Genomic DNA, 56,427 nt, shown 5'->3' with positions numbered 1-56,427 from the left:
CTACGCCGAGTTGCTCTCGAACGGGCCGAGCCGGGCCGCGCTGGTGCCCTCGCCGGTGCTGCGGGCGATGGCGGACGGCAAGATCGTCAGGGTCGAGGAGCTGACCCGGATCCCGGCCGACGTGCAGGACAGCCTGATCACCATCCTGTCGGAAAAGACGTTGCCGGTACCGGAGTTGGGCTGGGAAAATCAAGCTGTCCGCGGGTTCAACCTGATCGCCACCGCCAACGATCGAGACCGCGGGGTCAACGAACTCTCCAGTGCGCTGCGCCGCCGTTTCAACACGGTCGTGCTGCCGCTGCCGGCGAGCCTCGACGAGGAGGTCGAGATCGTCGCGCGGCGGGTCGACCAACTCGGCCGCGCGCTGGAGCTGCCCGAGCTGCCGGGCGGCACGCAGGAGATCCGACGAGTGGTCACGGTCTTCCGCGAGCTGCGCGACGGCGTCACCGCTGACGGTCGGACCAAGGTCAAGAGTCCGACCGGCACGCTCTCCACCGCCGAGGCCATCTCGGTGGTCACCAACGGTCTCGCGCTCGCCGCGCACTTCGGCGACGGTGTGCTGCGCGCGCGGGATGTGGCGAGCGGGCTGGTGGGGGCGGTGGTTCGCGACCCCGTCACGGATCAGGTGGTGTGGCGCGAGTACGTGGAGGGCGTGCTGCGCGAGCGGGACGGCTGGAAGGACTTCTACCGGGCTGCCCGGGAGCTGTCCGGATGAACTGATCACCCTACGAGGACAGGGAGTTGGACGATCTGAGCGATCTGTACGACGTGCACGACCCGCGCAAGACACCAGGAAAGGACAAGGGGGAGGACATGACTGGTGAGGTGACCCTGCTGGGCGTACGCCACCACGGACCGGGCTCGGCCCGTGCGGTGGGGGCCGCGCTGGCCGAGCTGCGGCCGGACGCGGTGCTGATCGAGGGACCGCCGGAGGCGGATCCGATCATCGGTCTGGCGGCGGAGCGGGACATGGTGCCGCCGGTCGCGCTGCTCGCGCACGCGGTGCACGACCCGGCCCTGGCGGCGTTCTGGCCGTTCGCCGCGTTCTCGCCCGAGTGGGTGGCGATCCAGCACGCGCTGGCGGCCGAGGTGCCGGTGCGGTTCATCGACCTGCCGGCCGGCAGCGGCTTCGCGCTGCGGGCCGCCGAGGGCTCGGGCCAGGCGTCGGACGAGCCGTCCGGTGCGGCGGCGGACCCGATCGCCCGGCTCGCCGCGGCGGCCGGCCACCCGGACCCGGAGGCCTGGTGGGAGGACGTGGTCGAGCACCGGCTGCCCGGCGGGGACCCGCTCGCGCCGTTCGCGGCGGTGGCCGAGGCGATGGCCGTGCTGCGCGACCCGGACGTCGGCACCCCGGGCTCGCCCAGCGCACACCCCGCCGGCGCGCCCGTGGCCTCGGGCGCGCCCGGCGCGGGCGTGGCGGCCGGGGCGCCCGCCGGGCGGCGTGACGAACTGCGCGAGGCGTACATGCGCCAGCAGATCCGCGCCGCCCGGCGGGCCGGCCACCGCCGGATCGCCGTGGTCTGCGGCGCCTGGCACGTGCCGGCGCTCGGCGCGCTGCCCGCCGCCGGCGCGGACCGCGCGCTGCTCGCCGGGCTCCCGAAGAAGCTCAGGGCCGAGATCACCTGGGTGCCCTGGACTCACCGGCGGCTCGCCCAATGGACCGGCTACGGCGCCGGCATCGAGTCGCCCGGCTGGTACCAGCACCTGTTCGACCGCCCGGCCCGGTCCGCCGGGCCGGGCGGTGGCGGTACCGGCCTGGTCAGCTTCCTGGCCCGGGCCGCCGCACTGCTGCGCGGCGCCGACCACCTGGTCTCCGCCGCGCAGGTCATCGAGTCGGTCCGGCTCGCCGAGACGCTGGCCGCCGTGCGCGGCCGCCCGGCGGCCGGGCTGGCCGAGGCGCTGGACGCGGTCCGCTCGGTGCTCTGCGACGGCTCCGAGGTGGCGCTCGGCCTGGTGCGCGAGCGACTGGTGGTCGGCGAGGCGCTCGGCCGGGTGCCGGCCGCCACCCCCACCGTGCCGCTGCAGCGCGACCTGTTCCGGCTGCAGCGCACGCTGCGGCTGGCGCCCGACACCGCGGACCGCGAACTGACCCTCGACCTGCGCCGGGAGCTGGACGTGGGCCGCTCGCTGCTGCTGCACCGGCTGCGCCTGCTCGGCGTCGGCTGGGGCACCGAGAACGCTTCCGCCGTCAACTCCACCGGGACCTTCCGGGAGAGCTGGCGGCTGCACTGGGATCCGGAGTTCGCCGTCCGGGTGGTCGAGGCCGCCCAGTGGGGGACCACCGTCGAGGCGGCCGCCACCGCCAAGGTGACGGCGCTGGCCGCCCAGGCCGTCGAACTCGGCGCGCTCACCGGGCTGGCCGAGCACTGCCTGGTGGCCCGGCTGCCCGCCGCGCTGCCCGCGGTGCTGAGCGAACTGGCCGACCGGGCCGCGCTGGACACCGACGCGGCCGAACTCGCCGACGCGCTGCCCGCGCTGGTCCGCGCGCTGCGCTACGGGGACGTCCGCGGCACCGACGCCGGCGCGCTGGAGGGGGTCGCGCAGGGCCTGGCGACCCGGCTCTGCGTCGGCCTGCCGACCGCCTGCACCGGGCTGGACACCGCCGGCGCCGCCGCGATGCGGGCCCGGCTGGACGCGGTGCACGGCGCGATCGGCCTGCTCGGCCGAGCAACCGACGCCCTGTCACCGACCGGGCCAGCGGCGGCCGGGCCAGAACCGGCCGGGCCGCAGACTGCCGGCGACCTCGCCGACCGCTGGGCCGCCGCGCTGGCCGCGCTGGCCCGGCGCGAGCCGGCGGGGAGCGCGGCCACCGGCGTGCCGGGGCTGCTGCGCGGCCGCGCGGTGCGGCTGCTGCTGGACGACGGCCGGCTCGACGCGGCCGAAGCGGCGCGCTCGCTGCGCCTGGTGCTCTCCAGGGCCGCGGTGCCCGCCGACGCGGCCGGCTGGGTCGAGGGCTTCCTCTCCGGCGGCGGCGCCCTGCTGCTGCACGACCCGCGGCTGCTCACGCTGCTCGACGGCTGGCTGGCCGAGGTGCCGGGCGACACGTTCATCGACCTGCTGCCGCTGCTCAGACGCACCTTCGCCACGCTGGAGGCCGGCGTGCGCCACACCGTCGGCGCGCGGGTGGCCGCCGGCCGGCTGGGCCCGGGCGGTGGCGCCGCCGGCCCGGCCGAGGAGCTGGACCAGGCCCGCGCCGACGCGGCGCTGCCCACCGTGCTGCGCCTGCTGGGCCGCGCCGCGCCACCCGACCCGCCCGCGGCGACGCCCGTCCGGATCCCCCGTCAGCTGGACCGCAGGAGTGCCGCATGACGACCGGGAGCGAGCTGGACCCCGACCAGGAGCGGTTGCGCCGCTGGCGTCTGGTGCTCGGCGGCGAGGCCGAGAGCACCGGCTACCGGCCGGTCGGCCGGGACGCGGGCATCGACCGCACGCTCGCCGCCCTCTACCGCGCCGCGCCGCACGACCCGCAGAGCGCCCGGGGTCAGAGCCGCTCGGCGGGCCTGGGCGCCAGCGCCCCGCAGGTGGCCCGCTGGCTCGGCGACATCCGCGAGTACTTCCCGACCTCGGTGGTCCAGCTGCTGCAGCAGGATGCGATCAGCCGCCTGGGCCTGTCCCGCCTGCTGCTCGAACCGGAGATGCTGGCGGCCGTCGAGCCGGACGTCCACCTGGTCACCACCCTGCTCTCGCTCAAGCACGCGCTGCCCGAGACCACCCGGCAGAGCGCTCGCCAGGTGGTCGGCAAGGTGGTCGCCGACCTGGAGCGCCGGCTGGCCGACCGGACCCGGGCCACGCTGACCGGCGGGTTGGACCGCGGTGCCCGGGTACGGCGCCCGCGCCACCGCGACATCGACTGGGACCGCACCATCCGCGCCAATCTGGGCAGCTACCTGCCCGAGTACCGCACCGTGGTCCCCGAGCGCCTGGTCGGCCATGCCCGGGCCCGGCGCGCGCTGACCAAGGAGGTGATCCTCTGTGTCGACCAGTCCGGCTCGATGGCGGCCTCCGTGGTGTACGCGGCGGTCTTCGGCGCGGTGCTCAGCTCGATGCGCACGCTGGACACCCGGCTGGTGGTGTTCGACACCTCGGTGGTCGACCTGACCGAGCAACTGGCCGACCCGGTCGACGTCCTGTTCGCCACTCAGCTGGGCGGCGGCACCGACATCGACCGCGCGCTGGCCTACTGCCAGTCCCGGATCACTCGTCCGGCTGAGACCGTGCTGGTCCTCATCAGTGATCTCCACGAGGGCGGGGCCCGGGACGGGATGCTGCGGCGGGTGGCGGCGATGAAGGCCGCCGGGGTCCAGTTCATCGCGCTGCTGGCGCTCAGTGACGAGGGCGCTCCCGGCTACGACCACGCGCACGCCGCCGCGCTGGCCGCGCTCGGCTGCCCGGCCTTCGCCTGCACCCCGGACGGCTTCCCCGAGATCATGGCGGCGGCGCTGGCGAAGCGCCCGCTGCCACTGCCGGACAGCGGGTCGGCCGTGAGGTGAACAGTGGGCGCGCGAACCCCGGTGACGCACCCGCTGTGACGGTTCTCACCCGATCCGGGCGGCCGACCGGCGAATCCGGCCGGTCCTGCGGCGATACCCTGCCAGACGGACGTGACGCGCGTGTTGATTGACGTGTGCGCCCGAGACCGCGTGGGCCGCAAGGCCGCAACTCTGCGTACCCGCACGGCCCCGACGACCCGCAGCGAAGATCCTGCCGTGGCACGCTCGTAGAGACACAATCCGCGACCACGAACAAGGACGAACACACGTGGACCTGTTCGAGTACCAGGCGAGGGACCTCTTCGCCAAGCACGGTGTACCCGTGCTCGATGGCGAGGTCATCGAGAACGCTGAGGACGCTCGCGCGATCGCCGAGCGCTTCGGTGGACGCGCCGTCGTCAAGGCTCAGGTGAAGGTCGGTGGCCGTGGCAAGGCCGGCGGCGTCAAGCTCGCCGCCGACCCGGCCGACGCTGTCGCCAAGGCCGACGCGATCCTCGGCATGGACATCAAGGGCCACACCGTGCACAAGGTGATGCTGGCCGAGACCGCGGACATCAAGGAGGAGTACTACGTCTCCTTCCTGCTGGACCGCGCCAACCGCACCTTCCTGGCGATGGCCAGCAAGGAGGGCGGCGTCGAGATCGAGGTCGTCGCCGAGGAGAACCCCGAGGCGCTGGCCAAGGTCTCCGTCGACGCGAACGAGGGCTGCACCGCCGAGAAGGCCGCCGAGATCGTCGCCGCCGCGAAGTTCCCGGCCGAGATCGCCGACCAGGTGATCGTGGTCCTGCAGCGCCTGTGGGACGTCTTCATCAAGGAAGACGCCCTGCTGGTCGAGGTCAACCCGCTGGTCAAGACCGGTGACGGCAAGGTCATCGCGCTCGACGGCAAGGTCTCGCTGGACGAGAACGCCGAGTTCCGCCAGGCGGAGCACGAGGCGCTGGTCGACCACGCCGCGGCCAACCCGCTGGAGGCCGCCGCCAAGGCCAAGAACCTCAACTACGTCAAGCTCGACGGTGAGGTCGGCATCATCGGCAACGGCGCGGGTCTCGTCATGAGCACCCTGGACGTCGTCGCCTACGCCGGTGAGAACCACGGTGGCGTCAAGCCCGCCAACTTCCTCGACATCGGCGGCGGCGCCTCCGCCGAGGTGATGGCGAACGGCCTGGAGATCATCCTGGGCGACGCCGACGTCAAGTCGGTCTTCGTCAACGTCTTCGGTGGCATCACCGCGTGCGACGCGGTCGCCAACGGCATCGTGCAGGCCCTGGAGCTCCTGGAGAGCAAGGGCGAGGCCGTCACCAAGCCGCTGGTCGTCCGCCTGGACGGCAACAACGCGGAGCTGGGTCGCAAGATCCTGACCGACCGCAACCACCCGCTGGTCGAGCAGGTGGACACCATGGACGGCGCCGCTGACCGCGCCGCCGAGCTGGCCAACGCGAAGTAAGGAAGGGGACTCTCACCATGGCTATCTTCCTTACCGAGGACAGCAAGGTCATCGTTCAGGGCATGACCGGCTCCGAGGGCATGAAGCACACCCGTCGGATGCTCGCCTCCGGCACCAAGATCGTCGGCGGCGTGAACCCGCGCAAGGCCGGCACCACGGTTGACGTCGACGGCACCGAGGTGCCCGTCTTCGGCTCCGTCGCCGAGGCCATCAAGCAGACCGGCGCCGACGTCAGCGTCATCTTCGTGCCGCCGGCCTTCACCAAGAGCGCGGTCGTCGAGGCGATCGACGCCGAGATCCCGCTCGCGGTCGTCATCACCGAGGGCGTCCCGGTGCACGACAGCGCCTCGTTCTGGGCCTACGCCGGCGAGAAGGGCAACAAGACCCAGATCATCGGCCCGAACTGCCCCGGCCTGATCTCCCCCGGGAAGTCCAACGCGGGCATCATCCCGGCGGACATCACCAAGGCGGGCAAGATCGGCCTGGTCTCCAAGTCCGGCACGCTGACCTACCAGCTCATGTACGAGCTGCGCGACCTCGGCTTCTCCTCGGCCGTCGGCATCGGTGGCGACCCGGTCATCGGGACCACCCACATCGACGCGCTGCGCGCGTTCGAGGCCGACCCGGAGACCGAGATCATCGTGATGATCGGTGAGATCGGTGGCGACGCCGAGGAGCGCGCCGCGGCCTTCATCAAGGAGAACGTGACCAAGCCGGTCGTCGGCTACGTCGCGGGCTTCACCGCCCCGGAGGGCAAGACCATGGGCCACGCCGGCGCCATCGTCTCGGGCTCCTCGGGCACCGCTCAGGCGAAGAAGGAGGCCCTGGAGGCCGCCGGTGTCAAGGTCGGCAAGACGCCGTCCGAGACCGCTCGCCTGGCGCGTGAGCTGATCAAGGGCTGACGCTCGGTCAGCAGTGTCTGCTGCCGCACCCCGGACCGGTTCGCCGGTCCGGGGTGCGGCGTTTTTCCGGGGCCGCACCAGAAGCTGCGGATGCCCGGGGTGCCGGCCGGGGTGGCCGGTCCCGCGCTGCCGTTCGCGGTGCCGGTGCAGAGCGGGGCCGGGACGGGGCGGGGGTTGAACCAGGCCGACGGGCCGTGCCCGTCCAGGGTGCCGGTGATCGAGGCCGTGGTGGCCAGCACCAGCAGCGCGGCGCCGGCCGGCAGCGCCAGGGCCCGCGCCCGGGCGGCGGCCCGGCACCGCAGGTCGGCCTGCCGGGGCTCGGCGCCGCTCGGGCAGCCGCGCACGGCGGCCTGGTAGAGCAGCCCACCGAGCCGCGGCGCGAAGTCGGGGGCGGCCGGATCGGGGCCGACCAGCGCGGGCACCGCGCGGACCAGGTCGAGGTGCGCGGCGTGCAGCCGGTGGCCGACGGCGGCCGCGCTGGCCTCGACCTCGACGGCGATCTCCGCCGCCGCCAGGCCGAGCGCGTCGTGCAGCACCACGACCTGGCGGCGCGCGCGGCTCAGCCGGCGCAGCGCGGTGAGCAGTTCCAGGTCGTGCGCGGTGAGCGCGGAGTCGAGCGGCGGGGTGCGGTGCCGCGACCGCGGACCCAGCGGGTACCAGGGAGTGAGCGCCGTCGCGAAGGCGCGGGTGCGCAGCCAGCGCGCGGGGTCGGGCTCGGCGGCCAGCTCGGACCAGCGGTTCCAGGCGCTGCCCAGGGCCTGCCGGGTGGCGCGCTCCGCACCGCGGCGGTGGCCGGCGGTGAGCAGGAAGGTCTGCTGCAGCAGCTCGTCGTACGAACGTTCGTAGAGCTTCTGGTAGTTCGCCGACGTGGACGGCGATGCGGCGGCGAGCGAAGAATTTTGACGCATGATCAGATGATCGGGGACACGTCGACGGCTCGCTCCTGCACGGGGCAGGACGAGTGACGGCGGCACCATGAGGCACATGACGCAGCATCTGATGGGCCGTCCGTTGCCGCGCGCGATCGGCGCGTTCGACTCCGCGCCGGTCCTCGCGGGCGCCGCGGCGGCGCTGCTCGGACTCGCCGTGGTCGGGGCCCCGGTGCTGGTCCTCTGGGTCCTGACGGCCGCTCCGCAGGACAGCGCCGCCGACGCCGCCCGGCTGGCCGGCGCGCTCTGGCTGCTCGGCCACGGCGGGCCGTTGAGCCGGGGCGGCGGCGGTGTCCCGCTCGCGCTCACCCCGCTGCTGCTGACCGTGTGCAGCGCGCTGCTGCTGCGGCAGGGCGCCGCCCAGGTGGCGGCCCGGCCGGGCGTCCGGGGCCAGGCGGTGCCCGCCGCGCTCTGCGCCGGATACCTCGCGGTGGCGCTGCCGGTGGCACTCGCCTGCGCCCGGGCCGGCGCGCTGCGGGCCCGGCCGCTGCCCGACCTGCTGGCGGTGCTCGCCGTGGCCTACCCGGCCGCGCTGGCGGGCGCCGGGGCCGCACCGGCCTGGTGGTCGACCCTGCGTGCGCGGATCTCGGACCCGCTGCTCGCCCGGCTTCCGAACCGGCTGCGCGAGCTGATGCCCGGGCGCCCGGCGCTCGGCGCCGTGGCGGTGGCGGCCGGCCGGGCCGCGGCGGCGGCGCTGCTGACCCTGGTGGCCGGCGGGGCGCTGCTGCTCGGCGCGGTGCTGCTGCTGCGCACCGACAGCACCGGGCCCGCGCTGCGCACGCTGACCGGCGGCAGCCTGCCCGGGGCGCTCGGCCTGCTGCTCTGCTGCCTGCTGCTGGTGCCCAACGCGGTGCTCTGGAGCATCGGTTACGCACTCGGGCCGGGTTTCGCGCTGGGGGTCGGCACGGTGGTGGCGCCCGGCCGGCTGACGCCCGGCCCGAGCCTGGACTTCCCGCTGCTGGCCCTGGTGCCGACCACCGCCTCGGCCTGGCAGCGGCTGGTGCTGGTGGTCCCGGTGCTGGCAGGCCTGGCGGCCGCCGGGCTGCTCGCCCGGGCAGCGGTGGCGCCCGGCGCCACGCCGCCGTCCGCCGGGGCACCCGCCCGGTGGCGTCCCGGCGCCACCGCGCTCGCCGCCGGGCTGAGCGCGCTCGTGGTCGGCCTGGCGGTGGCCCTCGGCGCCCGGCTGGCCGGGGGAGCGGTCGGCGCCGGGCGGATGGCGCAGCTGGGACCCTCGGCGTTCTGCGGGCTGGCGGCGGCCGGCTGGGTGGCGGTGGTGGCGGTCCCCGGCGCGCCCGCGCTGCGCTGGTGGCTGCTGCGCCGGGCGGCGGGTGACCTGCCGGCCTAGGACCTGGGGGACGGACATCGTGCTGATGGCGGGCACAAGGCTGGTTGACAGGATGCGCGGCCAGTGTCGGACGCGGTGCGGGTGGCGGAGCCGACGCCACCCGCTGACGCCCTCCTGGGATGGGAAAGGGATCCGATGACTCCTGCGCCTGACAACCGGACCGAGTTGTCCGTCGTCATTCCGATGTACAACGAGCAGGAGGCGCTGCCCGCCCTGGTCGCCCGGCTTCGCCCGGCCCTGGACGGCACCGGCGTCCGCTACGAGGTCGTCGCGGTGAACGACGGCAGCACCGACGGTACGTCCGCGCTGCTGCGCGAGCTGCGCGGCGAGTGGAGTGAGCTGCGGGTGGTGGAGCTGCGTCGCAACTCGGGGCATCAGGCGGCGCTGACGGCGGGTCTGCACAGCGCCGTGGGCGCGTATGTGGCGAGCATCGACGCGGACCTGCAGGATCCGCCGGAGAAGATCGCCGAGATGCTGGAGCTCGCCAGGCGCGACGACCTCGACATCGTCTACGGGGTGCGGTCGGACCGCAGCACCGACAGCGGGTTCAAGCGTCGTACGGCGGGTCTGTACTACTGGCTGATGCGCCGGCTGGTCGGTAAGCGGGTGCCTTCGCAGGCGGGTGACTTCCGGCTGTTGAGCCGCGAGGCGGTCGACGCGCTGAAGGCGTTGCCGGATCAGCAGCAGGTCTACCGGTTGCTGGTGCCGTGGCTGGGCTTTCGCAGTGGTCAGGTCACGTATCACCGTGACGAGCGGGTGGCGGGGGAGACCAAGTACCCGTTGAGCAAGATGATCCGCCTGGCGGTGGACAGCATCACCAACTTCTCCGCGGCGCCGTTGCGGATCGCGACCTGGCTGGGCGTGGCGAGCTTCTTCGCGTGCTTCGGGATGTCGATCGCGACGCTGGCGGTCCACCTGGCGGGTCACACCGTGCCGGGGTGGACCTCGCTGTTCGTCGGGATGCTCTTCATCGGCGGCATCCAGCTGATCTGCGTCGGTCTGCTGGGCGAGTACATAGGACGGATCTACACCGCCGTGCAGAGCCGTCCCACCTACTTCATCGGCTACGACTCGGCCGACGACGGCCAGGAGTCGGCGAACTTCGCGGCACCCCGGGAGCCGGAGCTGACCGAGGTGCGCTGACCGACCCCGGGAGCCGTGTCGGCGGGGGCGGCGGGCTGCGGGCGGCTCAGTTCTGCGGGTCGGTGAGGGTGACCACCCACTGCGGGGCCAGGGTCGAGCAGCTCTGCTGGCCCACCGTGGTCAGCGAGTCGTTGACGCAGGTGAAGTACGGGCGGTAGGCCAGCTGCACCGAGAAGAAGCTGAGCACCAGGAAGATGGCCACCCCGCCGGTGAGCAGGCCGCCGAGTGCCGCCGGCATCTGCGGGCGGCTGCGCTGGCCGTAGGGCCAGGTGACCGGGGCGCCGCTCGGGGCCTCGGCCGCGCGCTCCGCGGTCCGCTCGGCAGTCCGCTCGACGGCCGCCGTGCTCGCCGCGTTCGCTGTGCTTGCCGCGTTCGCCGTGCTGGCCGGGTTCGGTGCGGTGGCCGGGCGCAGCGCGCTGATGCCCCAGTAGAGGGCGAGGGCACCGAACAGCAGGGCGAGCGAGGCGATGTTCTGCAGCCCGCAGAAGAGCGCGGCCATGCCGCTCATCAACGCGTAGCGCGAGCGGCGGTGCTGCGGGTCGTTGGGGTCGAAGCGCGGCTGCTGCGGACCCGGCTGGCGGTCCGGCCAGCCCGGGCCGCCACCGCCCTGCCAGTTCGGGCTCCACGGGTGCGGCGGCGGCACCGGCGCTCTGCCGGGCCGGCCCTCACCGGTGGGGCGGTCGCCGTCCTCGGGTTCGCCCTGGGGCGCGCCGTCCGAGGGCCCCTGCGGGAGGCGCGGCCGCCACGGCTGGTCCGGGGCATCCTCCGGCGGCGGAGCGAAGGGGTTGCGCTCGTCGCTGCTCTTGCCGCTGCTCATGTCGGTCGAGGTCCTCATCGTCGTAGGGCGTCGCGACCCATGATCCCGCAGGCCGATGAGGAGCTGAGCCCGGCCTGCCGTTCGCGGTGCCACGGTCCTGAGAGCGGCTCGTCGGGCGGCGCCGGGAGATCCCGCTCTCATCTACGCGCGTCAAGCAGAATCCCTGGCCAACCTGCGTTCAACCAGCCGTTATCGTGGTGACGGTCGGCAGCTCTCCCAGGTTCCCGGGCTCCTCGCACGCCGCGCGCATCCGGCGAACCCACCGGCCGCCGACCTGCCGCCTGTCCGTAGTGGCCCCACCGCCCGGTGGACGTACCAGCGGGCGGGCACCCGACGTTTACGGAGATCCAGCGCAGTGGCTGCCGCTCACCCGCTCGCCTTCCCGCCCCCGTCCGACCGCCCTGCCCGGCTGCTGGTCCTGGTGTCCGGCTCCGGCACCAACCTCCAGGCCCTGATCGAGGCGGTCGCCGATCCCGGCTACGGCGCCGAGATCGTCGCCGTCGGTGCCGACCGGGACGGCATCGCGGGGCTCGAGCGCGCCGAGCGCGCCGGCATCCCGACCTTCGTGCACCGGGTGAAGGACTACCCCGACCGGGCCGCCTGGGACACCGCGCTGACCGCGGCCGTGCAGGCCTGGCAGCCCGACCTGGTGATCACCGCCGGCTTCATGAAGATCCTCGGTGAGCGCTTCCTGGGCGCCTGGAGCGGCCGGATCGTCAACACCCACCCTGCCCTGCTGCCCGCCTTCCCCGGCGCCCACGGCGTTTCCGACGCGCTCGCCTACGGGGTCAAGGTCACCGGCTGCACCGTCCACCTGGTCGACGCCGGGGTGGACACCGGTCCGATCATCGCGCAGGGCGTCGTGCAGGTCACCGACGCCGACCATGCCGATGGCGGCGAAGCGCTGCACGAGCGCATCAAGACTGTCGAGCGTCAGCTGCTCGTCGAGGTCGTGGGCCGTCTCGCCCGCGAAGGACACCGCATCGAAGACCGAAAGGTTTGGATCCCGGCATGAGTTCCGCCCCCCACGCCGCGCCGCCCGTCTCCGAGGACATCCGTCCGATCCGCCGCGCGCTGGTCAGCGTGTACGACAAGACCGGCCTGGAGGAGCTGGCCCAGGGCCTGCACGCCGCCGGGGTCGAGCTGGTCTCCACCGGCTCCACCGCCGCCAGGATCGCCGCCGCCGGCGTCCCGGTCACCGAGGTCTCCGAGCTCACCGGCTTCCCGGAGTGCCTGGACGGGCGCGTGAAGACGCTGCACCCCCGGGTGCACGCCGGCGTGCTGGCCGACCTGCGCCTGGAGTCGCACCGCGCGCAGCTGGCCGAGCTGGGCATCGAGCCCTTCGACCTGGTCGTGGTGAACCTCTACCCGTTCGCCGCCACCGTCGCCTCCGGCGCCACCCCGGACGAGTGCGTCGAGCAGATCGACATCGGCGGCCCGAGCATGGTGCGCGCCGCCGCCAAGAACCACCCCTCGGTCGCGGTGGTGGTCGACCCGGCCCGCTACGCGGACGTGCTGGCCGCCGTCCGGGCCGGCGGGTTCGACCTGCTGACCCGCAAGCGGCTGGCCGGCGCGGCCTTCGCGCACACCGCCGCGTACGACGTCGCGGTGGCGCAGTGGTTCGAGGTCTCGGGCTACACCGAGTCCGAGGAGCCGTTCCCGGCCTTCCTCGGCGCCACCTGGGAGCGCTCGAACGTGCTGCGGTACGGCGAGAACCCGCACCAGCGCGCGGCGCTCTACACCGACGGCACCGGGGGCCTCGCGGCCGCCGAGCAGCTGCACGGCAAGGAGATGTCCTACAACAACTACGTCGACACCGACGCCGCCCGCCGCGCCGCCTACGACCACGCGGGCCCGGCCGTCGCGATCATCAAGCACGCCAACCCGTGCGGCATCGCGGTCGGCGCGGACGTCGCGGAGGCGCACCGCAAGGCGCACGCCTGCGACCCGCTCTCCGCGTTCGGTGGCGTGATCGCGGTCAACCGCCCGGTCACCGTCGAGCTGGCCGAGCAGATCGCGCCGATCTTCACCGAGGTCGTCGTCGCCCCCGACTACGAGGCGGGCGCCGTCGAGGTGCTCGCCCGCAAGAAGAACATCCGCGTGCTGCGCGCGCCCGAGGCCCCGTGCGAGCGCCGGGAGGCCCGCCGGATCAGCGGTGGCCTGCTCTTCCAGCAGCTCGACCGGGTGGACGCCCCCGGTGACGACCCGTCGACCTGGACGCTGGCCACCGGTGAGGCGCTCTCCGAGGCCGAGCTGGCCGAGCTGGCCTTCGCCTGGATCTCCTGCCGCGCCGTCAAGTCCAACGCGATCCTGCTGGCCAAGGACGGCGCCTCGGTCGGGGTCGGCATGGGCCAGGTCAACCGGGTCGACTCCGCCAAGCTCGCGGTCGCCCGCGCCGGGGAGCGTGCCGCCGGTTCGTTCGCCGCCTCCGACGCGTTCTTCCCGTTCGCCGACGGCCTGCAGATCCTGCTCGACGCCGGCGTCAAGGCCGTGGTCCAGCCGGGCGGCTCGGTGCGGGACGAGGAGGTCATCGCGGCGGCCGCGGCGGCCGGGGTGACCATGTACTTCACCGGGACCCGGCACTTCTTCCACTGATCGTGCCGATCGGCTGACGGGCCGTGGGATCTCTCCCACGGCCCGTCAGCCGTCTCGTTGTCTTTTTTTGGGTGCCTCAGCCGGTGACCACGACCACCGTGCCGGCCATCTTGTCCGCGAAGGTCTGCCGCTTGGCGTCCCAGAGCGGCCACAGGTAGCCGATCAGGCAGCAGAGCGCGTCCAGCAGGTGCAGCAGCCGGCGGCCGATCGCCAGGCCGGTGCCGAGGTAGCTGCCGTCGGCTATCCGCAGCACCCTGGTGCCGACCACCTTCTTGCCGGGCGACTGGCCGGTGCTCCCCTCCATGTTCGCCACGACCAGCAGCGTCACCAGGTTCACCAGGCTGCCCAGCGACGACCCGGTGGCGAGCTGGATGGCCGTACCGGGCAGGCCCACGATCAGCCAGTCGATGAGGAAGGAAACCACCCGCCGGCCCCAGTTGGCCAGCGGCGGAGCGGGCGGGTAGGGCAGGTCGTAGCCGGGTGGCCGCTGGTCGTACGTGTTGCTCATCGGATCCTTCTGATCGTCGTACCGGCGCCTGGCGTCGGTGCTTGGCGTCGCTGCTTGGCGTCGCTGCTTGGCGTCGCTGCTTGATGCCGGTTCGTGCGGGAGCTGCCCGAGAACGCCGACGGCCCGGTCGCTCCGTCCGGAGCGACCGGGCCATCAGCCGTGCTCAGTGGAAAACCGTGCCGCCCGCTCCCGGGCGGCCGCGCGAGCTACTGCGCGCGAATCACCAGGCTGTTGGTCACCTTGTCGGCGAAGCACTGGCCCTTGTCGTCCCAGAGCGGCCAGAGGTAGCCGAGGCCGCAGAGCAGGTTGTCCAGGACGTGCGCGAGCTTGCGCACGAAGGCCATGCCGAAGCCGAGCGGCCGGCCGTCGATCTCGCGGACCAGCTTGATGCCCACGGCGCGCTTGCCGATGGTCTGGCCGGTGCTGCCCTCGCGGACCAGCTGCCAGATGAGCAGGCCCAGCGTGAGCACGGCGCCGACCAGGATGATCGCCACGCCGCCGCCGCTCAGACCGGTGGAGGCGGTCGTGGTGGCGGGGGTGCAGACCGGGGCCGAGGTGTCGCTCGGGTCGGTGGGGAAGGTGCAGTTGGGCACGCCAGAGGCCACGCTGCCCACCACCATCGCGATGCCGATGAAGTAGCAGATGGTGAACGGCACGAAGATCACCAGCGAGTCGATGATGTACCCACCGACCCGGGCGCCCCAGCTGGCCACCACCGGCGGGCCCGCAGGGGCGTAGCCGTAGGGAGCGGCGTCCTGCTGCGGGTAACCGTAGTTCGGGGCACCCTGCTGCGGGTAGCCGTAGGCCGGCGGCTGCTGGCCGTACGGGTTCTGCTGCGGCGGGACGCCGTACGGCGCCTGCTGGGGCTGGCCGTACGGCTGCTGGGGCTGACCGTAGGGCGCCTGCTGGGGCTGGCCGTAGGGGTTGTTCGGGTCGGGCGGGTAGGACACGGAATGCCTCCGGGCGGGACGAGCTCTGCGGGCAGTTGGGACAGTGGGGACAGCGGGTGAGACTAGTGGAGCGCTATGACGGTGCGACACCCAGGCGGAAGAGCTGCCAGATCCAGGCGACCGCCAGCGCGCCGCCGATCACGACCCCGCGCCGACGCGGCGTCAGCGACCACCACCAGGCGTCCCCGCCGAGCGGCGCGGTGAGCAGGCCGAGTACCGCGACGACGGTCACCGGATTGGCCGTCAGGGCGGCCAGCCAGTGGCCGTGTCCGGCCTCGATGAAGACCGTGGTGCTGCCGCAGGCCGGGCACGGGATGCCGGTGAGGCGGCGCAGCGGGCAGAGCACCCCGGGATCGTGCGCGTCGTGCAGCACGGCGACCGCCAGCGCCGCGCCGGCCGCCAGCGCGCAGCGCAGGGCGGTGCGGGTGAACCGGGTGGTCGGGCCGGCGGGCGTCCGGGCGGGCCGGGCGGCCCGCACCGGGGTGATCACCGCAGGCCGGATGGCGGCGGGTGTCCCGGAAGCTGTTGCGATGGAGTGGTCACGAACGTTCTCCCCCGATCACCCGCGGGCCGCAGTTTCGGCGCTGCGCGGGCCATGTGACTGGTGCTCGGAGCCTATGGTCGACGGCAGCGGGCCACGCTGTCCAGCGCGTTGGCAGGGTGTGGACAGAACTGTGGCGCAACTGCAACCGGATCCACACGTTCCGTTAAGATGCGGGCGCGCGGAGAGCGGCGTGCCGAGCAGTGCCGCCGATCCGGGAGGATAGGGGTATGACTGCCCAGATTCTCGATGGCAAGGCCACCGCCGCCGCGATCAAGTCCGAACTCGCCGTCCGCGTCGCGGCTCTCAAGGAGCGGGGCATCACCCCGGGCCTCGGCACCGTACTGGTCGGCGACGACCCGGGGAGCCACTCCTACGTGCGCGGCAAGCACCGCGACTGCGCCCAGGTCGGCATCGCCTCCATCCAGCGCGAGCTGCCCGCCACCGCCAGCCAGGCCGACGTCGAGGCCGTCGTCCGCGAGCTGAACGAGGACCCCGCCTGCACCGGCTACATCGTCCAGCTGCCGCTCCCCAAGGGCCTGGACGCCAACCCGGTGCTGGAACTGATGGACCCGGACAAGGACGCCGACGGCCTGCACCCCACCTCGCTGGGCCGCCTGGCGCTCGGCATCGACGGCCCGCTGCCCTGCACCCCCTACGGCATCGTGGAACTGCTGCGCCGTCATGACGTGGAGATCAACGGCGCCGACGTGGTGGTGGTCGGCCGCGGCGTCACCGTGGGCCGCTCGATCGGCCTGCTGCTCACCCGCAAGAGCGAGAACGCGACCGTGACGCTCTGCCACACCGGCACCCGCAACCTCTCCGAGCACCTGCGCCGGGCCGACATCATCGTCGCCGCGGCGGGCGTCCCCTACCTGGTCAAGGCGCAGGACGTGCGCCCGGGCGCGGCCGTGCTGGACGTGGGCGTCAGCCGCACCGAAGCCGGCCTGGTCGGCGACGTGCACCCGGCCGTCGCGGAGGTGGCCGGCTGGCTCTCACCCAACCCGGGTGGTGTCGGCCCGATGACCCGCGCCATGCTGCTCAACAACATCGTCGAGGCGGCCGAGCGCCAGACCGCCCACTAGTCGCCACCCTGGGGATCGGAAATGAGCGCGGTACGAACGGGCCGGTCCGCACGTCGCCGGACGGCCCGGAACAGAGCGGCACCGAACACCGGGCCTGTGGCCACGGGGACACTGCCGCCGGAGGGCGCCAAGGCGGCCCTGGACCGCGGCCACTCGCTGCCGGTGCGGCAATGGCCGATAACGCTGGTCATGCTGGTGGTCGCGATCGGGCTGCTGGTCGCCTGGCTCGACGACTTCCGCTACGGCCTGCTGACCATCGGCGGCGGCATGCTGTTCGGCGCCCTGCTGCGGCTGCTGCTGCCGGAGGTCGGGATGCTCGCGGTGCGCAGCCGGTTCACCGACGTGCTGGTGCTGCTCTTCTTCGCGGCCGTGATCGTGCTGCTCGCCCTGGTGGCCCAGCCGGACCCCTGGCTGCGGCTGCCGGCGGTGGAGGACATCGGCAGCTATATCGGGCAGCGCCACTGACGCCGGCGCCGACGGGCGTTCGCCGGAGCCCGCCCCTGGCCGGGGCGGGCTCCGGCACGCTGTGACGCACCAGCCACGCCGGTGGGCACGCCCTCGGGGCGCCCTTGCGATAACCTGACGCCGGTTCTCTCGATGTCGAGAGAAAACATCCTCGGCTCCAGTGCGCCGACGTGCCCTGGGGCATGCTGGCGATCGCTGGAGAAGGAAACATGACTCGCACCCCCGTCAACGTCACCGTCACCGGAGCGGCCGGCCAGATCGGCTATGCGCTGCTCTTCCGCATCGCCTCGGGCCACCTGCTCGGCGCGGACGTGCCGGTGAACCTGCGCCTGCTGGAGATCCCGCAGGGCCTCAAGGCCGCCGAGGGCGTCGCGATGGAGCTCGACGACTGCGCCTTCCCGCTGCTGCGCGACATCACCATCACCGACCAGGCGAACACGGCCTTCGACGGCGCCAACGTCGCCCTGCTGGTCGGCGCCCGCCCGCGCACCGCCGGCATGGAGCGCGGCGACCTGCTGCAGGCCAACGGTGGCATCTTCGGCCCGCAGGGCAAGGCGATCAACGCGCACGCCGCCGATGACATCAAGGTCCTGGTGGTCGGCAACCCGGCCAACACCAACGCCCTGATCGCCCAGCGCAACGCCCCCGACGTGCCGGCCGAGCGGTTCACCGCGATGACCCGCCTGGACCACAACCGGGCGATGGCCCAGCTGGCCAAGAAGGCCGGCGTGACGGTCGAGGACGTCAAGAAGGTCACCATCTGGGGCAACCACTCCGCCACCCAGTACCCGGACCTGTTCCACGCCGAGATCTCCGGCAAGAGCGCCTTCGACGCCGTCGGCGGCGACCAGAAGTGGGTGGAGGACTTCTTCATCCCGAAGGTCGCCAAGCGAGGCGCCGAGATCATCGAGGTCCGTGGCGCCTCCTCGGCCGCCTCGGCCGCCAACGCCGCCATCGACCACGTCCACACCTGGGTCAACGGCACCCCGGCGGGCGACTGGACCTCGATGGGCATCGTCTCCGACGGCTCCTACGGCGTGCCGGCCGGCCTGATCTCCTCCTTCCCGGTCACCACCAAGGACGGCAAGTTCGAGATCGTCCAGGGCCTGGAGATCTCCGACTTCGACCGCGCCCGGATCGACAAGTCGGTCGGCGAGCTGGCCGAGGAGCGCGACGCGGTCACCGAGCTCGGTCTCATCTGACGAACACCCCGCCGCACCCGTGCCCCGGCCGACCGCTTCGGTTCAGAAGCGGTCGGCCGGGGGCGCTTACACTGGCCGACCGTGAACGAAACCCTCCAGGACGCCGCCCTCGTCCTGCTCTTCATCGTCCTCGGTGGGCTGTTCAACATCGCCGAGATCTCGCTGATCTCGCTGCGCGAGGGGCAGATCAGGGCACTGGCGGAGCGCGGCACCAAGCGGGCGGCCCGGGCCGCCCACCTGGCCGCCGATCCGAACCGCTTCCTGGCCGCCGTCCAGGTCGGGGTGACCTGCATGGGCTTCCTCTCGGCCGCCTTCGGCGCGGACACGCTGGCCGGCAAGCTCTCCCCGGTCTTCGTCCGGCTGGGCCTGTCCAGCGGGGTCGCGGACGCGGTCGCCCTGGTCGGGCTGACCCTGCTGATCTCCTACATCTCACTGGTGCTCGGCGAGCTGACGCCCAAGCGGATCGGCCTGCAGCGGGCGGAGTCGATCGCGCTGCTGGCCGCGCCGGTGGTCGACGTCATGTCGGTGGTGCTGCGCCCGGTGATCTGGCTGCTCGGCCGTTCCACCAACCTGATGGTCCGCCTCTTCGGCGGCGACCCCAAGGCCGGGCGCGGTTCGATGAGCTCGGAGGAGCTGCGCGGCCTGGTGGCCGCCAACACCGAGCTGGGCAGCGACGAGCGGGCGCTGATCGCCGATGTCTTCGCGGCCGGCGAGCGCCAGCTGCGCGAGGTGATGGTGCCGCGCACCGAGGTCACCTTCCTGGACGCCGACCAGCCGCTCACCGAGGTCCGCGAGGAGACCAGCACCTCGCCGCACTCGCGTTACCCGGTGGTCGAGGGCTCCTACGACGCGGTGGTCGGCTTCGTCCACGTCCGTGACCTCTACCGGGCCCGTGGTGAGCGGGCGCTGCGGGTGCGCGAGATCGCCCGTCCGGTCAAGCTGCTGCCGGCCACCAAGAAGGTGCTGGAGGCGATGAGCGAGATGCGCCGTGAGGGCCACCACCTGGCGATGGTGGTGGACGAGTACGGCGGCACGGCCGGCATCGTCACGCTGGAGGACCTGGTCGAGGAGGTGATCGGGGAGATCCGCGACGAGTACGACGCCCAGGAGACCACCGCGACCCGGCGGCTGGCGGGTGGCGGGGTCGAGGTCAACGGTCTGCTCAACCTGCCGGACTTCGCCGAGGAGACCGGGGTGGCGCTGCCCGAGGGCCCGTACGAGACGGTGGCCGGCTACGTGGTGGCCGAGCTGGGCGAGCTGCCCGAGGTCGGTGACCAGGTGCTGGTGGACAAGGAGGGCGCCGAGCACGGCGTGCTGCTGACCGTGGCGGCGCTGGACGGGCGGCGGATCGACCGGATCCGGGTGCGCGCCGAACCCGCACCCGAGGCGGCGGGCGAACGATCGTCCGAACCTCCAAACGAAGCCGGGTCCTGACCGCCTGCCGAAGCTGGAAGAATGGCGGTCATGGTCAACGCAGCGGTCACCAGTCCGGCGAAGGATCGCCCTCGGGTGCTCTCCGGCATCCAGCCCACCTCCGGCTCGTTCCACCTCGGCAACTACCTCGGCGCGGTGCGCCAGTGGGTGGACCTCCAGGAGGCGAACGACGCCTTCTACATGGTGGTCGACCTGCACGCGATCACCGTTCCACAGGATCCGGCGCAGCTGCGGGAGAACACCCGGGTCTCGGTGGCCCAGCTGCTCGGCGCCGGCCTGGACCCGGAGCGCTGCACCCTCTTCATCCAGTCCCAGGTGCCCGAGCACGCGCAGCTCGGCTGGGTGATGAACTGCCTCACCGGCTTCGGCGAGGCGGCCCGGATGACCCAGTTCAAGGACAAGTCGGCCAAGCAGGGCAGCGACAGCACCACGGTCGGCCTCTTCACCTACCCGATCCTGCAGGTCGCCGACATCCTGCTCTACCAGGCCGACGCGGTGCCGGTGGGCGAGGACCAGCGCCAGCACCTGGAGCTCACCCGCGACCTGGCCGAGCGCTTCAACAGCCGTTTCGCGCCGACCTTCACGCTGCCCAAGGCGTACATCCTCAAGGAGACGGCGAAGATCCTGGACCTCCAGGACCCGACGGCCAAGATGAGCAAGTCGGCCTCCTCGCCCAAGGGCCTGGTCAACCTGCTGGACGACCCCAAGCTCAGCGCCAAGAAGTTCAAGAGCGCGGTGACCGACACCGACACGGTGGTCTCCTACGACGAGGAGAAGAAGGCGGGCGTCTCGAACCTGCTGCGGATCCACGCGGCGCTCAGCGGGCAGAGCGTGGAGCAGCTGGTCGCGCACTTCGAGGGCAAGATGTACGGCGCGCTCAAGACCGAGCTGGCCGAGTTGTTCGCCGAGTGGGTGGTGCCGTTCCAGCAGCGGACCCAGGCCTACCTGGACGACCCGGCGGAGCTGGACCGGGTGCTGGCGGTGGGCGCGGAGAAGGCCCGCGCGGTGGCCGGCGAGACCCTGGCGACGGTCTACGACCGCATCGGCTTCCTTGCGGCCGCCAAGCGCTGATGCCCGAGCCGATGCCTGCCGATGGTGGCGATCTCACCGAGGTCGCCACCATCGGCGCGTCGTTGACCATCGGCGTGGCCGTCACGGTGCCCGAGCCGTTCGGCTCGGCGATCCAGGACACGCGCGCGGCGCTGGGCGATCCGCTGGCCCGGGCGATACCCACGCATGTCACGCTGCTGCCGCCGACCGAGATCCCGGCCGAGCGGTTGCCGCAGGTGCGGGCCCACCTGGCGGCGGTGGCGGCCGGGCGCCGCCCGTTCCGGATGCAGCTGCACGGCAGCGGCACCTTCCGCCCGGTCTCCCCGGTGGTCTTCGTCCGGGTCGAGGAGGGCGCGCAGGAGTGCCGTGAGCTGGAGGCCGAGATCCGATCCGGCCCGCTGGCCCGGGAGTTGGCGTTTCCGTACCACCCGCACGTGACGGTGGCGCACGGTCTGGCGGAGGACGTGCTGGACGCCGCGGCGGTCCAAGTGCGGGCCTTCCACGCGGCTTTCGCGGTGCCCGCCGTCACGCTCTCCTGGTTCGGCGCTGATGCGGTCTGGCGCCCGTGGCGCGCTTACCCGCTGGGTCAGCGTTAATCAGCGCGAATCAGTTGCGTGAAATACAGAATGTAATCTCTTATTACTTTCTCATTCACCGCACCATCAGCTGAGCGCTATACTCAGCCGTTAATGGCTGCGGGGGGCTTATCGGCCAGAAGGCTCACCGTCTGGAGAGATGATGCGCTGTCCCCGCACGGTCCGGCGAGTCATGCGTGCCGTGGCCGGCCGGGCCCGCCGGGTCGGCGTGTTGTCCGGGGTGCTGCCGGCGCAACGGACGGCCGAGCAGCCGGGCGCCGTGCCGGAGCCCGAGCCGGCGCCCGCCCCGCCGAGCGCCGAGGAGCTGCGCCGGGAGCGCGAGGAGCAACTGCTCGAGCGACGGCCCGCGTTGGTGCGGCACGACGGCTTGCTGGCCGAGGTGCGCGACGACCTGCTCTCCGGGGACGCCTACCTGCGCAGCTTCACCGAGGTGACCGATCTGCTGCGCACCAGCGGGGTGGTGTTCGCCCCGATCCGCGGTCAGGGGTTCCGGCAGTGGGTGGTGATCGCGCCCGGACAGCGGGCCGAGGTGCTCGCCGCCTGCGCTGCCGCCTTCGCCGGCGAGCCGGTCTACGCGGACCTGCTGGGGCACGACGTCACGCTCAGCACGGTGCTCGCCGAGGAGCTGCCGCAGGCCGTCGCGGCCCTGGAGGCGGTCCCCGAGGCGGCCGAGGAGCCCGGTGAGTCCGGGGTGTTGGTCAAAGGGGTGCGGATCTACCGGCCGGTGGTGACCGGCGGGCGCACCCTGTCCTACGCCGCGGACCACGGCTGTGACCTCGACTTCTGGGATTCGGCCAGGCCCTCCCAGGGCGCGATCGCCGCGATCCACGAGCCGCCGTTCGGCTGGTGGGTGCCCTCCTTGGAGCCGGAGGCGACGGTGCGGATCGGCGATCGCGAATTCCCGGCGCCGGCCGCGTTCGCCCGGCCACTGCTGGACGACGTCACCTTTCCGGTGGACGCGGTGATCACCTGGGTCGACGACAGCGACCCGGTCTGGCACGGCCGGCGCGCCGCGGTGCTGGCCGCGCTGGACCGGCCGCCCGCCACCGGGGACGGCCCCGAGCGCTTCCACAACCGCGATGAGCTGCGCTACTGCCTGCGCTCCATCGCCATGTACGCCCCGTGGATCCGGCACGTCTTCCTGGTCACCGACGGGCAGCAGCCCGACTGGCTGGTGGCCGAGCACCCGGACCTGACCGTGGTCTCGCACCGTGAGCTCTTCGCGGATCCGGCGGTGCTGCCGGTGTTCAACTCGCACGCCATCGAAACCCAGCTGCACCGAATTCCGGGTCTCGCCGAGCATTTCCTGTATTTCAACGACGACATGTTCCTGGGACGACCGATTCGGCCCGAACAGTTCTTCCACGGAAACGGCGCGCCGGCGGTCAATCTCGATTCCCGGGTGATCCCGCCGGGACCGGTGACGGGCGACGACGACGAGTACGTGGCCGCACAGAAGAACACCCGGGCCCTGATCCGGCGCGAGTTCGGCCGGGACACCACCAACACCCTCAGCCACGCCCCCTACCCGCTGACCCGCACACTGCTGGCCGAGAGCGCCGAGGAGTTCGCCGCCGAGCTGGCCGGCACCGTGCGCTCGACCTTTCGCTCGACCACCGACATCGCGCCGATCACCCTCGCCGTCAGCCGCGGGTACCTCGCCGGCCGGGTCGCCTGGGGCCGGATCGGCCACCGCTACGTGGACGTCGACCGGCAGGCCGCCCTGGAGCAGCTGCCCGGTCTGCTCGGGGAGCGCGCGATCGACACCTTCTGCCTCAACGACGGCGGCCTGGCACAGGTGCCCAGGCCCGAACAGGACCGGATCGTCACGGCCTTCCTGCAGGACTACTTCCCGGTGGCGGGCCCCTTCGAGCAGTCGCTGCCGGCACCGGCGGCCCGGACCGCTCCCGAGCAGACCGCGCCGGCCGAGCAGCTCGACCCGGCCACCGGGCCCGCCGAGTCGGCGGGCTCCGCCCCGCAGCCACACCTGGTCGAGCAGCACGGCTGACCCCCGGCCGTACCCGACGCGAAAGCCCGCGGGCCCCGTGACCAGCACTCAGGTCACGGGGCCCGCGGGCCTTCCCAGCCGAGGACTCGGCCCAGCAGGCCGTCAGCCCAGCAGACCGTCCACCACCCGGGCCGCGGCGTGGCCGTCGTCCAGGTCGCAGTAGGTCGAGCGGAACGCGGTGTAGGCCTCGCGGTGCTCGGCCGCGACCCGGTCCAGGTCACCCAGCGCCTCGACCAGCTCCGCCGACGTCCGCAGCAGCGGCCCCGGTGCGTCCCGCTCGAAGTCGAAGGTGAACCCGCACAGGTTGTCGCGGTAGTGCTCCAGGTCGTAGGTGAAGAAGAGCACCGGCCGACCGGTGTTGACGAAGTCGAACACCGAGGCCGAGTAGTCGGTCACCAGCGCGTCGGCGACCAGCAGCAGGTCGGCCATGTCGGGGTAGCGCGAGACGTCCCAGACGTAGCCGTTGCCGGCGTCGGCGACCGGGCCGTAGCAGTTCGCGTGCGGGCGGACCAGCAGGACCTGGTCCTCGCCGAGCGCGGCACGGGCCGCCGCCAGGTCGATCCGCAGGTCGATCTGGTAGCCGCCCTGCGGGCGCTTGCGGTCCTCCCGGAAGGTCGGCGCGTACAGCACGACCTTCTTGCCCTCGGGCAGGCCCAGCTTGCGGCGCACCTCGGCGGCCCGCTTCTCCCGGTCGGGGGAGAACAGGATGTCGTTGTGCGGGTAGCCGGTCTCCAGCATCTCGCCCTGGAACTTGAAGGCCCGACGCAGCACCGGGGTCGCGAAGCTGCCGCCGGAGATCAGCTTGCTCCAGGTCAGCACCTCGCGGTCGAGGTGCTTGAGGTAGTTGCTGTCGATGAACCAGATCTTCTCGAAGTCGTGACCGATCCGCTTGAGCGGGCTGCCGACCCAGGTCTGCAGCACCACCTGGTCCGGACGCAGGCTCACGAAGTCGGGCAACTGGGCGCTGGTGACGATGTACTTGGCGGTGGCCACGGCCTCGTACCACTCCGGGCTCCACTGCCGCAGCCCGCGGGCGCTCTGCGGAAGTTCGGCCTGCTGGTCGTCCACCGTCCACAGGTGCTCCAGCGGCAGGCCGCGGCGGACCAGCTCCTCGTGGATGGCGCGCGGCGAGCCGGCGTACTGGCCGCCGTTGGCCACGTTGTAGAGCACCGCCTGGCGCAGCGGCTGCTGCTTGGCGGCCGGGTAGGCCTCCTTGCGCAGCACCCGCTGGCGGTAGCCGCTGCGCTCGTGCGGGCCGAGGTCGGCGTGCGCCTCCAGCGAGAGCGTGTCGAAGTAGCGGCGCTCCAGCACCACCTGCTTGCCGCGCGCGCGGATCTCGGCGGGCAGCGCGGCGTGCGCCTCCAGCGCCACCTGGACCTTGGGCCAGGCGAAGTCGGGATCGCCGCCCTCGGGCCGGAAGAAGACCTCCCAGGTGCCCTTGTGCAGCGGTACCTGGCCCGCGTACGAGCTGATGGGGGTGGCCGGCAGGTTCACCTCGAAGCGGCCGTCGCTGACCAGCACCGGGTGCAGGTAGTCCTCCTCGCGCCAGACGTGACGGACCACCAGGTCGTAGCGGTGCTCGCCGGGCAGCGGGAAGTGGCCGGTGAGCGTGAAGCCCTGCTCGTCGGCGCCGGTGATCCGGTCCACCACCGGCTGCACCAGCTGGTCGGCGAACTGCAGGTGCCCGGTGTCGGTCGGCTTGGAGACCAGCACCCGGGCGGTGCCCACCGGGGACTCGGGGTCCAGCGGCAGTTCGAGGTGCTGCAGCGGCGCCCGCTCGTCGACCATGACCGGCAGCGTGGTCCGGTCGGCCAGCAGCAGCTTGGCGTACCACTGGTCGGCGCTGCGGGTGTCGGCGGCCGGGTCCAGCGCGTTCCACCGGTCACGGACCTCGGCGAGCTGCGTGAGCGGGATCCGCGCGGTGAACGGCACCGGTCGCCCAGCCGGGGTGCCGAACTCGACCGGGAAGTCGATCTTGCTGCCGGACTGCGAGTGGTGCAGCTGCAGCCGGAGCCCGGACAGGTCGGAGCCGCCGCGCACCGTGCCGTTGAGCTCGATCTCGCCGTCCGCTGCACCCAGTTCGGTGACCGAGGCGCGCAGCGTCTCGACCTTCAGGTGCAGGAAGCCGTCCTTCAGGAACGGCACGATCCGCGTGCTGGCGTCGACCCAGTGGGTCGGGTAGCTCTGCGCCGTGTCGGCCCAGCCGCCGGAGATCCGGCCCTTGTAGACGCCGGCCTTGCCGACGCCGCCGATCAGCACCCGCCAGATGCCGTCCTGCCACTGGCCGCGCTTCTTCAGCTTCGCCGGATCGATGAAGGTGGTGAAGCCGGCCCAGTCGCAGCTGTACAGGTCGTGCGGGGAGCTCGCGGTCGCTTCGGGTGCGTACTGGGTCTTGGCGGAGAAGGTGACGATCCGCTTGCCCTTGGCCTCGCGCAGCACGATCTTGCGGACCAGGTCGTGCTTGCCCTCCACACCCACGTGCTCCGGGAAGGCGTGCCCGGTCAGCCGCAGCTTGCCGTCCTCCCAGGCCGACTCGTAGACCCGGCTGCGCATCACCAGCGCGTTGTCCAGCCGCAGCACGTCGGCCGGCACGCTCTTGCGCCCACCGCGCAGGAACGGGTAGTCGGCGTACGGCCGGACCAGGCCGCGAGCCGGCGCCGCGCCGTTGCTCTCGGCCTCGAAGGCCATCTGCTCGACGAGCTCGTCGATCCGGCCCTGCAGGGTCAGGTGGTACTTCAGCCGCAGCGGCGCGCGCAGCTTGCGGACCAGCTCGGGCCCGATCGCGCGCAGCAGCCGGCCCACGCACTCCAGGTACGCGTCGCGGTAGTCCTGCTCGCCGTCGACCACCGACCAGAAGAACATCGGGATCTCCTCGACGAGGTTGTTCTCGTCGTAGGAGCGCAGGTACTCCTTGAACTTCGGGTCGGTCTGCTTCAGCAGCCAGGTGCGGACCAGCTCCATCGAGGTGACCCGGTCGATCAGGCCCTTCGGGTTGGTGCGCATCTGGGTGATCGACATCTCGCCGACCTCGCGCTCGCGCCAGTGGTAGATCGGCTCGGTGAGCACGTCCACGCTCTTGGCCAGGTAGTGGTGCGGCACGCTGACCGGCGCGTCCTCGTACAGGATGCCCTCGGGGTAGAGCAGGCCGGCCATGTCCCAGAAGCTGCGCCGGTACACCTTGTTCCACGCGGTGCGGTCGGTGACCAGCGCCGGGATCTCGGTGATGTGGGTCTTCAGCCTGGTCTCGCGGAACGGCTTGGCGTGGCCGCCCGACGGGTAGTGGCCCACCGCGCGGAAGCGCAGCACGTTGCCGGTGGCGAAGTCGGAGCCGGTCTTGTCGAGCGTGGAGATCATCAGCTCGTACGCGCTCGGCGGCAGGGTGTCGTCACTGTCCACGAAGGCCAGGAACTCGGTGCCGTCGGTCAGGTGCAGCAGGCCGGTGTTGCGGGCGGCGCCGAGGCCGGCGTTCTGCTTGCGGACCAGTCTGAATCGGGAGTCCTTGGCGGCGAACGCCTCGGCGAGTGCCGCGCTGCCGTCCTTCGAACCGTCGTCCACCATGATGCACTCGAGGTCGCTCATGGTCTGGGCGGCGATGGACTCCAGGCACTCCTCCAGGTACCGCTCGACGTTGTAGATCGGAACAACGACAGAGAGACGGGGGGCCATCTTCGGGGCGGGCCTTTCATCAGGGGCGGTGTCACGGCCTGGAGCGGACCCGAGGCTTCGAGGGCCACCGGACAGGCGGTACGCGGCGAATCCTACCGTCCGACCCGGCCGGCCCCCCGTGTCGGCCAGGCCCGGCGGGGCTGAGCGGACGCCGGCCGGTGACCTGTCAGGCTGAACCGCATGGGATTCCTCACCAGGCTGCCGGTGATCGGTCCACTGGTCGCCGCCGTGCTGCGCAGCCGCCCGTACCGCGTCTACCAGCACTTCACGGCGGCCAAGGCCAACCGGCTGGCCGGTGCCGTCACCTTCTTCGGCTTCCTGGCGCTCTTCCCGCTGCTGACGGTGGCTCTGGCGATCGCGGTGACCACCCTCACTCCGACCCGGGTGGACACCCTCAAGCACAAGATCGCCGACCAGGTCCCGGGGCTGGCCAACTCGCTGGGTCTGGACTCGCTGATCGCCAACGCCGCCACCGTCGGGGTGCTCAGCGGGTTGCTGCTGCTGATCTCCGGGCTCGGCTGGGTGGGCACCATACGCGGTGCGATCCGGGACATCTGGCAGCTGCCCGAGGAGGACGGCAACGTGGTGCTGCGCAAGGTCTGGGACTGCGTGGTGCTGGTCGGCCTCGGCGTGGTCTCGGTGGTCTCGCTGGGCGCCTCCGCGATCACCACCCAGCTGGCGGGACGGCTGGCCAGTGGCCTCGGCCTCTCCGACCAGGGCCAGGCGCACTACCTGCTGGCGGTGGCCGGCTTCGTCATCGCGGTCGGCGCCGACCTGCTGCTCTTCCTGTACCTGCTCGCCCCGTTCCCCCGGATCGCCGGCCAGCACCGCCGCGACCTGATGACCGCCGCGCTGATCGGGGCCGTCGGCTTCGAACTGCTCAAGCTGCTGCTCTCCTCCTACCTGGGTTCGGTGGCGGGCAAGAGCCTGTACGGCGCCTTCGGCGTGCCGGTCGCGCTGCTGCTCTGGATCAACTTCGTCTGCCGGCTGCTCATGTACTGCGTCGCCTGGACCGCCCTGGCCGACCCCGAGGGCGCCCGGGCCCGCGCCCGCGCGAGCGCGGAGACCGCCTACCGCGCTGCCGGCGAGCTCGGCATGGCCGGCCCGCCGACGCGGCCGTAGCGGCTTGAGGCCCTAGGGCCTCTCTTACGGATCTTGCCGGGCGTGCGACGCCGGGCCTCCCGCCTGGACGCACCGGCGAATCATCCAAGTACGACCCAGTACGAGGACGATCCGCCGGCACACCCAGCCGGGCGCCCACCGCCGCGCGCTGATCCGACAAGATCCGTAAGAGAGGCCCTAGCTGTCCCGCTTCGGCCGGCGGCGCAACGCGGTGGCGCCGCGCAGGGCGGAGGAGGCGGTGGCACCCCGGGGTGCGGCGGCCCGGCCGGCGGCCGGGACCGGCGCGGACCGGCGCCGGTTCAGGAACCAGCCGGCCGCAGCGGCGCCGATGACGGTGACGACGCCGATCACCGTCCAGCTCTCCGGGCTCGGCATCGTCGAGCCGTGCCGGAGCGGCCCGGCCAGCTGCTGCCGGCCGCCCGGCACGCTGCCCGGCAGCGCCTGGCCGGGGACCGGCACCGGCACCAGTGCGGACCCGGCGGCGGGGCTCGGCGCGGTCGCGGCCGTGACGGCCGGCTTGGCGGAGACCAGTCGCCCGACCGGGGTCAGGCGGCCGCCGGCGGCGAAGCCCCAGTCCAGCAGCGCGGCGGTCTCGTCGTAGACCTTCATATAGGTGTCCGGGTGCATCACCGCGACCAGCAGCGTGTGCCCGTCCCGCTCGGCGGCGCCGACGAAGGTGCTGCCCGCGTTGGTGGTGTAGCCGTTCTTGACCCCGATCAGGCCCGGGTACTTGCCGAGCAGCCGGTCGGTGTTCTGGATCCCGAAGGTGGCGCGCTGACCGGTCCGGCTGTCCACCAAGCCGGGGAACTGGGCGTCCTTGGTGGCGCAGTAGGAGCGGAAGTCCGGGTTGCGCAGGCCCTCCCGGGCGAACAGGGTCAGGTCGTAGGCGCTGGTCAGCTGCCCGTCCTCGTCGTAGCCGTCCGGGGAGACCACGTGGGTGTCGGCGGCCCCGAGGTCGTTCGCCTTCTGCTGCATCTGACGGACCGTCTGGTCGACGCCGCCGTTCATGTGCGCGAGCACGTGCACCGCGTCGTTGCCCGAACTGAGGAAGACCCCGCGCCACAGGTCCTCGACGCGGTAGTCCAGGTCCTCCTTGACGCCGACCAGGCTGCTGCCGCTGCCCAGCCCCGCCAGATCCTCGGGCGCCACCCGGTGCACGACCCTGCGGTCGATCTTGGGCAGCACGGTGTCGGCGAAGAGCATCTTCAGCGTGCTGGCCGGCGGCAGCCGCAGGTGCGGGTTGTAGGCGGCCAGCACGTCACCGGAGTCGGCGTCGGCCACCAGCCAGGACATCCCGGTCAGCCCCTCCGGCAGCCGCGGCGCCCCCGGCCCGAGCGCGACCTGCACCCCGGGCAGCCCGAGCCGCTCACCACCGACGACGGTGGCGACCGGCGGCGGCTCGGCCGCGGCGACGGGGGCGGCCGCCAGCACCAGGGCGGCGGCTAGCGCGGCGGCCCGACGACCAGTACGACACATCAGGTAAGCATCCAAGTGCATTTGGTGTCCGTACCCGTCCAACGTCCACCGGCCCCGGCCCGTCGCCCGGCTCGCCGGAACGGGGGACCGCCGACTGGGCTGATCGGCTCCCTGCCGTTCGGTATGAAGGCCCGCCGCGAGGTGATCGGGAAGCTGACCGTCACCACACTTGAGCCCAACGAGGACCACTGGGACGAAGCGGAGATGGCCTACGCCGACGTGGTCCGGAAGCTGGTTGACCTCGCGTTCAAGGGCTACGCCTACAACCGCATCGCGGCGACCATGAACAAGGAGGGCACCCCCGCCCCGGGCACCACAGCGCAGCGGAACACCGAGGCGCGCAAGAAGGCCGTCCGGGAGCGCGGATTCCCTGGCCGGCAGCGGACCGGGATCATCTGGCGGGCTCAGACCGTGCGTCACATCCTCACGCACCCCTGCATCGGCGGGTTCGCCTCGGTGCGCCTCCCGAAGGGCCCCAAGGGGACGTTGGCCAACGTCATTGCCCGGGACCAGTCAGGGGCTCCGCTGACGCCGCACCAGGGCATCATCCCGAGCCAGACCTGGCTGGAGCTCCAAGAGAAGATCGGTCAGCGCGGCCTCGCTGAGCGGCAGTACGAGAACGGCGTGCCGGAGCTGTCCGGCTGGAAGTTCTCCCGTTGCGCCATGTGCGAGGGCTCGATGGGCAAGAGCGGGTGCTACTACATGTGCGCGAACCCCATTGGGCACGGTGGTCTGTCGGTGCAGACCGCTCACCTTGACGACTACGTCGCCCGCCAGGTTTGGGCGAAGATCACCAACGCCGATCTCGCCGATCCGGATGACCAGGCGTGGCTGGTGGCGGCTGCTCTACGGTTCGCGGAGCAGGAGGACCTTTCCTCGCTGATCGCTACGCCATAGCAGGATTCGGCGTGGCTACGGGTCTGGGACTTCCGATCGGATCTCTCGGTCACCTGCTGTGACCTGGCCTTTCGGCCGGTTGGCCCGGGTGGCCCACGCGCGCGTGCACGACGCGGGTGCAGGCGCGCACCTGCGCGTACGCGTAGGGCCGCCTGGTCAGCAGGAGTCTCGTGCCGCTGCCACCCGGGCGCGTCGGTCGGTCACAGCCGGCCTGAGCCCAACCGGCTGCGGAACGGCCCGCCAAGCCGCGAAATCCTGCTCTGGCAGGAGGACGGAGTTACCTATCCGAACCGTCATTCACCCGCCGTGCGGTCGGCGCTGGTCCGGTCGGCGCGCCGAGCACTGCCCGGCCTGTCATGAGACGCTCGCCAGCACCCGCGCGGGCGACGCTCACCGAACCGGTCAGCACGGCGCTCGCAGGTGCCTGCTGCCCGCCACGGTCGGTCTCCGGCAGAACGGCCGGGGCCTGTGGCGCCGTGCGCCCTACCCGAGCCGTTGAGCTGCCCACTGCCCCCGCCTGGCCCCTTCGAGGGTCGGTCGGGGGCTTTTCGTCGTCCGGGTGCTTATCCGAGGTAGGGGGTCGCCCGGTGTTCCAGGAAGTGCTGGAGCCGGAGCCGCTGGGTGTGGTGCATCGGCAGGTTCTCGATCTCGGTCGGGGCGACGAACTGGAGGTCGGTGGATTCGCTGGAGATCCTCAGTTCTCCGCCCGTGATACGAGCGGTGAAGCACACGTTGAACTGTTGGCGGACCTCGCCGTCCGAGTAGGCGATGATGTGGCGGGGGTCGGTGTACGTGCCGACCAGGCCCGTGATCTCCACAGCAAGTCCGGTCTCCTCCTGGACTTCCCGCACCGCCGTCCCGGGCAGCGACTCGCCGAGGTCCATCGTTCCGCCGGGCAACGCGTACAGGCCGTTGTCGGTCCGCCGTTGCAGCAGGATGCGGCCCCTGTCGTCGGTCACGACGGCGGATGCCGCGACGACGACCCGGTTCGGCTTGGGGGCGTCGGGATCGTCGTAGTACTCGGTTCGTGCCACGTGATCAGTTCTCCTCAGCCGGTCGAGCGGTGTCCCACACCGCGTCGAAGCTCGCAGCATAGGTGTCGAACAGCGTCCCTGCGCCCGAGCGCCGCAGGTGCCAGACCGGCGCGCCAAAGGCGTTGACGCCCCACACGTGCGCGTTCACGAGGAGCTGGTCATCTGCTCGGTACAGGCTGTTGTAGAGCGTCGTCGAGTGGGTGCGGATCTCGATCCCGGGAGTCCCGAGGAGAGGGCGGTAGTGCAGGAGCGCGAGTCTGCAACGGGACTCGATGCCGTGGCCGAACTTCTCCTCCTGGCCGCGCTGCCTGACGTTCTCGCTGTCGGGGTCACCGAGGGCGATCCGGACGGTGCAGCCCTCGGCAGCGCGTTCACGGAGCAGGTCGTTGAGCCGGGGGTACGCCTCGTGGAGGAAGACCGCCGCGTAGACCAGGACGTCGATTCGCTCCGTGGCCTTGCCGAGCAGGTCCACGAAGACGGAGACCGGCAAGTCGGCCCGCTGCTCGTACAGCCCCACCAGTTCAGGGCTTATCGCGCGGGCGGCACGGGGCTGCCGCAGGCTCGGCCACAGTGCGAACACGTCTTCTCCCAGTGCTTCGGCAGCCAGGCGGGCTGTCCCTAGCCGGGGCGTCCTGTTCTGGTTGGCCCATCGTTCAACCGATTTGGTGTCCACGCCGGCCTTCTCCGCCAGGGCGGCGTGCGTCCAACCGCCGGACGTCATAGCGCTTTTCAGTCTCTCGTTCGGCATCGCGATTGTCTCCCCACAGACACCGGGCCTTTGTTGGGGACGTTCTACCGCACGGGGGACGTCCCGAAGTGTCCTTTGCACGAGGTTCCACCGTCCCGGGCGACTGCCGGACCTTGGTATCCACCAAGTGGGAGGAGTGGGCAGATGACGACGGGCGGGCAACGCAGGACCCTCGCCGAGTACCGGGCCGAGCAGCGCCAGCGTGCCTCTGTCGGCAACCCGTTGGACGAGTACGACCCGGAGTATTCTGCCCGGGCCATCAGGGGTACGCCGCGTGGGTGGCCGTTCTGCACCTGCGGCAGCGACAAGTGCCCCGACAAGGACATCGCGTGAGTGCCGCTCAGCAGGCCGACGGCGGCCCGGAGCCGGTGGACCCCTTCGAGTGGATCAGGGCTCACCCGTGGCCGCGTGAGTGCCCTGCCGAGCCCCGACCGGTGCTGACTCCGGAAGAGTTCAGCGAAGCTCCGTTGACGACCGACGAGCGGCGACGGCGGGCCGAACTGCTCGCCAGGGTGCGCGAGGCCAACCACCCCCGCTGCTGGCCGGCCAACTGACTCCCGCCCCGGTCGTCATCCCTGGCAGACAGCCGACCGGAGCGGGGTCCAACACCGAACGACCCGGACACCGACCGGTGATTCGGAACACCTCAGTGTGTGAGGAGCCACCGGCATGACCACTCCCACGCCCGGCCCCAACCGTCCACCCGGCCCCGGTCCGATGCCGCCGGAGTGACGACGGAGCACGCAGACGCGGAGAACACACCAATCATGAGGAGGCACAGCCATGGGAAAGCACGGCGGAGGCGGCGGCAACGACGGGCCCGGCAAGGCGGGCGGGGGCTCGGGCGGCGGTCACTCGGGGTCGCCGGACACGGCCCCGCAGGACGGGCAGCGGGACGCGCCGCCCACCAACCTGCCCAAGCCCGGGAAGTAGGCAGCCGATGAACTGGGGCGAACTCGCCGACAGGCTCCGGGAGTCCGGGGCACTGTCGGCCGACTGGGAAGAGACGTTTCGCGCCCTTCCGCGCGGCCGCTTCACGCCGACGCGGATCTACCACGGGGGCGAGTGGATCGACATCGAGACGAACCCGGCTCGATGGGCGGAGCTGGCCGACTCGGACCTGCCGTTGGTCACGCAGCTGTACGAGGGGACCGAGATCCCGTCCTCGTCCAGCTCCATGCCCACGGTGGTGGCCACGATGCTCCGCCAGCTGGACGTCGCCGAGGGGATGCGCGTCCTGGAGGTAGGCACAGGTACGGGGTGGACGGCGGGCCTGCTGGCCCACCGACTCGGCGCTGACAACGTCGTCAGCATCGAGGTGGATCCCAGGCTCGCCGCCGAGGCGCGGGGCCGGCTCGGCGCGCTCGGGCTGCGGCCCCGAGTGGTGGTCGGTGACGGCATGCTCGGCGACCCCGCCGGGGCGCCCTTCCAGCGGGTTCACCTGACGGCCGCCGTTCAGCGTCTGCCCGCTGCTCTGATCGAGCAGGCCGAGCCCGGCGGGGTGATCCTGGCCCCGTACGGCACCGCCTTCTGCAACGGGGCACTGGCGCGGCTCACGGTCGCCGAGGATGGCAAGTCGGCAAGCGGTCCGTTCGTGGCGGACGTGGCGTTCATGTGGGTTCGCGACCAGCGGCCCGACAGCGGCGAGTTCGAGATCGAAGACGTCCGGTACAGCCGTTCGGAGATCGACCCCGCTGACGTCGCCGATAACACCGACGCCGGGTTCGCGATCGGCCTGCGGATGCCCGGTCTGTTTCGGCAGAGCGTCTGGGCCTCGTACGACCGGTTCGGCACCGGTCGATTCGAGATCTGGGACGGCCAGTCGTACGCCCACTGCCGCCTTGCCGACTGGCAGGGCGAGCATGCCGTCTCGCAGTCCGGCCCCCGGAACCTGTGGGACGAGGTGACAGCCGCCCGCGAGTGGTGGCAGCGCCACGACTGCCCGGACCTGTCCCGGCTCGGCCTGACCGTGACCGTGGCGGGCGAACACCGGGCCTGGCTGGACGAACCGGACCACGTGATCGGCTGACCCTGACCGGCCCGGCTGCCATACGTCCCCCACGGGCGGCCGGGCCACCGTCTCCCGCTGCTGGGGAAGGCACGACAAGTGCAGCGGGACCGCCCCGCCTGTGCGCCGCCCGTGTGGTGCGCGGGCGGGGCTGCTTCGCTTACTGGGCGGCGCGCCGGGCGGCGAGAACGCCCCGGATGCCGATGACGCCGATGGCCGTCCCCAGGGCGAACGACACGATGGTGAGGGCCAGGTGGATCCAGAAGAAGGCGGTCGGGTGGGAGTGATCGCCGTTGGTGAACGCCTGGTGGGCGGAGTCGGCCCAGAGGTTCTTGGCGAATGTCACCCAGACCATCCAAGACCACGCGCCGAACGCCGTAAGGAACCAGGAGACGGGGCGAGTGAGCTTCATGGGTGTGGTCCTTCGAGCGGAGTAACCGGTCCCTCAAGTATGTGGGCCGTGCCCGCCGGGCCAGCTGCCGGGGGTGTGGGATCCTCCTGGGTGTCTTCCGTTCTTCGACCTTCGTGAAGAACCTCTGGCAGGACTCGGCCCACCAGGCCTTCACCAACGGCGACCACGGCCACCCCACCGCCTTCTTCTGGATCCACCTGGCGCTGGCCGTCACCTCCTTCGCGCTGGGTGTCGTGGTGGGTGCGGTGGGGCTGCGCGGGCTGCGCGCCGGAAAGCCGTTGACCTGACGGAGCGGCACCTGACAGAGTCCCAGTCGCTCGACCGACTATCGAACTTGTCTTCGAAGGGGACTCATCTTCTTGCGTACCAAGCGCCTGCTCGCCGCCACCGGCGTGCTCACCGTGGCCGTCGGCCTGGCCACCGCACCGAACGCCGTCGCCGACGCCGGGCTCGCCTTCAGCAACCCGCGCGTCACGCCGGTCCCGGTGCTTGCCCCCGGAGGCACCCCGGCCGAGGACTGCGCGCCGAACGGCACCCCGGGCTGGGTCGGGCTGAGCATCGCGCCGCCGACGCTCAGCGCTGACGTCCAGCTCCCGGCCGGCGTCACCACCCTGCCGGACATCGCGGTCACCGACACCACCACCGACCCGCACACCTCGGTGTTCCGGGCCACCAAGCTGGCGGTCCAGAACGGCACCGTGAGCGTCCAGGTGCCGGGTCTGCAGGACGGCCACAGCTACGTCTGGCACGCCTACACCGCCGGCGCGGGCGTGGACGCGTCCACGCCCGAGTGCCACTTCCGGGTCGACCGCACCCCGCCGACCGTCGGCGTGAACTCCACCGACTTCCCGGCGCAGGGCTCGGGGCAGACGGCGACCAAGTACGCGGGCCAGCCAGGCACCTTCACCTTCACGGGCGCCGACCCGGTGCCCGCCGGCGGCGCGGCGTCCGGAGTGGCCTGCTACCAGTACGCGCTCGCGCCCGCCTCGCTGGGCATCTTCACCGGCTGCGGGGCCGCCAACACCGTGGTGCCCGCTGCCGACGGCACGGCGAGCGTGCAGCTGACGCCCGCCGACTGGGGCACGAACACGCTGGCCGTCCAGGCGATCGACAACGCGGGCAACGTCTCGCAGACCGTCTCGTACGGCTTCTACGCGCCGAGCAACCCCACCCCGCCGGCCACTCCGGGTGACGTGGACAACGACGGTCTGGCGGACATCGTGGTGCCCGACGGTGCGGGTGCCCTCCAGGTGATCAAGGGCAACAGCGGCAGCACGACGCCGAGCGAGGCCTTCCCGGCGGCCGACGCGCCCGGCGGATCCGGCAGCTGGAGCGGTCTGCAGATCGCCCACCGTGGCTGGATGCCGAACACCGCGACCGCGGACACGGTCTTCGTGCACAACCCGCAGAACCCCGGCGCCCTCTACATGTACCGCAACGAGGGCTCGCTCCAGCTCGGCGGGCAGTACCCCGGGCTGGTCAGCCGTCCCACGACGTGCCAGGACGTCACTGGGGCCACCATCGGCTGCCCCGCGGGTTACGGCTCCGACTGGTCCGGTGTGACGCAGCTCGTCGCGCTCGGCTCCACCGACCCGGGCAAGCCGAACGATGCAGCGCTGCTCACCGTCGAGGGCGGCAACCTGTGGCTCTTCGACCGGGCCAACTCGCTGCGCTTCACTGTCGCCCAGCAGCTGACCACCACCGGCAACTGGAGCGGCTACGACCTGGTCGCCCCCGGTGCCGACGCGCAGGGCAATCTGGCGCTCTGGGCCCGCGACCGCGCCACCGGTGACCTGCACGCCTTCCCGCTGCCGAAGAAGGCCGACGGCACCTTCGACTTCTCCGCTCTGGCGGACCCCACCGCCCACGTGGTGGCGTCCGGCTTCACCACCGCTGCCTACCCGACCCTGGGCAGCTCCGGTGACCTGGACGGCGACGGTGTGGCCGACCTGTGGGCGGTCACCCCGGACGGGCACCTGGACGTCTTCAGCGGCTGGACCGAGCCGTATGACTTCGGAGTGCTGCAGTAACGCAGACGCACAACACAACGGCCAGGGCCCCGTCCGATCGGACGGGGCCCTGGCCGTTGTCGGCTCGACGGAGCGTCAGAAGCGGCGCGTCACCAGGGCGCGCTTGACTTCCTGGATCGCCTTGGTGACCTCGATGCCACGCGGGCAGGCCTCCGAGCAGTTGAAGGTGGTGCGGCAGCGCCACACGCCCTCGCGGTCGTTGAGGATCTCCAGGCGCTGCTCGGCGCCCTCGTCACGCGAGTCGAAGATGAAGCGGTGCGCGTTGACGATGGCGGCCGGGCCGAAGTACTGGCCGTCGTTCCAGAAGACCGGGCAGGACGAGGTGCACGCGGCGCACAGGATGCACTTGGTGGTGTCGTCGAATCGCTCGCGGTCCTCGGCGGACTGCAGGCGCTCGCGGGTCGGCTCGTTCCCGTTGGTGATCAGGAACGGCATGACGTCCTTGTACGCCTGGAAGAACGGGTCCATGTCGACCACCAGGTCCTTGAGGACCGCGAGGCCCTTGATGGCCTCGATGGTGATCGGCTGCATGCCGCCCTTGCCGTCGGGGGTGGCGACGTCCTTCAGCAGGGTCTTGCAGGCCAGCCGGTTGCGACCGTTGATCCGCATGGCGTCCGAGCCGCAGATGCCGTGCGCGCAGGAGCGGCGGTAGGTGAGGGTGCCGTCCTGCTCCCACTTGACCTTGTTGAGGGCGTCCAGGACGCGCTCCTTGGGGTCCATGGTGAGCTGGTAGTCCACCCACACCGGGTCCGGGTGCTCCTCCGGGTTGAACCGGCGGATCCGCAGGGTGAAGTTGATCATCTGGACGCCGCCGGCCTCGGCCGCGTCCAGCGCCGCGGAGTGCGGGGCGTCGATCGTGGGGGCGCTCATCAGTACTTACGCTCCATCGGCTGGTAGCGGGTCGTGACGACCGGCTTGTAGTCAAGGCGGATCGAGGTGGTGCCGTCCTCGGCGACCTCCTGGTACGCCATGGTGTGCTGCATGAACTTCACGTCGTCACGGGTCGGGAAGTCCTCGCGGAAGTGGCCGCCGCGCGACTCCTCGCGGGCCAGCGCGGAGATGACCAGCACCTCGGCCAGGTCGAGCAGGTTGCCCAGCTCCACGGCCTCCAGCAGGTCGGTGTTGTAGCGGTAGCCCTTGTCCTGGATCGCCACGTGCTTGTAGCGCTCGCGCAGCGCGGCGATGTCCTCGCCGGCCTGCTTCAGGGTGGCGCCGGTGCGGTAGACCATGGCGTTGACGTCCATGGTCTCCTGCAGCTCCTTGCGGATCTGCGCCACGGACTCGGTGCCGGTGGACTCGCGCAGGCCGTCGACCAGCGCCTGCACCTTCTCGGCCGGGTCGGCGGGCAGCGGGACGAACTCGCTCTTGCTCGCGTAGTCGGCGGCGGCGATGCCGGCCCGCTTGCCGAACACGTTGATGTCCAGCAGCGAGTTGGTGCCCAGGCGGTTGGCGCCGTGCACGGACACGCAGGCGACCTCGCCGGCCGCGTACAGGCCGGGGACGACGTCGGTGTTGTTGCGCAGCACCTCACCCTCGACGTTGGTCGGGATGCCGCCCATCGCGTAGTGCGCGGTGGGCTGGATCGGGATCGGGTCCGTGTAGGGCTCGATGCCGAGGTAGGTACGGGCGAACTCGGTGATGTCCGGGAGCTTGGCGTCCAGCTGCTCCGGCGGAAGGTGCGTCAGGTCCAGGTAGACGTGGTCGCCCTCGGGGCCGCAGCCGCGACCCTCGCGGATCTCGGTGTAGATCGCGCGCGAGCAGACGTCACGGGACGCGAGGTCCTTCATGACCGGGGCGTAGCGCTCCATGAAGCGCTCGCCGTCCTTGTTGCGCAGGATGCCGCCCTCACCGCGGGCGCCCTCGGTGAGCAGGATGCCCATCCGCCAGATGCCCGTCGGGTGGAACTGGAAGAACTCCATGTCCTCCAGCGGCAGGCCGCGGCGGTAGACCAGGGCCTGGCCGTCACCGGTGAGGGTGTGGGCGTTGGAGGTCACCTTGAAGAACTTGCCGGTGCCGCCGGAGGCGAAGACGACCGCCTTGGCCTGGAAGACGTGGATCTCGCCGGTGGCCAGCTCGTAGGCGACGACGCCGGAGGTCTTGCCGTCGTTGATCAGCAGGTCGAGGACGTAGAACTCGTTGAAGAACTCGACGCCGTGCTTGACGCAGTTCTGGAACAGCGTCTGCAGGATCATGTGACCGGTGCGGTCGGCCGCGTAGCAGGAGCGGCGCACGGCCGCCTCGCCGTGGTTGCGGGTGTGGCCGCCGAAGCGGCGCTGGTCGATCCGGCCGGCCTCGGTGCGGGAGAAGGGCAGGCCCATCTTCTCCAGGTCGAGGACGGCGTCGATGGCCTCCTTGCACATGATCTCGGCGGCGTCCTGGTCGACCAGGTAGTCACCACCCTTGACCGTGTCGAAGGTGTGCCACTCCCAGTTGTCCTCCTCGACGTTGGCCAGGGCGGCACACATGCCGCCCTGGGCCGCGCCGGTGTGGGACCGGGTCGGGTAGAGCTTGGTCAGGACCGCGGTGCGGCTGCGCTGGGTCGACTCGATGGCCGCGCGCATGCCGGCGCCGCCGGCGCCGACGATGACGGTGTCGTACTGGTGAATCTGCATGGGGGTTAGCTCGCCTCTGGCTCTTGCTGGCTCTGCGATGGCCGATTAGCTGCTGGGCCTCAGATGTTGGGGTCGAAGGTGAAGATCACCAGGGTGCCGAGCAGCACGGTGAAGACCGTGGCGGCGCCCATGAGGCCCTTCAGCCAGAGCCGAGTGGAGTCCTTCTCGGCGTAGTCGTTGATCACGGTGCGCATGCCGTTGGCGCCATGCAGCATGGCCAGCCAGAGCATCAGCAGGTCCCAGCCCTGCCAGAACGGCGAGGCCCAGCGGCCGGCGACGAAGGCGAAGTTGATCTTCGACACGCCGTGGTCGAGCAGCAGCATGATCAGCAGGTGACCCAGGATCAGCACGACCAGCACGACGCCCGACAGGCGCATGAAGAGCCAGGCGAGCATCTCGAAGTTGGTCCGGGTGCGCCGCGGGGTCTTCGTGGTGCGGGTGCGCGGCGGCTGGATCACGAAGGCGTCGGCGGGGTTGCCGGTGCCAAGACCCTTGCCGGTGTGCGCCTGCGAGGAGGAGATCAGCTCGATGTCGGTGGTGTCAGTAGACATGCCGGATCACTTCCCGAACCAGGTGAGCAGGGTGTGCTGCAGGATGCCCCAGAAGGCACCCGCCATCAGCACGACCCAGAGGCCGACGACGCTCCACAGCATCTGCTTCTGGTACTTCGGGCCCTTCGACCAGAAGTCCACCGCGATGACCCGCAGGCCGTTCAGGGCGTGGAACAGGATGGCGGCGGTGAGGCCGTACTCCATCAGGTTCACCAGCGGAGTCTTATAGGTGTTGATGACGGAGTCGTACGCCTGTGGCGAGACCCGCACCAGTGCGGTGTCCAGGACGTGGACGAGAAGGAAGAAGAAGATGAGGACGCCAGTGACTCGATGAGCCACCCAGGACCACATGCCTTCGCGGCCGCGGTACAGCGTTCCAGCCGGCACGGAAAACCCTCCGGAAGCGGTTGAAGGGCTCGGCCGGCTTCGGTGTCGGTCAGCCCGGCCGGGTACGGTCCACCGGCCGCGGTCATCCTATCGACGCGTCGTCGGTAACCGCCTCCGGGGGGTTTGAGTGTGATCAATCAGGCACGGGCGGCCTAACGGGACGTTTTTCCGTGACGCTGGGTCATGGTTCCGGCGCGGTACGGTGACGGATCTTCGGCTTTCCGCCGTTGTCAATCGCCGTTGAGGACATCGATGACCGTTCGCCCTGCCGTTTTGTTGCTGCTGCCCGTGCTCGCGGTCGGCGGGTGCGCCACGGTCAAGCCCACCGCGGCCGACCAGTTGCCGGCGGCGCGGGTGCTGAGTGTCGTCGAGCTGCGGGCCGCCGCGGTGGAGAGCGCGGATCTCGGCGGCGGATACACCGTCACCTTGATGAGCCCGGGTCAGGCCGCCGCGCCGCAGCACGGGGAGCGGCAGCTGGCCGATGTCGCGGCCTGCCAGCCGGTGCTGGACGCGATCGGTCCGGCGGACCCGAATGCCCAACCGCAGGCCGAGACCGACCTGAGCACGGTCAGGGCCGGCGATTCGCCGGGCGCCCTCTACACGGCGCTGCTCGGCTACCCGGTGGGCCGGGCGGCCGTGCTGCAGTCGACGCTCGACCAGGTGCTGGCGCAGTGCGCCGACTTCACCTCGGGTGCGGCGAGCCAGCCGCAGGGGGCCCGCACCCGGCACCAGCTGGAGCGGGCCGACACGCCCACCCCCGGGGGAGCCGACGGCGCGACCGCCTTCACCCTGACGAGTGGTCCGCAGACGGGTGGGCCGGCGCTCTCGCAGCGGGCCGCGGTGGTCCGGGTCGGCACGGCGCTGGCCGTCTTCTCCACCGTGGGGACGGCGAAGGAGCCGGCCGCCGTGCCGGACTCGGCGGTGGTCCTGGCGCAGACCCGCAAGCTGCGGGCCGCGCAGGGGTGAGCCGACCGGGCCGGCCGGCCGGGCTTGAGGTGGCCGGGCTTCAGGCGGCCGTGCTGCTGGCGACCAGGTGTTCCAGGCGGTTCAGCGCGATCCGGCGCAGCTCCTCGGCGGCGACCAGGCGCTCCTCGTCCGGCTCGTTGGCCAGCCGGGTGCGGATCGAGCTGAGCACGGTGTCCAGCATCTCCTCCGGCTCGACGCCGTCCAGGCAGACCACGAAGACGTGCCCGAAGCGGGATTCGTAGGCGGCGTGCGCGGCACGCAGCGCGGTGTGTGCCGCCTGGCTGCCCGGGGCCCGCATGCCGAGCAGCGGCTGCGGCATCCAGCTCTCGTCGGCCAGCGCCTCGGCCAGGTCGCTGGGACGCAGGTCGTAGGAGGCCTCGCTGGCGGCGGCCAGCAGCGACTCCAGGTCGGGGTAGGGGCGGTGGGCGGTCAGCCGCAGGGCCCAGCGTTGACTGCCGCAGCAGGCGAGCAGGGCCTCCTCGGCGGCGCCGGGGTCGGCCTCGTTGAAACGGTGTAGTCCGACCGCGGGGCTGGGCGGGGTCGTCGGCCGTGGTGCGGGGATGTCGGCCGGGATGTCGCTGGCCAGCGGGTCCTCCTCGGAGGGCGGAAAGGGGCTCGTGGGATCGGACATGAACAGCATGGATCACGGCAGAGCGCGAGCGGGGTCACCCACGCGGCGCCGAGCTCCTCCCGGGCAGCGGCACCACGGTAGTTGAGCGCTCACCCGTTGGGGAGAGTGCTCGCGGAATTCACCCTGACGAGCTATCAAGTTGTGACCCGCGCCATACCGGACCATCCCGATCCGGCGATCCGCCGCCCCCGCTCAGTCCCGGTGCACCTTGTAGTTGGAGGCCTGGGCGCGCGGGCGGACCACCAGCAGGTCGATGTTGACGTGCGACGGGCGGGTGACCGCCCAGGTCACCGTCTCGGCGATGTCCTCGGCGGTCAGCGGATGCGAGACGCCCTGGTAGACGGCGGCCGCCTTGGCCTCGTCACCGCGGAACCTGGTCACCGCGAAGCCCTCCGACTTGACCATGCCGGGGGCGATCTCGATCACCCGGATCGGCTCGCCGACCAGCTCCAGGCGGAGCGTGGCGGCGATGGTGTGCGCGGCGTGCTTGGCGGCCACGTACCCGCCGCCGCCCTCGTAGGCGGCCAGCGCGGCGGTGGAGGAGAGGATCAGCACCGTGCCGTCGCCGCTCTCCCGCAGGCCGGGCAGCAGCGCCTGGGTCATGTGCAGCACGCCGAGCACGTTCACCTGGTACATCGCCAGCCAGTCGGCCGGGTCGCCCCGCTCGACCGACTCGGCGCCGAACGCCCCGCCGGCGTTGTTGATCAGGACGTCGACCCGGCCCACCGAGCCGGCGAAGGCGTCCACGGCGGCGCGGTCGGTGACGTCCAGGGTGACCGCGCGCGCGACGCCGCCCTTGGCCTCGATCTCCTTGGCGAGCTCCTCGATCCGCTCGGTGCGCCGGGCGGTCAGCACCACCTCGAAGCCCTCGTCCGCCAGGTGCCGGGCGGTCGCCGCGCCGATCCCGCTGCTCGCGCCGGTGACCACCGCGACCTTCTGCTGACCGCTACCCATTGCCGTGTCCTTTGCCTGCGTTCCGTCGTGCCTGACAGCCTGCGGTGCCATCATCGCAGCAAGATCGGCCGGACAGGACCTGGGCCTCCCGGCCTGCGGTGCCACCCGTTTTCGTGCGGAGGATCCCGATGGCAGCAGAGCCACGACGCAGCGAGTCCGGCTTCCCGATCGCGCCGCTGTACGGACCCGAACCGCCCGAGCCAGGGCTCGGGCGGCCGGGGCAGTACCCGTTCACCCGGGGCATCTACCCCTCGATGTACACCGGGCGCCCGTGGACCATGCGGCAGTACGCCGGCTTCGGCACCGCCGCCGAGTCCAACGCCCGCTACCGGCAGCTGATCGCCGGCGGCACCACCGGGCTCTCGGTCGCCTTCGACCTGCCGACCCAGATGGGCCACGACTCGGACGCCCCGCTCGCGGCCGGCGAGGTGGGCAAGGTGGGGGTGGCGATCGACAGCGTCGAGGACATGGCGGTGCTCTTCGACGGCCTCCCGCTGGGCGAGGTCTCCACCTCGATGACCATCAACGCCCCCGCCGCCCTCCTGCTGCTGCTCTACCAACTGGTCGGCGAGGCCCAGGGGGTGGCGGCGCACCGGCTCACCGGCACCGTGCAGAACGACGTGCTCAAGGAGTACATCGCCCGCGGCACCTACATCTTCCCGCCGGAGCCCTCGCTGCGGCTGGCCGCCGACGTGTTCCGCTACTGCCGGGCCGAGATCCCCCGCTGGAACACCATCTCGATCTCCGGGTACCACATGGCCGAGGCCGGCGCCGACCCCGCGCAGGAGATCGCCTTCACGCTGGCCAACGGCATCGCCTACGTGCGTACCGCGCTGGCCGCCGGGATGGCGGTGGACGACTTCGCGCCCCGGCTCTCCTTCTTCTTCGTGGCCCGCACCACGCTGCTCGAGGAAGTGGCCAAGTTCCGTGCCGCGCGCCGGATCTGGGCCCGGATCATGCGCGACACCTTCGGTGCGCGGGACCCGAAGTCGCAGATGCTGCGGTTCCACACCCAGACCGCAGGCGTCCAGCTGACCGCCCAGCAGCCCGAGGTCAACCTGGCCCGGGTGACCGTGCAGGCGCTGGCCGCGGTGCTGGGTGGCACCCAGTCGCTGCACACCAACGGTTTCGACGAGGCCATCGCGCTGCCCACCGAGAAGGCGGCCCGCCTCGCGCTGCGCACCCAGCAGGTGCTCGCCTACGAGAGCGATGTCACCGCCACCGTCGACCCGTTCGCCGGCTCCTACGCGGTGGAGGCGCTGACCGACGACGTCGAGGCGGCGGTGCTGGCGCTGCTGGCGCGGATCGAGGAACTGGGCGGCGCGGTGGCGGCGATCGAGCAGGGCTACCAGAAGGCCGAGATCGAGCGGACCGCCTACCGGATCCAGCAGGAGACCGACGCGGGCGAGCGGACCGTGGTCGGGGTCAACCGATTCCAGCAGGCGGTGGAGGAGCCGTACCAGCCGCTGCGGGTGGACCCGGCGATCGAGGCGCGGCAGGCCGAGCGGCTGGCCCGGCTGCGCGCCGAGCGGGACCGCTCGGCGGTGGACCGCGCGCTCGGCGCCCTGCGGCGGGCGGCTCAGGGCAGCGACAACGTGCTGTACCCGATGAAGGAGGCCCTGGCCGCCCGTGCCACGGTCGGCGAGGTCAGCGACGCGCTGCGCCAGGTCTGGGGGACCTACCGGCCGGCCGAGCGGTTCTGACCGCGCTCCACACGCACGTGGGGCCCGGAGTCGGTTCGACTCCGGGCCCCACGGTCACCGCTGGGTCAGTTCTGCGCGTTGTCGTCGCCCGAGGTGTCCGGGCCGAGGTTGTCCGCGCTGTTGTGCTTCACCGCGAAGGACTTGAAGAAGCCCTTGGCCGGCGAGCCGAGGCCGGTCGCGGTGTCGTAGCCCTTGGTGGCCGACAGGCCGTAGTCGGCGCCGACCTTGTAGAGGCGGACCTTCAGCTGGCCGCCGACCATGCCCAGGTCGACCACGTTGCCGCGCTTGGTGTGCACCGCGGCGTCGTTGACGTCGTGGAAGGCGCGGGAGTCGTAGCGGTCGTACAGGTCCGGGTTGGCGAAGCCGAGCGGCCGGCCGCCGCGGGCCTGGATCGCGTCGGCCATGATGCCGCCGAACTCCGGCGAGGAGACCGAGGTGCCGCCGTAGCCGCCCTCGCTGTAGCTGCCGCCGGCCGGGGTGTAGCCGACCAGGGTGGCCGCCACCAGGTCACCGCTCATCGCGACGTCCGGGGTGGCCCGCTGCGGGGTGGCCGACTTGGTGCCGTCCGCCGCCACGGTGGAGATGGAGTCCGGCACCACGCCCTGCTGGTACCACGGCTGGGCCTCGCCCTTGACGACGCCGCCGCCACCGCCGAAGTAGAAGTTGCCCGGGTACGGGGTCCAGGACTTCTGGTCGGGGGAGAGCACCGAGCGGGAGTCGCCCATGCTGAGCTCGTGGCCGTAGTCGCCGGCCTTGTTCTTCAGCTCCAGCGTGGTGCCGCCGACCGAGGTGATCCACGGCGAGGAGGACGGCCACTGGGTCTGGGCCTGGTTGGTGTCGGGCTGGCAGTTGGCACCGGTGGCCGCGGCGCCCGGCGAGCTGTCGCCGCAGTCGCCGGCCGAGGCCATGAAGGTGATGCCCTCGGTGGCGCCGAGCTGGAAGACCTGGTTGTCGGCCGCGATCACGGCCGGGTCGAGGTCACCGCTCTTGCCGTGCATGATCTCGCCGTAGGAGTTCGAGACGATGTCGGCCAGGTGGTTGTCGACGATGTTGCTCAGCGCGGCGGTCAGGTCCTGGTCGTAGCAGGAGTTGGCGCCGACGTAGACCACGTTGGCGTCCGGCGCGAGGCCGTGCACCATCTCGACGTCCAGCGCCTCCTCGCCCGACCAGTCGCCGCAGTCGGCCTGGTGCACCCACTGGTTCGGGGTGAGCACCTCCTTGTACTGGCCGGGGGCGAAGGGCTGGTCGCCGTGCGCGGTGGCGAAGTGGTTGGCGTCGGCCTGCATGGTGCCGAGCCCGTAGGCGTCGACGATGGCGACGGTCGCGCCCTTGCCGGTCACCTTGGCGTCGGTCACGCCGTAGGCCTTGCGCAGCTGGCTGGGCACGTACGAGCAGGGCGCGAACGGCTCGTTCTTCTCGTAGCCGACCGGGGCGCCGGAGGCCGTCTTGGAGCCGTACTTGCCGTCCGAGCAGGTCGGGGTGGTCGGCAGCGCCTGCGGCGTCTTGGCGGACAGCGCGCCGGGCTGGTCGGTGCCCTGGGCCTGGGCCTCGGCGGTGGCCTGCGAGACGGCGTTCGAGGAGGACTTCTGGACCGTGTCGGCCAGGCCCTGGATGCCGGCCACGTCGGCCGCGACCTCGGCCGGGACCACCGCGTCGGCGGCGGGGGCCTTGTGGGTGCCGTCGTCGGTGCGGTAGTTGCGGAACTGGGTGCCCAGCGCCTTGGTCAGCTGGTCGGTGGTGCCGGTGACCTGAAGGTAGTGGGCGTCGGTCGCACTGATCGTCAGACCGGCGCCGGTCAGCCACTTGCTGACCGCCTTGACCTGCGCGTCGCTGGTGCCGAACCGGGCCTTGGCGTCGGCGGTGGAGAGGAACTGCCCGTACAGCGGGGAGTTCTGGTCCGAGACGGCCTGGGCGTAGGCGGCCAGCCCCTGCGGGTCCTTGCCGGCCAGGTACACCCGGGCGGTGGCCGCGGTGCCCGCGGGCACCGCGCCGGCGTCGGCCTGCGCGGTGGCCCAGTCGGGGTGCGACCCGATGAGCTCCTTCGCGGCGGACGGCTGGTCAGCGGTGGTGGAGGCGATGGCCGGGCTGGCGAACGCGAGCGTTCCCAGGACCAGGACAGCGGCGGCCGGGGCCGCGACGGCTATCCCGGCGAGCCGGCTGCGAGCAGCTGCGGGCACGTGGGTTCCCCACTTCTCATGGAAGGCCCCCATCTCCTGCGGGGGCAGGCGATGGTGACAGCGTGTCGGGCGTGCTTCGTGAGCTCGCTCCGGACGCGGGCGTGACGGATCACCCCGCCTGGCCTGGCTCCTGAGGGAGGGTCGGCGGAGTGGGAGTTTGACTGTGCCGTCGTTGTCTATTCGCTCAGATGGTCGATCTTCAAGACTTCGCCTGAATTTTTTGCCATCCCATGACCTGAATGACCGCATGCTGATACGCGGCGGCCATGCAGGTGTGACAGTCGGGGTCCACGCTGGTGGCGTCCGGTCGTGACCCCTGGGGTTCCTGGTCGTTGCACAGGTTCACCGGTCGGGGCGGTGCCACCGGGGAAGGCGGCTGAAACGAGATGTCATACCCACCTGCGGGCCGCGTATGCGTCAATCCGGGGAGTTATTCGGCTGAAGTCAAGCCAAACTCTCCCCGCCCCCATATTCTTGTTGGGGTGAAGCGTCCACAGACCGCCCCGAAGTCAAGCCCGCAGGCGAATCCGCAGGCCACCGCGACCGCCGCCCAGGCACCGTCCGACCTCGCCAGGGCCGCGCGGCCGCTGCGCGCGCGGATCCGGGCGTACGAGGCCGAGTTGATCGCCTTCCGTCGCGACCTGCACCGCCACCCCGAGCTGGGCCGCCAGGAGTTCCGCACCACCAAGCTGCTCTGCGAGCGGCTCGGCAAGGCGGGGCTGACCCCGCGGGTGCTGCCCGGCGGCACCGGTCTGATCGTCGACCTGGTGCCGCCCGGCAGCGAGGCCGGGGCCCCGCTGCTGGCCTTCCGCGCGGACATCGACGCACTGCCCATCGAGGACGCGAAGTCCGAAGCCCCGTACCGCTCCACGGTCCCCGGCAGCGCCCACGCCTGCGGCCACGACGTGCACACCTCGGTGGTGCTCGGCACCGCGCTGGTGCTGGCCGACGCGCTGCGCGAGGGGCGGTTGCGGCAGCCGGTGCGGCTGATCTTCCAGCCGGCCGAGGAGATGATGCCCGGCGGCGCGCTGGACGTGATCGCGGCCGGCGGGATGGACGGGGTCGGCCGGATCTTCGCGGTGCACTGCGACCCCAAGGTGGTGGTCGGCCGGATCGGCCTGCGCACCGGCGCGATCACCTCGGCCTGCGACGCCCTGGTGCTGAGCCTGGACGGCCCCGGCGGACACACCGCGCGCCCGCACCTGACCACCGACCTGGTCACCGCGATCGGCCGGCTGGCCGCCGACCTGCCGGGCGCGCTGGCCCGCCGGATGGACCCGCGCTGGGGCGTCAGCCTGGTCTGGGGCCGGATCGAGTCCGGCTCCGCGCCGAACGTGATCCCGCAGCACGCCGAACTGGAGGGCACCGTCCGCTGCCTGGAGCTGGCCGGCTGGCGGGAGGCGCCGGACGCGCTGCACGAGCTGGTCGACTCGATGGCCGAGACCCATCGGGCCAAGTGGACGCTGGACTACAAGCGGGGCGTCCCGCCGGTGGTGAACGAGGCGGAATCGATCGCCCAGTTCGAGATGGCGATGACGCGACAGTTCGGTGGCGAGGGTGAAGCCGTCGTGGAGGAGACGGAGCAGTCCCTGGGGGGCGAGGACTTCTCCTGGTACCTGGAGCACGCGCCGGGCGCGCTGGCCCGGCTCGGCGTGCGCGCGCCGCACGAGACGGCGGTGCGGGACCTGCACCAGGGGCAGTTCGACGTGGACGAGCGGGCGATCGCGATCGGCGTCGAACTCTTCAGCTCGCTGGCGCTGGAGCACGGCCGCAGCTGAGGGTGCCGGCAGCCGCCGCGGTGGCACGTCGCGACCGGGGAGAGCCGTGGTGGCGGGGCCGATCGAAGGGGCCTGTGGAGGTTCCGTGCGGCCGTGGGACACTGGGCCGATCAGCAGGTGTTCACCCTGACCTGATGGTCCCCAGTGCCACGGTTTGATAACAACCCGAATGGCCGGGCGACCCGTAACACAACCGTGTTCTACGCGCGTTACGGTGACGTCCGACCACGCCAAACGGGTGTGTGAGAAGGAGATACTCCCTTGCGCCGTTCAGTAAAGCTCGCCGCGGTTGTGCTCTCGGGTTCCCTGGGCATCGCCTCGCTCGCCGCTTGCGGCGCAAAGAGCACCGACACCACCTCCGCGTCCTCCTCGGGCGGCTCCGGCATCAAGGTCGGCATGGCCTACGACGTCGGCGGCCGTGGTGACCAGGGCTTCAACGACTCGGCCGCGGCAGGCCTGGACAAGGCCAAGGCGGACTTCGGCGTCCAGACCAGCGAGGCCGACGCCAAGCCCGGTGAGGCGGACTCCGACAAGCAGACCCGTCTGGAGAGCCTGGTCACGGCCGGCTACAACCCGATCATCGCGGTCGGCTTCGTGTACCAGGCGACCGTCGAGAAGGTCGCCAAGGAGCACCCGAACGTCAAGTTCGCGATCATCGACTCCGACTCGCCGACCCAGCCGAGCAACGTCACCTCGCTGGAGTTCACTGAGCAGCAGAGTTCGTACCTGGCCGGTATCGCGGCCGCCAGCAAGACCAAGACCAACCAGGTCGGCTTCATCGGTGGTGTGCAGTCCGAGCTGATCAAGAAGTTCGAGGCCGGCTACCGCGCGGGCGTCGCCTCCGTCAACCCGGGCATCAAGGTCGACGTGACCTACCTGACCACCCCGCCGGACTTCACCGGCTTCACCGACCCGGGCAAGGGCAAGGCCGCCGCCCAGGGCCAGATCGACCAGGGCGCGGACGTCATCTACGCCGCCGCCGGCGCCTCGGGCACCGGTGCGATCCAGGCCGTGGCGACCACGCCGGCCCCCACCAAGGGTGACCAGCTCTGGGTGATCGGCGTCGACAGCGACCAGGCCAAGCAGAGCGCGCTGACGCAGTACAGCAGCCACATCCTGACCTCGGCGCTGAAGAACGTGAACACCGCGGTCTACAACTACATCCAGAGCGTCAAGAACGGTCAGCCGCTCTCCGGCATCCAGCGCTTCGACCTGAAGTCGGGCGGTGTGGGCCTGGCCACCACCGGCGGCCACATCGACGACATCTCGGGCAAGCTCCAGAGCGCCACCCAGGCGATCATCGCGGGCACCGTCACCCCGCCGACCACCCCGCCGGCCAACTGACCGACCAGCACCACCGCGTAGTCGAGCAACACGTCTGAGACAGGGAGGGGCCCGGTGGGTCGCGCGCGAGCGCACTCCGCCGGGCCCCTCTCGTTCCCTCCACGCCGCCGCCGAGCAGCACGGCCGGCCTCCCCTCCTCCCCAGCGCAACGACGCGCCTGCTCACCACCAGGAGATCGCCATCACCGCTTCCAAGCCCTCCCTCAGCAAGGGAGGTAACCCCACCATGGGATCGGCGACCGTGGCCGTCGAACTGCGCGGCATCACCAAGCGCTTCCCCGGCGTCGTGGCCAATCACGACATCAACCTCACCGTCCGCACCGGCACCGTCCACGCCCTGATGGGTGAGAACGGCGCCGGCAAGTCGACGCTGATGAAGATCCTCTACGGCATGCAGCGGCCGGACGAGGGCACCATCGCGATCAACGGCGAGCTGTGCGAGTTCGCCACCCCCGGCGACGCCATCGCCCGCGGCATCGGCATGGTCCACCAGCACTTCATGCTGGCCGACAACCTGACCGTGCTGGAGAACGTGGTGCTCGGCGGCGAGAAGCTGCACGGCATCGGCGCCAAGGCGAAGGCGAAGATCAGGGAGATCTCCGACCAGTACGGGCTGAACGTGCGCCCCGACGCCCTGGTCGAGGACCTCGGTGTGGCGGAGCGCCAGCGGGTCGAGATCCTCAAGGTGCTCTACCGCGGCGCGCGGATCCTGATCCTGGACGAGCCGACCGCCGTGCTGGTCCCGCAGGAGGTGGACGCGCTCTTCGGCAACCTGCGCGAGCTCAAGGCCGAGGGCGTCACCGTCATCTTCATCTCGCACAAGCTGCACGAGGTGCTCTCGGTGGCCGACGCGATCAGCGTGATCCGCCGCGGCACCACGGTCGGCGACGCCGACCCGAGCGAGGTGACGGCACGTCAGCTCGCCGAGCTGATGGTCGGCAGCGAGCTGCCCTCGCCGGAGAGCCGCGAGTCCACCGTCACCGACGTGGAGATGCTCAAGGTCGAGAGCCTGCGGATCGCCAAGGCGGACGCCGAGGGCATCGAGCGCGTCGTGCTGGACGACATCTCGATGACCATCCACAAGGGCGAGATCCTCGGTCTCGCGGGTGTCGAGGGCAACGGCCAGGCCGAACTGGTCGAGGCCATCGTGGGCATGCTCCCGGTGGACGCCGGCGTGGTAACGCTGGACGGCAAGGACCTCACCCCGATGCTGACCCGCGCCCGCCGCGAGGCCGGCATCGGTTACATCCCCGAGGACCGGCACCGCCACGGCCTGCTGCTGGAGGCCCCGCTCTGGGAGAACCGGATCCTGGGCCACGTCACCGAGGCGCCCAACGCCAAGGGCTTCCGGATCGACCCGGCCGGCGCCAAGCGCGACACGCTGCGGATCGTCGAGGAGTACGACGTCCGCACCCCGGGCATCGACGTCACCGCGGCCTCGCTCTCCGGCGGCAACCAGCAGAAGCTGATCGTCGGCCGCGAGATGAGCCACCAGCCCAAGCTGCTGATCGCCGCGCACCCGACCCGCGGTGTGGACGTCGGCGCGCAGGCGCAGATCTGGGAGCACATCCGGGTCGCCCAGCGCGGGGGCCTGGCCGTGCTGCTGATCTCGGCGGACCTGGACGAGCTGATCGGCCTCTCCGACACGATCAAGGTGATCTACCGCGGTCGCCTGGTCGCCGACGCCGACCCGGCCACCGTCACCGCCGAGGACCTGGGTACCGCGATGACCGGTGCCGCCGGCGGCCACATCGAGTCCGACGAGACCGCGCTGGCCCAGGCGGCGGTCGTCGCCGACGAGCAGCTCGGGCGCAGCGACGCACCGGGCGGCGAGTCGACGGAGGCCGTTGCCGCCACCGAGGCGGCCGAGGCAGCCGAGGCCGCAACCGCCACCGAGGCCGCAGAGTCCGCTGAGGCCACCGAAGCCGCTGAGGCTGCCGAGGCGACCGAAGGCACCGAGGCCGCCGAGGCCGCCGACGAGGTCGACGCCCCGGCCGGGGATGCCGCCGACACCACCGACACCGCTGCCGACGACGCGCAGGCGGGGGAGTGACCCACATGAGTACCACCACTCACCCCGTGCAGCGGGGGTTCTTCCAGCGGATCGACCGCGAGAAGCTGGTCCTGGCGATCGCCGCTCCGGTGCTCGCCGTGATCGTCGCCGTGCTGCTCTGCTCGGTGCTGCTGGCCGTCGCGGGCTACAGCCCGTTCCAGGCGTTCCACATCATGACGAACTACGGGACCGCCTCCGACGGCCAGGTGGCCATCCTCAACAAGGCCACCACCTACTACCTCGCCGGCATCGCGGTCGCCTTCGGCTTCCGGATGAACATCTTCAACATCGGTGCGGGCGGCCAGTACCAGCTCGCGGCGCTCTTCGCCGCCTACGTCGGTGGCCAGCTCAACCTGCCGTCGTTCCTCGAGATCCCGCTGCTGCTGATCGTCGCCATGCTGGTCGGCGCCGCGTGGGCGTCGATCGCCGGTGTCCTCAAGGTCACCCGCGGGGTCAGCGAGGTCATCTCGACCATCATGCTCAACGCGATCGCCGGCGCCGTGATCGGCATGCTGCTGGTGCCGGGCATCTTCGCGCCGGGCAACGGTGGCGGGGTCAGCAACACCGTGCAGACCAAGCTGATGGCCGGCTCCAGCAACTTCTTCACCTTCAGCACGCAGGGCGGCCAGCTCTACGGCTTCCTGATCATCGCGGTGCTGGTCGGCATCGGGTTCCAGCTGGTCCTCAGCCGCACCCGGTTCGGCTTCGACCTGCGGGCCACCGGCCGCTCCGAGGAGGCCGCCGCTGCCAGCGGTGTCAGCGTCAAGCGCATGGTGCTGATCAGCATCTGCGTCTCCGGCGCGCTGGCCGGTCTGAGCGCCATGCCGGACCTGCTGACGTACTCGCACTACTTCGGCCAGAACTTCGGGCAGACGGTCGGCTTCACCGGCATCTCGATCGCGCTGCTCGGCCGCAACACGCCGGTGGGCGTCGCCTTCGCGGCGCTGCTGTGGGCCTTCCTGGACGCGACCGCACCGCTGCTGTCGGTGCAGAACTTCCCGCCGGAGATCATCCAGGTCATGCAGGGCACCATCGTGATCTGCGTGGTCGTCGCCTACGAGCTGGTGCGCCGCTTCGGCGTCAAGCGCCAGCAGCAGAAGGTCGGCGCCCAGCTTGCCGCTGCGGCTGCTGCTGCGAACGAGAAGAAGGAGGTGGCGGCATGAGTACCGCGACTGAGTCCCGCCCCAAGCAGGCGGCCACGGCGCCGGGCAAGAACCGCAAGCTCTCCCTCCCGGTCATCCTGCTGCTGATCGCGGGCGCGATCCTGCTCTTCGCCGCCGTGGGTGCCGGCACCGGCAACCACGCGCTGACCTCCTCGGGGCAGATCACCGCCGCGATCGGCGCCGCCGTGCCGATCGGCATGGCAGGCCTCGGCGGCCTCTGGTCGGAGCGGGCCGGTGTGGTCAACATCGGCCTCGAAGGCATGATGGTGGCCGGCACCTTCGCCGGTGCCTGGGTCGGTTTCCTGGTCAATCCGTGGGTCGGGCTGCTGGCCGCGATCGCGGCCGGTGCCTTCGCCGGTCTGCTGCACGCCGTGATGACGGTCGGCTTCGGCGTCGACCACATCATCGCCGGTGTCGGCATCAACCTGCTGGTCCCGGGCATCTGCCTGTACATCAACCGGATCTACTACACCGCGTACCAGAGCGCCGGTGCCGGAGCGAGCCAGTCCCCGCCCACCCCGGGGCTGCCCACCCTGACCGTGCCCGGCCTCTCCTCCTGGCTGGGGACGATCGAGGGCCACCACTGGTTCTTCGTCTCGGACGTGGCCGGCGTGCTCGGCGGCCTGGTCAGCAACCTCTCGGTGGTCACCCTGCTGGCGGTCGCGCTGCTGGTCGTGAGCTACTTCGTGCTCTGGCGCACCAGCTTCGGCCTGCGCCTGCGCTCCTGCGGTGAGAACCCGATCGCGGCCGAGTCGCTGGGCGTCAACGTCTACAAGTACAAGTACATCGCGGTGATCGCCTCCGGCGGCTTCGCCGGTCTCGGTGGCGCCTACCTCTCGATGGTCGCCTCCAGCATCTACCACGACGGCCAGACCGGCGGTCGCGGCTACATCGGTCTCGCCGCGATGATCTTCGGCAACTGGCTGCCGGGCGGCCTGGCCACCGGTGCGAGCCTGTTCGGCTTCACCGACAGCCTGCAGCTGCGCGACCCCGGCTCGGTGCACGTGCTGCTGCTGGTGATCGCGCTGATCCTGGCGCTGCTGGCGCTCTGGCAGGGCTACCGGCGCAAGCTGATCCCGGCCGTGGTGAGCCTGGTCGCCGCCGCCGGCATGGCCGCCTGGTACGCGGCCAGCGACGCCGTGCCGCGTCCGCTGATCGTGGCGACGCCGTACATCATCACCCTGGTGGTCCTGGCGATGTCCTCGCAGCGCCTGCGCCCGCCGAAGGCCGATGGTCAGATCTACCGCAAGGGCCAGGGCAAGTGACGGCGCCTCAGCTGCCCGAGATCGACTGGGACACCCTGCGCGCGGCGGCCCGGGACGCGATGTCCCGGGCGTACGCCCCGTACAGCAAGTACCCGGTGGGCGCGGCCGCGCTGGTCGACGACGGACGCGTGGTCAGCGGCTGCAACGTGGAGAACGCCTCCTACGGGCTCAGCCTCTGTGCCGAGTGCGGGCTGGTCTCGGCGCTCCACGCGGGCGGGGGCGGCCGGCTGGTCGCGTTCGCCTGCGTGGACGGCGCCGGTCGGGCGCTGATGCCGTGTGGCCGCTGCCGCCAGCTGCTCTACGAGCACGGCGGCCCGGAACTGCTGGTGGACCTGCCGTCGGGGATCAAGACGATGGCGGAGGTCCTGCCGGACGCGTTCGGTCCGGAACGGCTGTAGGCAGCCGCTGAGGGTCTCCGGATCTCGGTGGATCCGATGGTAGCCGCGCGGGAGTGACGCGCGTAGAGTTTGTGCGGGGGCGGCTGAGCAGCAGCCGCCCCCGCGCCATTTCGTTCCTTGTGGGAGAAAGCCATGGACGTCATCTCCGTCATCACCGCCAAGCGCGACCGCCGCGAGCTGACCGATGATCAGATCGACTGGGTGATCGACGCCTACACCCGCGGTGTGGTGGCCGACGAGCAGATGTCCGCGCTGGCCATGGCCATCCTGCTGAACGGGATGAACCTGCGCGAGATCAGCCGCTGGACCGACGCGATGATCCGCTCCGGCGTCCGGATGGACTTCGCCGCGCTCGGCACCCCCACCGCCGACAAGCACTCCACCGGTGGCGTCGGCGACAAGATCACCCTGCCGCTGGCCCCCCTGGTCGCCGCCTGCGGTGCCGCCGTCCCGCAGCTGTCGGGCCGGGGCCTGGGCCACACCGGCGGCACCCTCGACAAGCTGGAGTCCATCCCTGGCTGGCGCGCGCTGCTCTCCAACGACGAGATGATGCACGTGCTCCGCGAGTCCGGCGCCGTGATCTGCGCGGCCGGCGACGGGCTGGCCCCCGCCGACAAGAAGCTCTACGCGCTGCGCGACGTCACCGGCACGGTCGAGGCGATCCCGCTGATCGCCTCCTCGATCATGTCCAAGAAGATCGCCGAGGGCACCGGCGCCCTGGTGCTGGACGTCAAGGTCGGCTCCGGCGCCTTCATGAAGAACCTGGCCGACGCCCAGGAGTTGGCCCGCACCATGGTGGGCCTGGGCCGCAACGCCGGCGTCAACACCGTCGCGCTGCTCACCGACATGTCGACCCCGCTCGGCCTCACCGCCGGCAACGCCCTGGAGGTGCGCGAGTCGGTCGAGGTGCTGGCCGGCGGCGGCCCCGCGGACGTCGTGGAGCTGACGATCGCGCTGGCCCGCGAGATGCTCAAGGCCGCCGGCGTGCACGGCAAGGACCCGGCCGACGCCCTCAAGGACGGCTCCGCCATGGACCACTGGCGCCGCCTGATCTCCGCCCAGGGCGGCGACGTCGACGCCCCGCTGCCGGTCGCCAAGGAGCAGCACGTGATCCCGGCCCCGGCCACCGGCGTGCTGACCGCGCTGGACGCCTACGCGGTGGGCGTCTGCGCCTGGCGCCTGGGCGCCGGCCGCGCACGCAAGGAGGACCCGGTGCAGGCCGGCGCGGGCGTGGAGATGCACGCCAAGCCGGGCGACGTGGTGACGGCCGGCCAGCCGCTGCTCACCCTGCACACGGACACCCCGGAGCGCTACGACTACGCGATCGAGGCGCTGGCGGGCGGGGTCGAGGTCTCGCCGCTGGGGACGGAGTACACGCGGACGCCGCTGGTGCTGGACCGGATCGGGTGAGGTAGCCGTCTTCGTCGGCGGGGGGCGCGGGGGGGGGGGCCCCCCCCCCGCCCCCCCCCGGGGGGGGCGGAACGGGTCGCGCGGCGAGGGGTGGTGTTGGTTTTGGGGGGCGCCCTCCAGCGGCCCAGTCTGTGGGGGT

Annotated in this window: 50 protein-coding genes (1 of these 50 only partly in view); 33 read left to right on the top strand and 17 right to left on the bottom strand. The window is 71.7% G+C overall.

What is annotated here, in order from left to right; all coding sequences use genetic code 11:
- The 5 genes from ABH937_RS13290 to sucD form a co-directional block, all read left to right on the top strand.
- A protein-coding gene (locus ABH937_RS13290) for an AAA family ATPase (RefSeq protein WP_280692304.1) crosses the window boundary here: on the top strand, positions 1–715 show its 3' portion. 374 nt of this gene lie to the left of the window's left edge; the window shows 715 of its 1,089 coding nt (coding positions 375–1,089); its start codon lies beyond the left edge, outside the window; it ends in the stop codon at positions 713–715.
- Between the two features lie 98 nt (positions 716–813).
- A complete protein-coding gene (locus tag ABH937_RS13285; protein WP_370218336.1) occupies positions 814–3,309 on the top strand; it encodes a DUF5682 family protein in 2,496 nt (831 codons plus the stop codon).
- A complete protein-coding gene (locus ABH937_RS13280; protein WP_280692306.1) occupies positions 3,306–4,490 on the top strand; it encodes a VWA domain-containing protein in 1,185 nt (394 codons plus the stop codon). The genes ABH937_RS13285 and ABH937_RS13280 overlap by 4 nt, the downstream gene beginning before the upstream one ends.
- A 268-nt stretch (positions 4,491–4,758) precedes the next feature.
- Entirely contained in the window at positions 4,759–5,934 is a 1,176-nt protein-coding gene (gene sucC / locus ABH937_RS13275; RefSeq protein ID WP_280692307.1) for an ADP-forming succinate--CoA ligase subunit beta, read from the top strand.
- Between the two features lie 17 nt (positions 5,935–5,951).
- Positions 5,952–6,836, top strand: coding sequence for a succinate--CoA ligase subunit alpha (gene sucD, locus ABH937_RS13270; protein ID WP_280692309.1), 885 nt, complete (start codon positions 5,952–5,954; stop codon positions 6,834–6,836).
- Here sucD and ABH937_RS13265 read toward each other — a convergent pair.
- Positions 6,740–7,744 carry a sigma factor-like helix-turn-helix DNA-binding protein gene (locus ABH937_RS13265; protein ID WP_280692311.1) on the bottom strand — a complete coding sequence of 335 codons (1,005 nt, stop codon included), beginning with the start codon at positions 7,742–7,744 and terminating at the stop codon, positions 6,740–6,742. The genes sucD and ABH937_RS13265 overlap by 97 nt on opposite strands.
- A 76-nt stretch (positions 7,745–7,820) precedes the next feature.
- Here ABH937_RS13265 and ABH937_RS13260 point away from each other — a divergent pair, with 76 nt between their 5' ends.
- Positions 7,821–9,110 (top strand): DUF6350 family protein, encoded by a 1,290-nt coding sequence (locus ABH937_RS13260; protein ID WP_280692313.1) that lies wholly within the window; start codon positions 7,821–7,823, stop codon positions 9,108–9,110.
- Positions 9,111–9,245: 135 nt separating this feature from the next.
- A complete protein-coding gene (locus ABH937_RS13255) occupies positions 9,246–10,253 on the top strand; it encodes a glycosyltransferase family 2 protein (protein WP_280692315.1) in 1,008 nt (335 codons plus the stop codon).
- A gap of 46 nt (positions 10,254–10,299) precedes the next feature.
- Here ABH937_RS13255 and ABH937_RS13250 read toward each other — a convergent pair whose 3' ends face one another.
- Positions 10,300–11,088, bottom strand: a complete 789-nt coding sequence (locus ABH937_RS13250; protein ID WP_370218277.1) for a hypothetical protein — start codon at positions 11,086–11,088, stop codon at positions 10,300–10,302.
- 337 nt (positions 11,089–11,425) lie between these two features.
- Here ABH937_RS13250 and purN point away from each other — a divergent pair, with 337 nt between their 5' ends.
- The gene (purN, locus tag ABH937_RS13245; protein WP_280692318.1) at positions 11,426–12,085 is read left to right on the top strand and encodes a phosphoribosylglycinamide formyltransferase; all 660 of its coding nucleotides are present in this window, start codon (positions 11,426–11,428) and stop codon (positions 12,083–12,085) included.
- Positions 12,082–13,665 (top strand): bifunctional phosphoribosylaminoimidazolecarboxamide formyltransferase/IMP cyclohydrolase, encoded by a 1,584-nt coding sequence (gene purH, locus ABH937_RS13240; RefSeq protein ID WP_280692319.1) that lies wholly within the window; start codon positions 12,082–12,084, stop codon positions 13,663–13,665. The genes purN and purH overlap by 4 nt, the downstream gene beginning before the upstream one ends.
- A gap of 76 nt (positions 13,666–13,741) precedes the next feature.
- Here purH and ABH937_RS13235 read toward each other — a convergent pair whose 3' ends face one another.
- The 3 genes from ABH937_RS13235 to ABH937_RS13225 all read right to left on the bottom strand — a co-directional run bounded on the left by ABH937_RS13235 (position 13,742) and on the right by ABH937_RS13225 (position 15,613).
- On the bottom strand, positions 13,742–14,173 hold the full coding sequence (locus ABH937_RS13235) for an RDD family protein (RefSeq protein WP_370218276.1): 432 nt from the start codon (positions 14,171–14,173) through the stop codon (positions 13,742–13,744).
- Between the two features lie 206 nt (positions 14,174–14,379).
- On the bottom strand, positions 14,380–15,123 hold the full coding sequence (locus tag ABH937_RS13230; protein WP_280692323.1) for an RDD family protein: 744 nt from the start codon (positions 15,121–15,123) through the stop codon (positions 14,380–14,382).
- A gap of 73 nt (positions 15,124–15,196) precedes the next feature.
- Positions 15,197–15,613 (bottom strand): DUF2752 domain-containing protein, encoded by a 417-nt coding sequence (locus tag ABH937_RS13225; RefSeq protein WP_370218275.1) that lies wholly within the window; start codon positions 15,611–15,613, stop codon positions 15,197–15,199.
- Positions 15,614–15,894: 281 nt separating this feature from the next.
- On the opposite strand from ABH937_RS13225, the gene ABH937_RS13220 reads away from it, so the two are divergent.
- From ABH937_RS13220 to ABH937_RS13190, 7 genes are all read left to right on the top strand, one after another.
- Complete coding sequence (locus ABH937_RS13220) at positions 15,895–16,749, top strand: bifunctional methylenetetrahydrofolate dehydrogenase/methenyltetrahydrofolate cyclohydrolase (protein ID WP_280692327.1); 855 nt, start codon at positions 15,895–15,897, stop codon at positions 16,747–16,749.
- Positions 16,750–16,845: 96 nt separating this feature from the next.
- The gene (locus ABH937_RS13215) at positions 16,846–17,214 is read left to right on the top strand and encodes a DUF3017 domain-containing protein (protein WP_280692329.1); all 369 of its coding nucleotides are present in this window, start codon (positions 16,846–16,848) and stop codon (positions 17,212–17,214) included.
- Positions 17,215–17,423: 209 nt separating this feature from the next.
- A complete protein-coding gene (locus tag ABH937_RS13210; RefSeq protein WP_280692331.1) occupies positions 17,424–18,416 on the top strand; it encodes a malate dehydrogenase in 993 nt (330 codons plus the stop codon).
- A gap of 81 nt (positions 18,417–18,497) precedes the next feature.
- Positions 18,498–19,850, top strand: coding sequence for a hemolysin family protein (locus ABH937_RS13205; protein WP_280692333.1), 1,353 nt, complete (start codon positions 18,498–18,500; stop codon positions 19,848–19,850).
- 30 nt (positions 19,851–19,880) lie between these two features.
- On the top strand, positions 19,881–20,921 hold the full coding sequence (gene trpS, locus ABH937_RS13200; protein WP_280692335.1) for a tryptophan--tRNA ligase: 1,041 nt from the start codon (positions 19,881–19,883) through the stop codon (positions 20,919–20,921).
- Between the two features lie 11 nt (positions 20,922–20,932).
- Complete coding sequence (locus ABH937_RS13195) at positions 20,933–21,496, top strand: 2'-5' RNA ligase family protein (RefSeq protein ID WP_370218274.1); 564 nt, start codon at positions 20,933–20,935, stop codon at positions 21,494–21,496.
- Positions 21,497–21,668: 172 nt separating this feature from the next.
- A complete protein-coding gene (locus ABH937_RS13190; protein ID WP_370218273.1) occupies positions 21,669–23,504 on the top strand; it encodes a Stealth CR1 domain-containing protein in 1,836 nt (611 codons plus the stop codon).
- 102 nt (positions 23,505–23,606) lie between these two features.
- On the opposite strand, the gene ABH937_RS13185 is transcribed toward ABH937_RS13190, so the two are convergent.
- Complete coding sequence (locus ABH937_RS13185) at positions 23,607–27,170, bottom strand: CDP-glycerol glycerophosphotransferase family protein (RefSeq protein WP_370218272.1); 3,564 nt, start codon at positions 27,168–27,170, stop codon at positions 23,607–23,609.
- A gap of 180 nt (positions 27,171–27,350) precedes the next feature.
- Here ABH937_RS13185 and ABH937_RS13180 point away from each other — a divergent pair, with 180 nt between their 5' ends.
- A complete protein-coding gene (locus ABH937_RS13180; protein ID WP_280692365.1) occupies positions 27,351–28,292 on the top strand; it encodes a YhjD/YihY/BrkB family envelope integrity protein in 942 nt (313 codons plus the stop codon).
- Between the two features lie 177 nt (positions 28,293–28,469).
- Here the strand turns inward: ABH937_RS13180 and ABH937_RS13175 are convergent, their stop codons facing one another.
- Positions 28,470–29,789: a serine hydrolase gene (locus ABH937_RS13175; protein WP_280692367.1), complete on the bottom strand. Its 1,320-nt coding sequence runs from the start codon at positions 29,787–29,789 to the stop codon at positions 28,470–28,472.
- 102 nt (positions 29,790–29,891) lie between these two features.
- Between ABH937_RS13175 and ABH937_RS13170 the strand changes: the two genes are divergently transcribed.
- Positions 29,892–30,665, top strand: a complete 774-nt coding sequence (locus ABH937_RS13170; RefSeq protein WP_280692369.1) for a recombinase family protein — start codon at positions 29,892–29,894, stop codon at positions 30,663–30,665.
- Positions 30,666–31,228: 563 nt separating this feature from the next.
- On the opposite strand, the gene ABH937_RS13165 is transcribed toward ABH937_RS13170, so the two are convergent.
- Positions 31,229–31,699, bottom strand: coding sequence for an NUDIX domain-containing protein (locus ABH937_RS13165; protein ID WP_280692371.1), 471 nt, complete (start codon positions 31,697–31,699; stop codon positions 31,229–31,231).
- Between the two features lie 4 nt (positions 31,700–31,703).
- Positions 31,704–32,447, bottom strand: a complete 744-nt coding sequence (locus tag ABH937_RS13160; RefSeq protein ID WP_280692373.1) for a helix-turn-helix domain-containing protein — start codon at positions 32,445–32,447, stop codon at positions 31,704–31,706.
- Positions 32,448–32,591: 144 nt separating this feature from the next.
- Between ABH937_RS13160 and ABH937_RS13155 the strand changes: the two genes are divergently transcribed.
- The 4 genes from ABH937_RS13155 to ABH937_RS13140 all read left to right on the top strand — a co-directional run bounded on the left by ABH937_RS13155 (position 32,592) and on the right by ABH937_RS13140 (position 34,476).
- Positions 32,592–32,780, top strand: a complete 189-nt coding sequence (locus ABH937_RS13155) for a hypothetical protein (RefSeq protein ID WP_280692374.1) — start codon at positions 32,592–32,594, stop codon at positions 32,778–32,780.
- A complete protein-coding gene (locus tag ABH937_RS13150; RefSeq protein ID WP_280692376.1) occupies positions 32,777–33,001 on the top strand; it encodes a hypothetical protein in 225 nt (74 codons plus the stop codon). Before ABH937_RS13155 ends, ABH937_RS13150 begins: the two co-directional genes overlap by 4 nt.
- A gap of 229 nt (positions 33,002–33,230) precedes the next feature.
- Positions 33,231–33,380 (top strand): hypothetical protein, encoded by a 150-nt coding sequence (locus ABH937_RS13145; protein ID WP_280692378.1) that lies wholly within the window; start codon positions 33,231–33,233, stop codon positions 33,378–33,380.
- Positions 33,381–33,387: 7 nt separating this feature from the next.
- Positions 33,388–34,476 carry a methyltransferase domain-containing protein gene (locus ABH937_RS13140; protein ID WP_370218271.1) on the top strand — a complete coding sequence of 363 codons (1,089 nt, stop codon included), beginning with the start codon at positions 33,388–33,390 and terminating at the stop codon, positions 34,474–34,476.
- A 139-nt stretch (positions 34,477–34,615) separates the two neighbouring features.
- Here ABH937_RS13140 and ABH937_RS13135 read toward each other — a convergent pair whose 3' ends face one another.
- Positions 34,616–34,867 carry an SCO4848 family membrane protein gene (locus ABH937_RS13135; protein WP_280692383.1) on the bottom strand — a complete coding sequence of 84 codons (252 nt, stop codon included), beginning with the start codon at positions 34,865–34,867 and terminating at the stop codon, positions 34,616–34,618.
- 80 nt (positions 34,868–34,947) lie between these two features.
- Between ABH937_RS13135 and ABH937_RS13130 the strand changes: the two genes are divergently transcribed.
- Positions 34,948–35,154 (top strand): SCO4848 family membrane protein, encoded by a 207-nt coding sequence (locus ABH937_RS13130; protein WP_370218335.1) that lies wholly within the window; start codon positions 34,948–34,950, stop codon positions 35,152–35,154.
- Positions 35,155–35,226: 72 nt separating this feature from the next.
- The gene (locus ABH937_RS13125; protein ID WP_370218270.1) at positions 35,227–36,897 is read left to right on the top strand and encodes a hypothetical protein; all 1,671 of its coding nucleotides are present in this window, start codon (positions 35,227–35,229) and stop codon (positions 36,895–36,897) included.
- A gap of 75 nt (positions 36,898–36,972) precedes the next feature.
- On the opposite strand, the gene ABH937_RS13120 is transcribed toward ABH937_RS13125, so the two are convergent.
- Genes ABH937_RS13120 through sdhC form a run of 4 tightly spaced genes read right to left on the bottom strand, consistent with a single transcriptional unit; the run spans position 36,973 to position 40,447 of the window.
- Positions 36,973–37,767 (bottom strand): succinate dehydrogenase iron-sulfur subunit, encoded by a 795-nt coding sequence (locus ABH937_RS13120; RefSeq protein ID WP_280692387.1) that lies wholly within the window; start codon positions 37,765–37,767, stop codon positions 36,973–36,975.
- Positions 37,767–39,509 (bottom strand): succinate dehydrogenase flavoprotein subunit, encoded by a 1,743-nt coding sequence (gene sdhA / locus ABH937_RS13115; RefSeq protein ID WP_280692389.1) that lies wholly within the window; start codon positions 39,507–39,509, stop codon positions 37,767–37,769. Before sdhA ends, ABH937_RS13120 begins: the two co-directional genes overlap by 1 nt.
- A 59-nt stretch (positions 39,510–39,568) precedes the next feature.
- Positions 39,569–40,060: a succinate dehydrogenase hydrophobic membrane anchor subunit gene (locus ABH937_RS13110; protein WP_280692391.1), complete on the bottom strand. Its 492-nt coding sequence runs from the start codon at positions 40,058–40,060 to the stop codon at positions 39,569–39,571.
- A gap of 6 nt (positions 40,061–40,066) precedes the next feature.
- Positions 40,067–40,447 (bottom strand): succinate dehydrogenase, cytochrome b556 subunit, encoded by a 381-nt coding sequence (gene sdhC, locus ABH937_RS13105; protein ID WP_280692393.1) that lies wholly within the window; start codon positions 40,445–40,447, stop codon positions 40,067–40,069.
- A 252-nt stretch (positions 40,448–40,699) separates the two neighbouring features.
- Here sdhC and ABH937_RS13100 point away from each other — a divergent pair, with 252 nt between their 5' ends.
- Positions 40,700–41,413, top strand: coding sequence for a hypothetical protein (locus ABH937_RS13100; RefSeq protein WP_370218269.1), 714 nt, complete (start codon positions 40,700–40,702; stop codon positions 41,411–41,413).
- Between the two features lie 40 nt (positions 41,414–41,453).
- On the opposite strand, the gene ABH937_RS13095 is transcribed toward ABH937_RS13100, so the two are convergent.
- Both ABH937_RS13095 and ABH937_RS13090 read right to left on the bottom strand, forming a co-directional pair.
- On the bottom strand, positions 41,454–42,044 hold the full coding sequence (locus ABH937_RS13095; protein WP_280692397.1) for a 2-oxo-4-hydroxy-4-carboxy-5-ureidoimidazoline decarboxylase: 591 nt from the start codon (positions 42,042–42,044) through the stop codon (positions 41,454–41,456).
- A gap of 192 nt (positions 42,045–42,236) precedes the next feature.
- Entirely contained in the window at positions 42,237–42,998 is a 762-nt protein-coding gene (locus ABH937_RS13090) for an SDR family oxidoreductase (RefSeq protein ID WP_280692399.1), read from the bottom strand.
- Positions 42,999–43,126: 128 nt separating this feature from the next.
- Between ABH937_RS13090 and ABH937_RS13085 the strand changes: the two genes are divergently transcribed.
- Positions 43,127–44,701: a methylmalonyl-CoA mutase gene (locus ABH937_RS13085; protein WP_280692401.1), complete on the top strand. Its 1,575-nt coding sequence runs from the start codon at positions 43,127–43,129 to the stop codon at positions 44,699–44,701.
- A 65-nt stretch (positions 44,702–44,766) separates the two neighbouring features.
- Here the strand turns inward: ABH937_RS13085 and ABH937_RS13080 are convergent, their stop codons facing one another.
- On the bottom strand, positions 44,767–46,878 hold the full coding sequence (locus ABH937_RS13080; RefSeq protein WP_370218268.1) for a protease pro-enzyme activation domain-containing protein: 2,112 nt from the start codon (positions 46,876–46,878) through the stop codon (positions 44,767–44,769).
- Positions 46,879–47,465: 587 nt separating this feature from the next.
- On the opposite strand from ABH937_RS13080, the gene ABH937_RS13075 reads away from it, so the two are divergent.
- The 7 genes from ABH937_RS13075 to ABH937_RS13045 all read left to right on the top strand — a co-directional run bounded on the left by ABH937_RS13075 (position 47,466) and on the right by ABH937_RS13045 (position 56,288).
- Positions 47,466–48,656: an amidohydrolase gene (locus ABH937_RS13075; protein WP_280692472.1), complete on the top strand. Its 1,191-nt coding sequence runs from the start codon at positions 47,466–47,468 to the stop codon at positions 48,654–48,656.
- Positions 48,657–48,917: 261 nt separating this feature from the next.
- Positions 48,918–50,000, top strand: coding sequence for a BMP family ABC transporter substrate-binding protein (locus ABH937_RS13070; RefSeq protein WP_280692405.1), 1,083 nt, complete (start codon positions 48,918–48,920; stop codon positions 49,998–50,000).
- A gap of 225 nt (positions 50,001–50,225) precedes the next feature.
- Positions 50,226–52,052 carry an ABC transporter ATP-binding protein gene (locus tag ABH937_RS13065; protein ID WP_280692406.1) on the top strand — a complete coding sequence of 609 codons (1,827 nt, stop codon included), beginning with the start codon at positions 50,226–50,228 and terminating at the stop codon, positions 52,050–52,052.
- A 5-nt stretch (positions 52,053–52,057) separates the two neighbouring features.
- On the top strand, positions 52,058–53,215 hold the full coding sequence (locus tag ABH937_RS13060; RefSeq protein WP_280692408.1) for an ABC transporter permease: 1,158 nt from the start codon (positions 52,058–52,060) through the stop codon (positions 53,213–53,215).
- Complete coding sequence (locus ABH937_RS13055) at positions 53,212–54,480, top strand: ABC transporter permease (RefSeq protein ID WP_280692410.1); 1,269 nt, start codon at positions 53,212–53,214, stop codon at positions 54,478–54,480. The genes ABH937_RS13060 and ABH937_RS13055 overlap by 4 nt, the downstream gene beginning before the upstream one ends.
- Entirely contained in the window at positions 54,477–54,878 is a 402-nt protein-coding gene (locus ABH937_RS13050; protein WP_280692412.1) for a cytidine deaminase, read from the top strand. The genes ABH937_RS13055 and ABH937_RS13050 overlap by 4 nt, the downstream gene beginning before the upstream one ends.
- 132 nt (positions 54,879–55,010) lie before the next feature.
- Complete coding sequence (locus ABH937_RS13045) at positions 55,011–56,288, top strand: thymidine phosphorylase (protein WP_280692414.1); 1,278 nt, start codon at positions 55,011–55,013, stop codon at positions 56,286–56,288.
- Positions 56,289–56,427: the final 139 nt, after the last annotated feature.

Source organism: Kitasatospora sp. GAS1066B, assembly GCF_041262605.1.
In the GTDB taxonomy this organism is placed as follows: domain Bacteria; phylum Actinomycetota; class Actinomycetes; order Streptomycetales; family Streptomycetaceae; genus Kitasatospora.
Note: the sequence above shows the minus strand (reverse complement) of the source record. Positions and strands in the feature narration are given on the sequence as shown.

What these genes read in the sequence shown, in the direction of transcription:
- ABH937_RS13090 (WP_280692399.1), bottom strand. Translation starts at nt 42,998, where the DNA reads ATGGGTAGCGGTCAGCAGAAGGTCGCGGTGGTCACCGGCGCGAGCAGC.
- ABH937_RS13285 (WP_370218336.1), top strand. Translation starts at nt 814, where the DNA reads ATGACTGGTGAGGTGACCCTGCTGGGCGTACGCCACCACGGACCGGGC.
- purH (WP_280692319.1), top strand. Translation starts at nt 12,082, where the DNA reads ATGAGTTCCGCCCCCCACGCCGCGCCGCCCGTCTCCGAGGACATCCGT.
- ABH937_RS13145 (WP_280692378.1), top strand. Translation starts at nt 33,231, where the DNA reads ATGGGAAAGCACGGCGGAGGCGGCGGCAACGACGGGCCCGGCAAGGCG.
- ABH937_RS13220 (WP_280692327.1), top strand. Translation starts at nt 15,895, where the DNA reads ATGACTGCCCAGATTCTCGATGGCAAGGCCACCGCCGCCGCGATCAAG.
- ABH937_RS13175 (WP_280692367.1), bottom strand. Translation starts at nt 29,789, where the DNA reads ATGCACTTGGATGCTTACCTGATGTGTCGTACTGGTCGTCGGGCCGCC.
- ABH937_RS13110 (WP_280692391.1), bottom strand. Translation starts at nt 40,060, where the DNA reads ATGTCTACTGACACCACCGACATCGAGCTGATCTCCTCCTCGCAGGCG.
- ABH937_RS13120 (WP_280692387.1), bottom strand. Translation starts at nt 37,767, where the DNA reads ATGAGCGCCCCCACGATCGACGCCCCGCACTCCGCGGCGCTGGACGCG.
- ABH937_RS13180 (WP_280692365.1), top strand. Translation starts at nt 27,351, where the DNA reads ATGGGATTCCTCACCAGGCTGCCGGTGATCGGTCCACTGGTCGCCGCC.
- trpS (WP_280692335.1), top strand. Translation starts at nt 19,881, where the DNA reads ATGGTCAACGCAGCGGTCACCAGTCCGGCGAAGGATCGCCCTCGGGTG.
- ABH937_RS13160 (WP_280692373.1), bottom strand. Translation starts at nt 32,447, where the DNA reads ATGCCGAACGAGAGACTGAAAAGCGCTATGACGTCCGGCGGTTGGACG.
- ABH937_RS13100 (WP_370218269.1), top strand. Translation starts at nt 40,700, where the DNA reads ATGACCGTTCGCCCTGCCGTTTTGTTGCTGCTGCCCGTGCTCGCGGTC.
- ABH937_RS13250 (WP_370218277.1), bottom strand. Translation starts at nt 11,088, where the DNA reads ATGAGGACCTCGACCGACATGAGCAGCGGCAAGAGCAGCGACGAGCGC.
- ABH937_RS13085 (WP_280692401.1), top strand. Translation starts at nt 43,127, where the DNA reads ATGGCAGCAGAGCCACGACGCAGCGAGTCCGGCTTCCCGATCGCGCCG.
- ABH937_RS13135 (WP_280692383.1), bottom strand. Translation starts at nt 34,867, where the DNA reads ATGAAGCTCACTCGCCCCGTCTCCTGGTTCCTTACGGCGTTCGGCGCG.
- ABH937_RS13155 (WP_280692374.1), top strand. Translation starts at nt 32,592, where the DNA reads ATGACGACGGGCGGGCAACGCAGGACCCTCGCCGAGTACCGGGCCGAG.
- ABH937_RS13170 (WP_280692369.1), top strand. Translation starts at nt 29,892, where the DNA reads ATGAAGGCCCGCCGCGAGGTGATCGGGAAGCTGACCGTCACCACACTT.
- ABH937_RS13255 (WP_280692315.1), top strand. Translation starts at nt 9,246, where the DNA reads ATGACTCCTGCGCCTGACAACCGGACCGAGTTGTCCGTCGTCATTCCG.
- ABH937_RS13265 (WP_280692311.1), bottom strand. Translation starts at nt 7,744, where the DNA reads ATGCGTCAAAATTCTTCGCTCGCCGCCGCATCGCCGTCCACGTCGGCG.
- ABH937_RS13195 (WP_370218274.1), top strand. Translation starts at nt 20,933, where the DNA reads ATGCCTGCCGATGGTGGCGATCTCACCGAGGTCGCCACCATCGGCGCG.
- ABH937_RS13095 (WP_280692397.1), bottom strand. Translation starts at nt 42,044, where the DNA reads ATGTCCGATCCCACGAGCCCCTTTCCGCCCTCCGAGGAGGACCCGCTG.
- ABH937_RS13210 (WP_280692331.1), top strand. Translation starts at nt 17,424, where the DNA reads ATGACTCGCACCCCCGTCAACGTCACCGTCACCGGAGCGGCCGGCCAG.
- ABH937_RS13140 (WP_370218271.1), top strand. Translation starts at nt 33,388, where the DNA reads ATGAACTGGGGCGAACTCGCCGACAGGCTCCGGGAGTCCGGGGCACTG.
- ABH937_RS13185 (WP_370218272.1), bottom strand. Translation starts at nt 27,170, where the DNA reads ATGGCCCCCCGTCTCTCTGTCGTTGTTCCGATCTACAACGTCGAGCGG.
- ABH937_RS13190 (WP_370218273.1), top strand. Translation starts at nt 21,669, where the DNA reads ATGCGTGCCGTGGCCGGCCGGGCCCGCCGGGTCGGCGTGTTGTCCGGG.
- ABH937_RS13060 (WP_280692408.1), top strand. Translation starts at nt 52,058, where the DNA reads ATGAGTACCACCACTCACCCCGTGCAGCGGGGGTTCTTCCAGCGGATC.
- sdhA (WP_280692389.1), bottom strand. Translation starts at nt 39,509, where the DNA reads ATGCAGATTCACCAGTACGACACCGTCATCGTCGGCGCCGGCGGCGCC.
- ABH937_RS13055 (WP_280692410.1), top strand. Translation starts at nt 53,212, where the DNA reads ATGAGTACCGCGACTGAGTCCCGCCCCAAGCAGGCGGCCACGGCGCCG.
- ABH937_RS13045 (WP_280692414.1), top strand. Translation starts at nt 55,011, where the DNA reads ATGGACGTCATCTCCGTCATCACCGCCAAGCGCGACCGCCGCGAGCTG.
- ABH937_RS13065 (WP_280692406.1), top strand. Translation starts at nt 50,226, where the DNA reads ATGGGATCGGCGACCGTGGCCGTCGAACTGCGCGGCATCACCAAGCGC.
- ABH937_RS13260 (WP_280692313.1), top strand. Translation starts at nt 7,821, where the DNA reads ATGACGCAGCATCTGATGGGCCGTCCGTTGCCGCGCGCGATCGGCGCG.
- sucD (WP_280692309.1), top strand. Translation starts at nt 5,952, where the DNA reads ATGGCTATCTTCCTTACCGAGGACAGCAAGGTCATCGTTCAGGGCATG.
- ABH937_RS13280 (WP_280692306.1), top strand. Translation starts at nt 3,306, where the DNA reads ATGACGACCGGGAGCGAGCTGGACCCCGACCAGGAGCGGTTGCGCCGC.
- ABH937_RS13235 (WP_370218276.1), bottom strand. Translation starts at nt 14,173, where the DNA reads ATGAGCAACACGTACGACCAGCGGCCACCCGGCTACGACCTGCCCTAC.